The 56,022-nt window shown below is 64.2% G+C and carries 51 protein-coding genes and 1 pseudogene (2 of these 52 running past the window's edge); 30 read left to right on the plus strand and 22 right to left on the minus strand.

The genetic code is table 11. From position 1 onward, the window contains the following. From HZR81_RS02325 to pilG, 6 genes are all read right to left on the minus strand, one after another. Positions 1-4,474, minus strand: the 5' portion of a protein-coding gene (locus HZR81_RS02325; RefSeq protein ID WP_500127255.1) for an Hpt domain-containing protein. The gene continues 2,753 nt to the left of window position 1, outside the view; only the first 4,474 of its 7,227 coding nucleotides appear in the window; its start codon is at positions 4,472-4,474; its stop codon lies off the left edge, out of view. Positions 4,475-4,485: 11 nt separating this feature from the next. Then, a complete protein-coding gene (locus HZR81_RS02330; protein ID WP_200630331.1) occupies positions 4,486-5,352 on the minus strand; it encodes a CheR family methyltransferase in 867 nt (288 codons plus the stop codon). A 61-nt stretch (positions 5,353-5,413) separates the two neighbouring features. Next, entirely contained in the window at positions 5,414-7,462 is a 2,049-nt protein-coding gene (locus tag HZR81_RS02335) for a methyl-accepting chemotaxis protein (RefSeq protein WP_500127215.1), read from the minus strand. A 76-nt stretch (positions 7,463-7,538) separates the two neighbouring features. Next, entirely contained in the window at positions 7,539-8,075 is a 537-nt protein-coding gene (locus HZR81_RS02340; RefSeq protein ID WP_017245424.1) for a chemotaxis protein CheW, read from the minus strand. Positions 8,076-8,116: 41 nt separating this feature from the next. Next, on the minus strand, positions 8,117-8,482 hold the full coding sequence (pilH, locus tag HZR81_RS02345; RefSeq protein ID WP_003297216.1) for a twitching motility response regulator PilH: 366 nt from the start codon (positions 8,480-8,482) through the stop codon (positions 8,117-8,119). Between the two features lie 43 nt (positions 8,483-8,525). Next, positions 8,526-8,933, minus strand: a complete 408-nt coding sequence (gene pilG, locus HZR81_RS02350) for a twitching motility response regulator PilG (protein ID WP_003282729.1) — start codon at positions 8,931-8,933, stop codon at positions 8,526-8,528. A gap of 235 nt (positions 8,934-9,168) precedes the next feature. On the opposite strand from pilG, the gene gshB reads away from it, so the two are divergent. The 7 genes from gshB to HZR81_RS02385 all read left to right on the plus strand — a co-directional run bounded on the left by gshB (position 9,169) and on the right by HZR81_RS02385 (position 15,118). Beyond that, entirely contained in the window at positions 9,169-10,119 is a 951-nt protein-coding gene (gene gshB, locus HZR81_RS02355; protein WP_500127216.1) for a glutathione synthase, read from the plus strand. 87 nt (positions 10,120-10,206) lie between these two features. Continuing rightward, entirely contained in the window at positions 10,207-11,100 is an 894-nt protein-coding gene (locus HZR81_RS02360; protein WP_017245426.1) for an energy transducer TonB, read from the plus strand. Between the two features lie 144 nt (positions 11,101-11,244). Continuing rightward, on the plus strand, positions 11,245-11,814 hold the full coding sequence (locus tag HZR81_RS02365; protein ID WP_152481924.1) for a YqgE/AlgH family protein: 570 nt from the start codon (positions 11,245-11,247) through the stop codon (positions 11,812-11,814). Then, positions 11,811-12,239, plus strand: a complete 429-nt coding sequence (ruvX, locus tag HZR81_RS02370; protein ID WP_500127218.1) for a Holliday junction resolvase RuvX — start codon at positions 11,811-11,813, stop codon at positions 12,237-12,239. The genes HZR81_RS02365 and ruvX overlap by 4 nt, the downstream gene beginning before the upstream one ends. A gap of 21 nt (positions 12,240-12,260) precedes the next feature. Continuing rightward, positions 12,261-12,776 carry a bifunctional pyr operon transcriptional regulator/uracil phosphoribosyltransferase PyrR gene (gene pyrR / locus HZR81_RS02375; RefSeq protein WP_110778831.1) on the plus strand — a complete coding sequence of 172 codons (516 nt, stop codon included), beginning with the start codon at positions 12,261-12,263 and terminating at the stop codon, positions 12,774-12,776. A gap of 51 nt (positions 12,777-12,827) precedes the next feature. Beyond that, on the plus strand, positions 12,828-13,844 hold the full coding sequence (locus HZR81_RS02380) for an aspartate carbamoyltransferase catalytic subunit (RefSeq protein ID WP_017245430.1): 1,017 nt from the start codon (positions 12,828-12,830) through the stop codon (positions 13,842-13,844). Then, positions 13,844-15,118, plus strand: coding sequence for a dihydroorotase (locus tag HZR81_RS02385; protein WP_500127219.1), 1,275 nt, complete (start codon positions 13,844-13,846; stop codon positions 15,116-15,118). Before HZR81_RS02380 ends, HZR81_RS02385 begins: the two co-directional genes overlap by 1 nt. Positions 15,119-15,175: 57 nt before the next feature. Here HZR81_RS02385 and HZR81_RS02390 read toward each other — a convergent pair whose 3' ends face one another. Continuing rightward, the gene (locus HZR81_RS02390; protein ID WP_017245432.1) at positions 15,176-15,571 is read right to left on the minus strand and encodes an NINE protein; all 396 of its coding nucleotides are present in this window, start codon (positions 15,569-15,571) and stop codon (positions 15,176-15,178) included. Positions 15,572-15,704: 133 nt separating this feature from the next. Here HZR81_RS02390 and HZR81_RS02395 point away from each other — a divergent pair, with 133 nt between their 5' ends. After that, entirely contained in the window at positions 15,705-16,919 is a 1,215-nt protein-coding gene (locus tag HZR81_RS02395; protein ID WP_200597338.1) for a putative DNA modification/repair radical SAM protein, read from the plus strand. Continuing rightward, positions 16,919-17,743 carry a TIGR03915 family putative DNA repair protein gene (locus tag HZR81_RS02400; RefSeq protein ID WP_500127220.1) on the plus strand — a complete coding sequence of 275 codons (825 nt, stop codon included), beginning with the start codon at positions 16,919-16,921 and terminating at the stop codon, positions 17,741-17,743. The genes HZR81_RS02395 and HZR81_RS02400 overlap by 1 nt, the downstream gene beginning before the upstream one ends. A gap of 6 nt (positions 17,744-17,749) precedes the next feature. Here the strand turns inward: HZR81_RS02400 and HZR81_RS02405 are convergent, their stop codons facing one another. Continuing rightward, on the minus strand, positions 17,750-18,895 hold the full coding sequence (locus tag HZR81_RS02405; protein ID WP_026006585.1) for a PilT/PilU family type 4a pilus ATPase: 1,146 nt from the start codon (positions 18,893-18,895) through the stop codon (positions 17,750-17,752). A 60-nt stretch (positions 18,896-18,955) separates the two neighbouring features. Further along, complete coding sequence (gene pilT, locus HZR81_RS02410; RefSeq protein ID WP_017245436.1) at positions 18,956-19,990, minus strand: type IV pilus twitching motility protein PilT; 1,035 nt, start codon at positions 19,988-19,990, stop codon at positions 18,956-18,958. Positions 19,991-20,056: 66 nt separating this feature from the next. On the opposite strand from pilT, the gene HZR81_RS02415 reads away from it, so the two are divergent. From HZR81_RS02415 to HZR81_RS02460, 10 genes are all read left to right on the plus strand, one after another. Then, positions 20,057-20,746, plus strand: coding sequence for a YggS family pyridoxal phosphate-dependent enzyme (locus HZR81_RS02415; protein ID WP_500127221.1), 690 nt, complete (start codon positions 20,057-20,059; stop codon positions 20,744-20,746). A 10-nt stretch (positions 20,747-20,756) separates the two neighbouring features. Continuing rightward, positions 20,757-21,581, plus strand: a complete 825-nt coding sequence (gene proC, locus HZR81_RS02420; RefSeq protein ID WP_500127222.1) for a pyrroline-5-carboxylate reductase — start codon at positions 20,757-20,759, stop codon at positions 21,579-21,581. Positions 21,582-21,590: 9 nt separating this feature from the next. After that, entirely contained in the window at positions 21,591-22,181 is a 591-nt protein-coding gene (locus tag HZR81_RS02425; RefSeq protein ID WP_017245439.1) for a YggT family protein, read from the plus strand. 271 nt (positions 22,182-22,452) lie between these two features. Further along, a complete protein-coding gene (locus HZR81_RS02430; protein WP_133455380.1) occupies positions 22,453-24,420 on the plus strand; it encodes a dynamin family protein in 1,968 nt (655 codons plus the stop codon). 128 nt (positions 24,421-24,548) lie between these two features. Beyond that, a complete protein-coding gene (metX, locus tag HZR81_RS02435; protein ID WP_500127223.1) occupies positions 24,549-25,688 on the plus strand; it encodes a homoserine O-succinyltransferase MetX in 1,140 nt (379 codons plus the stop codon). A 9-nt stretch (positions 25,689-25,697) separates the two neighbouring features. Next, on the plus strand, positions 25,698-26,297 hold the full coding sequence (gene metW, locus HZR81_RS02440) for a methionine biosynthesis protein MetW (RefSeq protein WP_017245442.1): 600 nt from the start codon (positions 25,698-25,700) through the stop codon (positions 26,295-26,297). 25 nt (positions 26,298-26,322) lie between these two features. Next, positions 26,323-26,745, plus strand: a complete 423-nt coding sequence (locus HZR81_RS02445; RefSeq protein ID WP_102838907.1) for a DUF4426 domain-containing protein — start codon at positions 26,323-26,325, stop codon at positions 26,743-26,745. Next, positions 26,742-27,335 carry an RdgB/HAM1 family non-canonical purine NTP pyrophosphatase gene (gene rdgB, locus HZR81_RS02450; protein ID WP_500127224.1) on the plus strand — a complete coding sequence of 198 codons (594 nt, stop codon included), beginning with the start codon at positions 26,742-26,744 and terminating at the stop codon, positions 27,333-27,335. The genes HZR81_RS02445 and rdgB overlap by 4 nt, the downstream gene beginning before the upstream one ends. After that, the gene (gene hemW / locus HZR81_RS02455) at positions 27,332-28,510 is read left to right on the plus strand and encodes a radical SAM family heme chaperone HemW (protein ID WP_500127225.1); all 1,179 of its coding nucleotides are present in this window, start codon (positions 27,332-27,334) and stop codon (positions 28,508-28,510) included. The genes rdgB and hemW overlap by 4 nt, the downstream gene beginning before the upstream one ends. Positions 28,511-28,519: 9 nt before the next feature. Continuing rightward, the gene (locus HZR81_RS02460) at positions 28,520-28,843 is read left to right on the plus strand and encodes a DUF3392 domain-containing protein (protein WP_003303164.1); all 324 of its coding nucleotides are present in this window, start codon (positions 28,520-28,522) and stop codon (positions 28,841-28,843) included. 6 nt (positions 28,844-28,849) lie between these two features. Here the strand turns inward: HZR81_RS02460 and HZR81_RS02465 are convergent, their stop codons facing one another. Then, a complete protein-coding gene (locus HZR81_RS02465) occupies positions 28,850-29,212 on the minus strand; it encodes a DUF5064 family protein (protein ID WP_500127226.1) in 363 nt (120 codons plus the stop codon). A gap of 190 nt (positions 29,213-29,402) precedes the next feature. On the opposite strand from HZR81_RS02465, the pseudogene arcD reads away from it, so the two are divergent. The 4 genes and pseudogenes from arcD to arcC all read left to right on the plus strand — a co-directional run bounded on the left by arcD (position 29,403) and on the right by arcC (position 34,205). Then, a pseudogene (gene arcD, locus HZR81_RS02470) lies at positions 29,403-30,830 on the plus strand (arginine-ornithine antiporter). 88 nt (positions 30,831-30,918) lie between these two features. Beyond that, positions 30,919-32,175, plus strand: coding sequence for an arginine deiminase (arcA, locus tag HZR81_RS02475; RefSeq protein WP_500127227.1), 1,257 nt, complete (start codon positions 30,919-30,921; stop codon positions 32,173-32,175). A 49-nt stretch (positions 32,176-32,224) separates the two neighbouring features. Then, positions 32,225-33,235 carry an ornithine carbamoyltransferase gene (locus HZR81_RS02480; RefSeq protein WP_500127228.1) on the plus strand — a complete coding sequence of 337 codons (1,011 nt, stop codon included), beginning with the start codon at positions 32,225-32,227 and terminating at the stop codon, positions 33,233-33,235. A gap of 40 nt (positions 33,236-33,275) precedes the next feature. Continuing rightward, positions 33,276-34,205: a carbamate kinase gene (gene arcC, locus HZR81_RS02485; RefSeq protein ID WP_500127229.1), complete on the plus strand. Its 930-nt coding sequence runs from the start codon at positions 33,276-33,278 to the stop codon at positions 34,203-34,205. Between the two features lie 40 nt (positions 34,206-34,245). On the opposite strand, the gene HZR81_RS02490 is transcribed toward arcC, so the two are convergent. The 5 genes from HZR81_RS02490 to HZR81_RS02510 all read right to left on the minus strand — a co-directional run bounded on the left by HZR81_RS02490 (position 34,246) and on the right by HZR81_RS02510 (position 38,121). Continuing rightward, positions 34,246-35,583: a DUF1329 domain-containing protein gene (locus HZR81_RS02490; RefSeq protein ID WP_500127230.1), complete on the minus strand. Its 1,338-nt coding sequence runs from the start codon at positions 35,581-35,583 to the stop codon at positions 34,246-34,248. Positions 35,584-35,804: 221 nt separating this feature from the next. Beyond that, positions 35,805-36,521 (minus strand): tRNA (guanosine(46)-N7)-methyltransferase TrmB, encoded by a 717-nt coding sequence (gene trmB, locus HZR81_RS02495; RefSeq protein WP_102838915.1) that lies wholly within the window; start codon positions 36,519-36,521, stop codon positions 35,805-35,807. A 65-nt stretch (positions 36,522-36,586) separates the two neighbouring features. Next, entirely contained in the window at positions 36,587-37,381 is a 795-nt protein-coding gene (locus tag HZR81_RS02500; protein ID WP_500127231.1) for a thiazole synthase, read from the minus strand. A gap of 77 nt (positions 37,382-37,458) precedes the next feature. Continuing rightward, the gene (thiS, locus tag HZR81_RS02505) at positions 37,459-37,659 is read right to left on the minus strand and encodes a sulfur carrier protein ThiS (RefSeq protein WP_500127232.1); all 201 of its coding nucleotides are present in this window, start codon (positions 37,657-37,659) and stop codon (positions 37,459-37,461) included. An 87-nt stretch (positions 37,660-37,746) separates the two neighbouring features. Then, positions 37,747-38,121, minus strand: coding sequence for a DUF423 domain-containing protein (locus tag HZR81_RS02510; RefSeq protein WP_253749325.1), 375 nt, complete (start codon positions 38,119-38,121; stop codon positions 37,747-37,749). Positions 38,122-38,189: 68 nt separating this feature from the next. On the opposite strand from HZR81_RS02510, the gene mtgA reads away from it, so the two are divergent. From mtgA to HZR81_RS02525, 3 genes are all read left to right on the plus strand, one after another. Then, on the plus strand, positions 38,190-38,918 hold the full coding sequence (mtgA, locus tag HZR81_RS02515; RefSeq protein ID WP_500127233.1) for a monofunctional biosynthetic peptidoglycan transglycosylase: 729 nt from the start codon (positions 38,190-38,192) through the stop codon (positions 38,916-38,918). 124 nt (positions 38,919-39,042) lie between these two features. Next, entirely contained in the window at positions 39,043-40,971 is a 1,929-nt protein-coding gene (gene dibA, locus HZR81_RS02520; RefSeq protein ID WP_500127234.1) for a phosphodiesterase DibA, read from the plus strand. 187 nt (positions 40,972-41,158) lie between these two features. Then, positions 41,159-43,729: a hybrid sensor histidine kinase/response regulator gene (locus HZR81_RS02525; protein WP_500127256.1), complete on the plus strand. Its 2,571-nt coding sequence runs from the start codon at positions 41,159-41,161 to the stop codon at positions 43,727-43,729. An 80-nt stretch (positions 43,730-43,809) separates the two neighbouring features. On the opposite strand, the gene rpoH is transcribed toward HZR81_RS02525, so the two are convergent. From rpoH to ftsY, 4 genes are all read right to left on the minus strand, one after another. Next, positions 43,810-44,664, minus strand: a complete 855-nt coding sequence (rpoH, locus tag HZR81_RS02530) for an RNA polymerase sigma factor RpoH (protein ID WP_003297176.1) — start codon at positions 44,662-44,664, stop codon at positions 43,810-43,812. A 111-nt stretch (positions 44,665-44,775) separates the two neighbouring features. After that, positions 44,776-45,795 (minus strand): permease-like cell division protein FtsX, encoded by a 1,020-nt coding sequence (gene ftsX, locus HZR81_RS02535; RefSeq protein WP_500127236.1) that lies wholly within the window; start codon positions 45,793-45,795, stop codon positions 44,776-44,778. Further along, on the minus strand, positions 45,792-46,463 hold the full coding sequence (gene ftsE, locus HZR81_RS02540; RefSeq protein ID WP_003297174.1) for a cell division ATP-binding protein FtsE: 672 nt from the start codon (positions 46,461-46,463) through the stop codon (positions 45,792-45,794). The genes ftsX and ftsE overlap by 4 nt, the downstream gene beginning before the upstream one ends. Further along, positions 46,460-47,770, minus strand: a complete 1,311-nt coding sequence (ftsY, locus tag HZR81_RS02545; RefSeq protein ID WP_500127238.1) for a signal recognition particle-docking protein FtsY — start codon at positions 47,768-47,770, stop codon at positions 46,460-46,462. Before ftsY ends, ftsE begins: the two co-directional genes overlap by 4 nt. 228 nt (positions 47,771-47,998) lie before the next feature. On the opposite strand from ftsY, the gene HZR81_RS02550 reads away from it, so the two are divergent. Genes HZR81_RS02550 through rsmD form a run of 3 tightly spaced genes read left to right on the plus strand, consistent with a single transcriptional unit; the run spans position 47,999 to position 51,478 of the window. Beyond that, positions 47,999-49,351 (plus strand): M16 family metallopeptidase, encoded by a 1,353-nt coding sequence (locus HZR81_RS02550; protein WP_500127240.1) that lies wholly within the window; start codon positions 47,999-48,001, stop codon positions 49,349-49,351. Then, positions 49,344-50,876: a M16 family metallopeptidase gene (locus tag HZR81_RS02555; protein ID WP_500127242.1), complete on the plus strand. Its 1,533-nt coding sequence runs from the start codon at positions 49,344-49,346 to the stop codon at positions 50,874-50,876. The genes HZR81_RS02550 and HZR81_RS02555 overlap by 8 nt, the downstream gene beginning before the upstream one ends. Then, complete coding sequence (rsmD, locus tag HZR81_RS02560; RefSeq protein ID WP_045632982.1) at positions 50,876-51,478, plus strand: 16S rRNA (guanine(966)-N(2))-methyltransferase RsmD; 603 nt, start codon at positions 50,876-50,878, stop codon at positions 51,476-51,478. The genes HZR81_RS02555 and rsmD overlap by 1 nt, the downstream gene beginning before the upstream one ends. 11 nt (positions 51,479-51,489) lie before the next feature. On the opposite strand, the gene HZR81_RS02565 is transcribed toward rsmD, so the two are convergent. Beyond that, the gene (locus HZR81_RS02565) at positions 51,490-51,894 is read right to left on the minus strand and encodes a hypothetical protein (protein WP_013984344.1); all 405 of its coding nucleotides are present in this window, start codon (positions 51,892-51,894) and stop codon (positions 51,490-51,492) included. Positions 51,895-52,066: 172 nt separating this feature from the next. Here HZR81_RS02565 and HZR81_RS02570 point away from each other — a divergent pair, with 172 nt between their 5' ends. Beyond that, on the plus strand, positions 52,067-53,044 hold the full coding sequence (locus HZR81_RS02570; RefSeq protein WP_500127244.1) for a hydrolase: 978 nt from the start codon (positions 52,067-52,069) through the stop codon (positions 53,042-53,044). A 6-nt stretch (positions 53,045-53,050) separates the two neighbouring features. Here HZR81_RS02570 and HZR81_RS02575 read toward each other — a convergent pair whose 3' ends face one another. Further along, entirely contained in the window at positions 53,051-54,067 is a 1,017-nt protein-coding gene (locus tag HZR81_RS02575) for an HlyD family secretion protein (protein ID WP_013984346.1), read from the minus strand. Positions 54,068-54,076: 9 nt separating this feature from the next. After that, on the minus strand, positions 54,077-56,022 hold the 3' portion of the coding sequence (locus HZR81_RS02580) for a TolC family protein (RefSeq protein WP_454911461.1). The gene runs 139 nt beyond the window's last position; 1,946 of the gene's 2,085 nt are visible here — the last part of the coding sequence; its start codon lies off the right edge, out of view; it ends in the stop codon at positions 54,077-54,079.

A 56,022-nucleotide genomic window follows, 5' to 3' on the forward strand; every position in this document is an offset into this window, starting at 1 on the left:
GCAGGTCGAAGCCTTCCTCCAGGAAAATCTCGACCAGTTCCGGATCGCGCTCATTGACCGGCGTGCTTGCCTCGGTCGCCGCCGGGTCGATAGGGGCAGAGCGATCATCGGTTTCAGGCAGGTCCAGCTCGACCTCCTCGACGAACGCCAACGGATCCGGCATCGGTTCCGTGCTAGCTGCATCCTCATCGCTCTGCTCTACCGTAAGCTCATCGAGCTCCGGCAATGGCAGCTCCGCAGTATCGGAAAGCTCGCCCTGCTCCGGCAGGCCGGACAGCTCATCGGTTGTGCTCGGGCATGCGTCGGGGCCGCGATCGAGATCGCCATTGTCAGGCCGAGCCTCGGATGTCATTTCCTCGACGGGAAAGCTGCCTCCCTGGCGAAACCTCCGCATCGCATCGATCAGCGCCTCGGCACCGCTCATTGGCTGCTGGCGCTGCAGCTGCTCGAGCTGCAGCGCCAGATGGTCGTGACTGCGCTGGAGCAGCGCGGCCAGCTCGGCCGAATGGACGTAACGTCCATCGGATAGCCCTTCGTAAAGCGACTCGAGTTCGTGCGCCAGATCACCTATCGGGCGAATGGCCGCCATCCGGGCGCCACCCTTGAGGGTATGCAAATCGCGCAGCAGCGCCGACAGCGCCATCTGGTTGGACGGATCGGCAAGCCAGCGATCCAGCGCCTGCCCAGCGCTTTCCATCAGGTCCACAGCCTCGTCGAGGAAGATGTCCACCATCTCCGGATCGAAATCTTCCTGCACTTGTGGCTGCGTCAAATCATCTGCAGGCCAGGCTTCGGCTTCGGCTTCGGCTTCGGCTTCGGCTTCGGCTTCGGCTTCGGCTTCGGCTTCGGCTTCGGCTTCGGCTTCGGCTTCGGCTTCGGCTTCGGCTTCGGCTTCGGCTTCGGCTTCGGCTTCGGCTGGCGAGTCTGTCGGGGCCACCGCCTCTTCTGCATCATCTGTTTCAGCGTCCGGCAGCCGCACAATGGCCAGCGGATCGACGGCCTCAGCGAGCAGCGCCTCGAGTCGCGCCACCAGCTCGGACTGCTCCGTTACCTGCAAAGCAGCCGCGACCTGATCCATCATGCCGACCAGTGCCTCGTGGCCCTGCTCGACATCGTCGAAGAAGCGCTCACTTACCGCCAGCCGGCCTTCCTCGACAACGGCATACAGCCGTAGCAATACCTGGCAGAGCGCTTCCATCTGCGGCAACTCGGCCATCTTGGCGCCCTGACCCAACGTCGTCAGCTCTTCCAGCAGTGCCGTCAGCTCCTGTCGCTCGGCGGGGTGATTACGCCAACTGCGCAGCAAATCCTCGGCATCGAGCAGGATATCCATCCCCTCGGACAGGAACAGCGCAATCATGTTGGGATCACGCACTTCGCCTGCATCGTTCTGCTGACGGGCGCCGGCTTCGGCCAGACGCGCCTTGTGCAGCGCATGCACCTTTTCCAGGAACTCGGCCGCACCGTCGATAGGAGCAAGCGGCTGCTGGTCGAGATTGGCCAGGCCCTGGCGCAATAGCAGCTCGGCCTCGTGCAGCAGCTCAGCTTCTGCCAGATCCATGGGGATCAGGTTGGTCTTGAACTCCTTGACCATTTTTTCCAGTGGCATCGCGATTTCCGCAACAGGCAGGATGCCAGCCATATGAGCGCTGCCCTTGAGGGTATGCAACGCGCGCTGCAGGGCGTCGGTCACCGGCTGCGGAAGACGCTGTGCGCAATCGGCCAGAAAACTGACCAGCGTGGTCAGGTGCGACTCTGCTTCGTTACGAAATATCTCCAGCAGCTGCGGGTCCAGCGCATCTTCGTGCTGCGTCAGGGCAGCCTGCTGTGGCACCTCATCAGTCGAAGCCGCCTGCTCGTTCGACGGAAGCGACAGCGCGACGGGTTGGCCTTTGGCCAGCGCGTGCGCGGCGGCAGCCAGGCGGTCGACATCATCCCGCTGGCGCTGATTCTTGGCTGCGAACTCCTCAACCAGAGCCGGCATCAGGGCGACAACCTCGTTCACCACATGGCCAACCGAGTCGGAGACTTCGATGCTGCGATCCAGGACCCGATTGAGCAGGTTTTCCACGGACCAAGCGAGCTCACCGATAACCAGCGCCCGGACCATCCGACCACTGCCTTTCAGGGTATGGAATGCACGGCGAACTTCGGTCAGCGCATCCTTGTCCTGATTATCACCGAGCCAACGCGGCAGGTACTCGCCGATGGTCTCCAGGACTTCGGCGGCTTCCTCGATGAAGACCTCGAGCAGGTCTTCATCGACCGGCTCCTCATCGGCCGGCGGCGGCAGCAAGGTCGGGGGAACGTCCTGCGCAGGTGGGTTGATTGCCGCGACAGGCGCCGCCATGACCTGTTCGATGCTCAGCGGCGGCTCAACTTGGGCGCTCTCGACAGGCTCGGGCTCGGCATAATCGGGGAGCGCAACCTCAGGCAGATCGAGGTCGGCCATCTGCGCCTCGCTCCACTGCTGCAAAGCGGCTTCGTCGTCGACGGCATCAGGTACATCGTCGGAGATTGCCTCGCCGGCGTCTTCGGGCAGGCTGAAAACGATCTGCTCGTCGGCAAACGTGTCGCCGCCGAGCAAGTCGAAGTCTTCTGACAGGACCGAATCCTGACCAGATGACATCGACGGCTCAGCCTGCGACTCGTGACCAACGCCGTCGTCCAACATCGGCTCAAAGGCCTCGTCGAGCGACGAGGGCTCCTCCAATAGTACTTCGATCTCGTCGAGAGTCTCGTCAGGCGTGGCTTCGACCTGCGACAGAGCGGCCATCGGCTGCTGTGTGCGGCCCAGTGAATAACCGAGGTTCTGCAGGCTTTCCTCAGCGACGTCGAGGATCAGGTCTCCCTGAGTACCGCAATCCTCGGTCAGACGCTCCAGGTAGTATTCGACGCTGGTGATCGCGTCGGCCAAGGTGTCCAGACTCTGCCAATCAGGCACGGCCTGGCGCGCCAGCAGCTGATCCTGGATATAGCTGTTACAGGCCTGCAACAATGCCGCGGCACGCTCGAGCGGAATCATTGCCAGGCCGCCGCGGACCTGGGTCAGCAGCTCTGGCACCCGCGCCAGATGCTCATGGTTCCACTGCGAAGCAATGAATTCGATGATCGCGTCCTTCGCCTGCTCCAGGCCGTTGCGCGCTTCACGAATGACCAACTGATGAATCTGTGCCACATCGGTCGTGGGCAAATGGCTTTCTTCGCCACGCTCTTCGGCCGGTCCCCCGACCATGCCAGCCAGCGTCGCCTCGACGTACAACAGCGCGCCGGCAATATCCATCAGCACAGCGTCATCCGGCGCACGCAGCCCCTGGCCGATGGATTGGACCAAGGCGATCTGATCGAGGACGATCTTGCGCGGCTGTGCGAAACCGAGAACGGCCAGGGTATCGGCGATCTGCTTGAGCGGCACCTCGAGGCTGGCGAGATCGGCGATGACCTTGCGATCGCTGCGCACGAACAGGTCGAGGCTGTCCTTGACCCTTACCAACTCTTCGCAGAGGGCCGCGACCACCGAGCGCATTGCACCGCGGTCGGGACCGGCAAGCTGGGCCCGCTCCTGATCGACGACAGCGCTGTCAGGCAGCGCTTCATCCAGACGGTAATGCTGCTTGAGTGCCTGAATGCGAGGCGTCTGCCCCGGTGCCTTGGCAACGTAGAAAAGCAGGTTCTTGATCAGCTCGTCCGGAGCAGCCTGATTGAAACCATCGGCACCCTCCTCAACCAACCGCTTTAGCTGCTTGTCCACCTGGCGCAGCAAGGTGCGGACCGAGGTACCGTTGGTCACGCCGCCGCTGGCCAGCCCCTCGACCATCCCCGAAGCAATCTGCCACAGGGCAGCCAGCGGAGCGTTCTGGCACAAGGTTTCCAGACGGGCAAACACCCGAGCCATGTAACCGAGGTTGGTCGGCAGGTCCTGATTGCGAATGACGCCGACCAGAGCGACCTGCAGCATCTGCCGCAGTTTGCGTAGCAACGCTGGCAGCTCCTGGGTGCGCAAACGCTCCACCGACTCCTGCGAAAGCGCGGGCGTCCGGCCCGACAGATCTGGAGAAAACAGGCTGGTCTCCGACAGCAGTTTCTCGCCACGCGCGGCGCGAAGGTCGTTGAGCAGCGGCAGGACCACCATCGGCAGATCACGGCGCGCGCTCTGGATACGGTCCAGATAGGCCGGCAGCTGCAGGATGGCCTGCATCATGACCTCGAGCGCTTCACCCTGGTTGGCCACCCGCTCTTCCAGCAGGGCCCTTGCCAGCTGCTCCATTTCTTCCGCAAGCAGCGCCGCGCCGAAGAACTCGACCATCTGCAGAGTGCCATGGACCTGATGCACGTAGGTCAGGCAGAAGCGCATCCGAGTCGAGTCCTGCGGATTCTCGACGAACGCCTCCAGCGCCTGACGCGCCTGCTTAAGCGTTTCGGCAATCTCGCCTTTCACCCACTCCAGGGCGACATAATCGTGCCGATCACCCATAGCGACTCCGCTCATAAACTTTTCCGGGTAAAGGCCAGGACCTGATCGTTGGCAACCGGAACCAGATCCGGATGCTGCCAACCGACTATTTCCCCGACCCCAATCACCAGCAATCCCCCCGGCGCCAGGCACTCGGCCAAGCGATTGAGGATCTCTCTGCGGCGCCAGCGGCGGAAATAGATCAACAGGTTCTGACAGAAAATGACGTCCATGCCGGAAAGCGGCGAATTCGCCAGTTCCAGCACATTGAGCCGCGCAAAGCACACTCGCGCGGCCAGGGCAGGGATGACTTGAAAGCGATCGTCGACCGAAGGCTGGAAGTAGCGCTCGCGCAACGCTGGCGTCACCTGTTCCAGCCTGCGGGCGCCGTAGACTGCGGCACGGCACTTGGCTAGCGCATTCAGACTGATATCGGTTCCCGTTACACCGAAGCCATGTTCGGAGTCGCTGTCAGCCAGCAACTGATCCGCGATCATCGCCAGTGAATAGGTCTCCTCTCCGCTTGCGCAGCCGACGCTCCAAAGCGCCAGGGGGCGAGCGAGGGAGCCTTCATCCAGCCGGTGCCGCAGGTGACTCTCAAGCAGCGCGAACGAAGCCGGATGGCGGAAGAAGCGCGTCTCCTGCACTGTCAGGCGATCCATGAGGGTCGACCACTCAACTGCACCGCGAGGGCCGGAAGTGACCTGCCGGTAATAGCTGGCATAGTCGGCCGCCCCGACTTCACGCATACGTGCGCTCAGATTGGTCTGCAGGAAGCTGCGTCTGTGCTCGCTGACGACCATTCCGGAACGCTCCTCGAGGAGCGTCTGCCAGTCATGGAACTCCGCCGGCGACATATCGGCCAAGGGCTCCAGTGCCCAGTCAAACCTTGGCTGCATGCCCTGCCCCTCGCTCGTGATCCTCGGCGGCAGCCATCAGTTGACTGCCGCACTCGTCAAGTCAGGCCTGATCCGGCGTATCCGGCAGGGTGAAGCCCGAAACGGAATGGCGCATTTCGTTGGCCATCTTGGCCAGATTACCAATGCTCTTGGCCGTAGCGGTGGTACCCGACGAGGTCTGCGAGGTGATCTCCTGGATCACGTTCATGGTGTTGGAAATATGACCGGCAGACGAAGCCTGCTGACGAGCTGCGTTGGAGATGTTCTGGATAAGCGCAGCGAGGGTCTTGGATACCTTTTCGATCTCCTCCAGTGCCACCCCGGCATCCTGTGCCAGGCGCGCACCGCGGACCACCTCGGAAGTGGTCTGCTCCATCGAGATGACCGCTTCGTTGGTGTCGGTCTGAATGGTCTTGACCAGCGCTTCGATCTGCTTGGTTGCAGCGGAGGAACGTTCCGCCAGGCGTTGTACTTCGTCCGCAACCACCGCGAAGCCACGCCCCGCGTCGCCCGCCATGGAGGCCTGGATCGCCGCGTTGAGTGCAAGGATGTTGGTCTGGTCGGCAATGTCGTTGATCAGGCTTACGATGTCGCCGATCTCTTGGGAAGACTCACCGAGACGTTTGATCCGCTTGGACGTGTCCTGGATCTGCTCACGGATGTTGTCCATGCCGGTAATGGTGTTGTGTACGACCTCGTTGCCCTTGTTGGCGATGGCTACCGAGCGTTCTGCTACCGCGGACGATTCCGCAGCGTTTGCCGATACCTGGTCAATGGAAACGGCCATCTCGTTGATTGCCGCCGAGGCACCAGCAATCTCTTGTGCCTGGTGTTCGGACGCTTCGGCAAGATGCATTGCCGTCGCCTGGGTCTCCTGGGCTGCGCCCGATACCTGTACCGCGGTCTGGTTGATGGTTGCTACCAGATCGCGCAGCTGGTCGATGGAGTAGTTGATCGAGTCCGCGATCGCACCAGTGAAGTCTTCGGTTACGGTTGCGGCTACCGTCAAGTCACCGTCAGCAAGGTCACCGATCTCATCGAGCAGTCGCAGAATCGCCGCCTGGTTGCGCTCGTTCTTCTCGGCGGTTTCGCTCAAGCGGCGACGCGTTTCCTGAACCATTACCAAGCCGATCAGGATGATCGCTGCCAGTGCAAGCGCACCCAGTACGTAACCGATAATGGTGTTCAGATAACGTGCATCAGCACGGTTCTGCAAACCTTGGGAAAGGGCAGAGGTCTTGTCCAGCAGCGTCTGCGAAACCTCGAAGATGCTGTTTGCCGACTCGCGGACTTGGAACAGCTCTGGCGAGGTTTCCAGAATTTCGTCCACGGAACCCGATACGAACTGGAACAGCTCGGAGATCTCCGCAAGACGGTCCAGTGCCTCTTCGTCAGCCACCGCACTGATGCCCATGGCGACGTTGCCTTCGATCATCGCGTTCAGTACGCGACCGAACAGGCTGGCGTCCCGGCCGAACATATCAGCTGCCTGAACCGAGTCCTGATCACCGGAAAGTACCTTGTTCACCGAACCGAGAATACGTTCGGCCAGCAGCGATTGACGCTGGGCCACCGAGACCTGGGCAGCCGGCGCGCCGCTTTCAAGCAGAATATCGACGACCTCCTCGTACTCTACCTGCAGCTGCGGGATGGTTTCGGCGAGAGTGCTGGCCACCTGATGCAGAGACAGTACCGTCTGCTCGCTGGAAAGAATTGCGTCCGTGTCACGGCGCAGAGTGTTCCAGTCCTGCTCCACCGCATTGACCTCGGCACGCAGCGATTCGGGCACCGCAGGCAGCCCGATGTTTTCGTTACCTTGGGCGAGATACCCCCAACGTCGCTCGAACTCGTTACGGGCCTGCTTCAGGGACGCGAACGCCTCCTGGGTGCCGGTCGCCGCTTCCACGGCATCCTTGGCGATCTGCTGGGACAGTACGCGTAGCTCTCCCGCGTGAGCGATGTACTCGTTGTCATGATCGGCCTGCGTATTGACGTACGCGAAGTTCGCGAACAACAACACGATCGATACGATCAACACGACAAACAGGCCGGTGATCAGCGTATTGCTGCGCACCCCGCTCAACAAAGCACTAGCATTCATCTTGTTCATTATCCGGCCCCCGCCTGGGCCCCCGTGCGCTTCCATCCAAGAACCAAAAGGCCGACCTAGGTCGACCCACCTACAACTAATAAGCGACGTCTAGAAACGCCTGATGCGTAGCCAGTGCGTGCGGACTGAAGACCAGCCAGGGTTGCTCGCGCTGGAAGACACCGTGAATGAACGGTTGAATCGACGCCTCGATCGGTGGCAGCTCCTCCGAGAAGGCTTCTACCGGAAAATGCTGCATGCCGAACACTTCGTCGACGGTCAGTCCGGCGAATACTTCCTGATGGTCTACCACCAGCACCCTGCGCTGCTTGCGCAAGGCCGATAGCTCCAGCCCGAAATAGCCACACAGGTCCATCACCGGCAGCAGCCTGCCGCGAACGTTTGCCACACCCTTCACCCAGCTCTTGACGCCTGGCAACAAGGTATATCGCGGCTCGTGCAGGATCTCGCTGACCTCGCCCATCGGCGCGACGAACAAGCGTCCACCCATGCGGAAGCCGATCCCTCCCCAGGTCTGTACGGCTTCCTGCTGTGAAGGCAGACCTGCCGCATGAATGCGGCATTGTCTATCTAGCTCCAGCAGGTGCTGAAACGGCGTTGGCATGTCAGCCATGCTGGCCACGTCCCTTTGTCCGAGTGTTGGCTACCCCGGCGTCAGCCCGCCAGAACGGCATTCAGGGTTTTCAGCAATGTCGCCTCGTCCACTGGCTTGGTCAGGTAATCCTTGGCGCCCTGGCGCTTGCCCCAGACCTTATCGGTTTCCTGATCCTTGGTGGTAACGATGATCACCGGAATGTGACTGGTTTCCGAATCTTTGGTCAGCTGGCGCGTGGCCTGGAATCCGTTCAGCCCGGGCATGACGATATCCATCAGCACGGCATCCGGTTTTTCCTGGCGAGCCAGAGCAACACCATCAGCCCCGTTCTCGGCCTTGAGCACCACATGCCCGTGCTTCTCCAGCATGGCGGTGAGCTTGTACATTTCTGTCGGTGAATCATCAACAATCAGAACGCGAGCCATGATTTCTCCATAGGAAGGCTTCAGCGGCAAACAATGCCGAACTTCAGGATGCTTGTTCCACCGGCGCGAAATCAGGGACGTGCGCCTTGATTGCGCCTAGCAGCTCTTCTTTGCTGAACGGCTTGGTGAGGTATTGATCGGACCCGACGATACGCCCTTTCGCCTTGTCGAAGAGGCCATCTTTGGAAGACAGCATGATCACCGGCGTCGACTTGAAGGAACTGTTGTTCTTGATCAGTGCACAGGTCTGATAGCCGTCCAGCCTGGGCATCATAATATCGACGAAGATGATACGAGGATGAGTATCTGCAATCTTGGCGAGCGCATCGAAACCGTCAACAGCGGTGATGACATCGCAACCTACTTTCTTCAGCAGGGTTTCAGCGGTGCGACGAATCGTCTTCGAATCGTCGATCACCATGACCTTCAAGCCCTCGGAGTGCTGTTCCATTTCGCCCTACCATCGCCTCGGTGAGTCGTAGTTTATCGTTATGTCAGTGCGCTGGAGGCCCTGTCATCGATGGGCTGCACCCAATCGCCGGACCTTTTTAGCACACTCCTTCTGGCCATGCTATCAGCCGCAAAAGCATGCCAATTTTCCTTGACCGAGTGCACAACCGCGGCCAATCTGCAGCGACCAATCGAGCCACCAGCAGCGCGACGCTGCCCCATGCCGGAGAAACCTCATGACCGTTCGCGTCGGGATCATCATGGACCCTATCGCGCAGATCGCCTTCAAAAAGGACAGCTCGCTCGCCATGCTGCTTGCTGCCCAGGCGCGAGGCTGGACGCTGTTCTACATGGAACAACGAGACCTTTACCAGCTCGGAGACCAGGCGCGCGCGCGCATGTGTCCGCTCCGAGTGTTCAACGACCCACAGAAATGGTTCGAAACAGGCGATGAGTTCGACTCGGCGCTAGGCGAGCTCGACGTCATCCTCATGCGCAAGGACCCGCCGTTCAATAGCGAGTACGTCTACGCCACCTATCTGCTGGAGCTGGCAGAGAAAGCCGGAACGCTGGTGGTCAACCGCCCGCAGAGCCTGCGCGACTGCAACGAGAAGTTCTTCGCCACGCAGTTTCCACAGTGCACGCCACCGACCCTGGTCAGCCGGCGCGCCGACATTCTCCGCGAGTTCGCTCGGGAGCACCGTGACATCATTCTCAAACCCCTTGACGAGATGGGCGGCGCCTCGATCTTCCGCCATCGTGAAGGAGATCCGAACCTGTCGGTGATCCTCGAAGTGCTGACCGAGCATGGCGGCCGGCAGATCATGGCTCAGCGCTATATCCCCGCGATCAAAGACGGCGACAAGCGCATCCTGATGATCGACGGCGAGCCGGTGCCGTACTGCCTCGCTCGGATCCCGGCCGCCGGCGAGACCCGCGGCAATCTGGCCGCCGGCGGACGCGGCGTGGCGCAGCCGCTGTCGGATCGCGATCGCGAAATCGCAGCGATCGTCGGGCCACAGCTGCGCGAGCGCGGCCTGTTGTTTGTCGGCCTGGATGTCATCGGCGATTACCTCACCGAAATCAACATCACCAGCCCGACCTGTATCCGGGAAATCGACAGCGCCTTCGACACCCGCATCGGCGAGCGCCTGATGGATGCCATCGAGAGCAAGCTGCAAGCTTGAACCAGCTAACAGCTTTGAGCTTGGCGCTTGCGACTCCAAGCTCAAAGCCGGCAGACTGCGCGGCACTTCGAGCCGACCTGACCTGCGATGAACGCTGCTATTCGCCAACCTGCGCCTGAAACCACCCGTGTCCGTCCGGCGGACAGGCTCGGCTTCACGCTGTTTCTCGCTGCAGCCTTGCACCTGGCATTGATCCTCGGCCTTGGATTCACGCTGTCGGAGCCGAAGCAAATAAGCAAGACGCTCGAGATCACGCTGTCGACATTCAAGAGCGAAGAGAAGCCGAAGGATGCCGACTTCCTCGCCCAGGATAATCAGCTGGGCAGCGGCACGCTGGAGCACAAGGCTTCGCCGAAGACCACCGAACAGGCCCCTTTCCAGGACACCGAAGTGCGCAAGGTAACGCCGCCAGCGGCGCCACCGCAGAGCACTAGCCCGGCGCCGGCCAAGACCGTGGTAACCACTCGCAGTCGCCAGCCGGAAAAAGCCGAGGTCAAACAGCAAACCCAGCCACAACCCAAGGCCCAGCCGGCGCCGGCATTCGACAGCTCGCAACTGAGCGCCGAGATCGCCAGCCTCGAAGCAGAGCTGGCGCAGGATGTGGAGCGCTACGCCAAGAGACCCCGCGTCAGCCGGCAGAACAGCGCGGCCACCATGCGCGACATCAGCGCCTGGTACCGCGATGAATGGCGCAAGAAGGTCGAACGCATCGGCAATCTCAACTATCCGGACGAGGCGCGTCGCCAGCAGATATATGGCAGCCTGCGCATGCTGGTGACCATCAACCGGGACGGCACCGTTCAGGAATTGCGGGTGATCGAATCGTCCGGTCAACCGGTGCTCGACGACGCAGCACTGCGCATTGTTCGCTTGGCGGCACCCTTTGCGCCATTCACCGGCGAACTGGCGCAGAAGTTCGATCAGGTCGAGATCATCCGCACCTGGCGCTTCGAACGGGGCGACAGGCTTTCTAGCCGCTGAGCCGCCCGTCCCGCCGGAGGCCTCGTCAAGCACCGATGCGTCCCGTTCGGAGCTTGCCGCAGCCCTGCAACAGGGGCGAATCGCCACGCTTGGCAACCATCGAAGCTGTAGCCGGAATTCGGTGCAACGCTTAAGCTAACGCGCATGAAAAGCACCGCGCCCAGCTACCTCAAGCACCACTTCCTGATCGCCATGCCACAGATGGCCGATCCGAACTTCGCCCAGACGCTGATCTACCTGATCGAGCACGGCGCAGAAGGCGCCATGGGCCTGATCATCAACCGCCCAAGCGGACTGAGCCTGGCCGACGTACTAGAACAGCTACGCCCGGACGAGCCAATTCCCCCCCTGTGTGAAAACCTGCCGATCTTTTCTGGCGGCCCGGTACAGACCGATCGCGGCTTCGTCCTGCATTCGCCGGAGCAGCAGTTCCAGGCCACCCTTTCGCTCGGCCCGCTTGGCATGTCGACATCACAGGACGTGCTCTTCGCGATTGCCGACGGCCAGGGACCTCAGCGCCACTTCGTCGCCCTGGGTTATGCAGGGTGGGAGGCCGGTCAGCTGGAAGCGGAGCTGGCAGACAATACCTGGCTGAGCTGTGCCGCCGATCCGGAGATTCTGTTCGACCTGCCTTACGATCAGCGCCTGAACGCAGCCGCTGCGTCCCTTGGGGTCGATCTGCGCCTGCTCAGCACCCAGGTCGGCCACGCATGAGCGCCCCGCGACTGCTGCTCGGGTTCGACTACGGCACCAAGCAGATCGGCGTGGCCGTTGGCCAGGCCATCACCGGACAGGCGCGCGAGCTCTGCGTACTCAAGGCACAGAACGGTGTGCCAGACTGGCAGCAGATCGAAGCACTGCTACGCGAATGGCAGCCCGACGCACTGGTGGTCGGCCTGCCACTGAACATGGACGGCAGTCCCAGCGACATGAGTGCTCGGGCGGAGAAGTTCGCCCGACGCCTCAGCGGTCGCTGCAGCCTGCCGGTGCACACCCACGACGAACGCCTGACCACATTCGAAGCCAAGGGCGAGCGCCTGCGTCAGGGCCAGCACGGCGGCTATCGTGAACGCCCGGTCGACGCCCTGGCCGCCGCACTACTGCTGGAAGGCTGGCTGAACGATCACGCCGCCGTCTGAGCCGGCCCTGAAGGAGACCCCATGATCCTGCCCAACCCCGAACAGCTTCTACCCGAGATGGTCGCCGCATTGGCGCAGCATCTGAGCGAACGCAACATTCAGGAGCCGCGCTTCATCGGCATTCGTACCGGCGGCGTCTGGGTCGCCCAGGCGCTACTCGAAGCCCGCGGGCAGCACGAACCGCTCGGCATCCTCGACGTGTCCTTCTATCGCGACGACTTCACCCAGAAAGGCCTACACCCGCAGGTACAGCCCTCCGAGCTGCCGTTCGAGATCGAAGGCCAGCATCTGGTGGTGGTCGATGACGTACTGATGACCGGCCGCACCATCCGCGCCGCACTGAACGAGCTGTTCGACTACGGACGGCCGGCCAGCGTGACGCTCGTCTGCCTGCTCGACCTCAACGCCCGCGAACTGCCGATCCGCCCCGACGTGGTCGGTGCCACCCTGTCGCTGGCACCGGAACAGCGCATCAAGCTGCTCGGGCCAGCGCCGCTGGCACTGGAACCTCAGCTGCTGGAAGCCCACCCGTCCTGAGCGAGCCTGCCGAACCCATCGTCCATCACCCGCCGCCCACCGAGACCTGCGATGACGCCCACTGACGCCAAGCGCCCGCTACAGCTGAACGACCAAGGCCAGCTGCGCCACTTTCTCTCCCTCGACGGCCTGCCCCGCGAGCTGCTCACCGAGATCCTGGACACTGCCGACTCCTTCCTCGAGGTCGGCGCACGGGCGGTGAAAAAGGTCCCGCTGCTGCGCGGCAAGACCGTCTGCAACGTGTTCTTCGAGAATTCCACGCGTACCCGCACCACGTTCGAACTGGCGGCACAGCGACTCTCGGCGGACGTTATTACGCTCAACGTCTCCACCTCCTCGACCAGCAAGGGCGAGACCCTGACCGATACCCTGCGCAATCTCGAGGCCATGGCCGCGGACATGTTCGTGGTGCGCCATGCCGATTCCGGGGCCGCGCATTTCATCGCCGAACATGTCTGCCCCGAGGTGGCGGTGATCAATGGCGGCGATGGGCGCCATGCCCACCCGACCCAGGGCATGCTCGACATGCTCACCATTCGCCGACACAAGGGCGGTTTCGAGAACCTCTCGGTGGCCATCGTCGGCGACATCCTGCATTCGCGGGTGGCCCGCTCGAACATGCTGGCCCTGCGCACCTTGGGCTGCCCCGATATCCGCGTGATCGCGCCGAAAACCCTGCTGCCCGAGGGCATCGAGCAGTACGGCGTACGCGTATTCACCGATATGAACGAAGGGATGCGCGATGTCGACGTGGTGATCATGCTGCGCCTGCAGCGCGAGCGCATGCAGGGCGGCCTACTGCCCAGCGAAGGCGAGTTCTACAAACTCTACGGCCTGAACACTCAACGTCTTGAACTGGCCAAGCCGGATGCCATCGTCATGCACCCAGGGCCGATCAACCGCGGCGTGGAGATCGAGTCCGCGGTGGCCGACGGGGCGCAGTCGGTCATTCTCAATCAGGTTACCTACGGCATCGCCATCCGCATGGCCGTGCTGTCCATGGCGATGAGCGGCCAGACCGCGCAGCGTCAGATCGATTCCGAGTCCGTTTCCGAGGAGCAGCAGTGATGGTGGCAACAAGAATCCTCGGCGCGCGCGTTATCGACCCCAGCAGCGGGCGCGACGAAGTCGCCGATATCTTCCTGCAGGACGGCAGGATCACGGCCATCGGCCAGGCGCCAGCCGGCTTCGAGGCCCAGCGCAGCATCGATGCGCAGGGGCTGATTGCCGCCCCGGGACTGGTCGATCTGTCCGTGGCACTGCGTGAACCCGGCTACAGCCGCAAGGGCAGCATCGCCAGCGAGACCCTGGCCGCCGCAGCCGGCGGAACCACCAGCCTGTGTTGCCCGCCGCAGACACGCCCGATACTGGATACCGCGGCGGTGGCCGAACTGATCCTCGACCGCGCCCGCGAATCGGGGCACGCCAAGGTTTTTCCCATCGGCGCGCTGACCCGCGGCCTGGCCGGGGAACAGCTGTCCGAACTGGTCGCATTGCGTGAAGCCGGCTGCGTCGCCTTCGGCAACGGCCTCACCGAATTCGCCAGCAACCGCAACCTGCGCCGCGCCCTGGAGTACGCCGCCACCTTCGATCTGACGGTGATCCTCCATTCCCAGGACAGCGACCTCGCCGAAGGCGGCCTCGCTCATGAAGGCGCGGCCGCGAGTTTCCTCGGCCTCTCCGGCATTCCCGAGACCGCGGAAACCGTGGCGCTGGCGCGCAACCTGCTATTGGTGGAGCGTTCCGGTGTGCGCGCGCACTTCGCCCAGCTGACCAGCGCGCGTGGCGCGGAGATGATCGCCCAGGCCCAGGCCCGCGGGTTGCCGGTCACGGCCGACGTGGCAATGTATCAGCTGATACTCACCGACGAAGCGTTGCACGGCTTCTCCAGCCTGTACCACGTGCAGCCGCCGCTGCGCAGCGCGGCGGATCGCGATGGCCTGCGCGAGGCGGTCAGGGCGGGCGTGATCTCGGCGATTTCGAGCCACCATCAACCGCACGAAGCCGATGCCAAACTGGCACCGTTCGGCGAGACCGAAGCAGGCATCAGCAGCGCGGAGATACTCCTGCCGCTGGCGATGACACTGGTGGACGATGGCCTGCTCGACCTGCCGACCCTGCTGGCGCGCCTCAGCAGCGGCCCCGCCGCCGCGCTGCAGCTGTCAACCGGCACGCTGCAGGCCGGTCAGGCCGCCGACCTGGTGTTGTTCGATCCGCACCGCTCGACCCTGGTCGGCGAAAGCTGGTACTCGAAAGGCCGCAACTGCCCATTCATGGGCCACTGCCTGCCGGGCTCGGTGCGCTACACGCTCGTCGACGGCCACATCAGCTACCAGGCCTGAACGCCGGTGGCCGGGGCGGCGGCTCGCTCGCCCCGGCCCGTAGCTTCTCGGCCGGCGTCAGACCCGCGCGCGATTACGCTCCGATATCTGTGTGTTCAGCGTCCAGAAGTCATAGAGCACGCCGATGAAGAACAGCCCGCCGGTGAACAGGTAGAGGATGCCGGTGATCCACTTGCCTTGGTACATGCGGTGCACGCCGAAGACGCCCAGGAAGGTCAGCAGGATCCAGCCCACCGTGTAATCGATAGGCCCCGGCTGAAAGCGTAGATCCGCTTCACGATCCATCGACGGGATCAGGAACAGGTCGATGATCCAGCCGATGAAGAACAGCCCAAGGGTGAAGAACCAGATGGTGCCGGTGATCGGCTTGCCATAGTAAAAGCGATGGGAGCCGAGAAAGCCGAAGATCCATAGGAGATAGCCGATCAGCGTGCTGTGAGTGTTCTGCTGCATCCGAACCTCGATTTGCGATTGATGAGTGGTCTCCAGCTTATCCGATAAGCGCATCGAAGAGCCCCGCCAGATGGCTCTTGCCGGTTCGATTCGCCGTGATACTGTATATGCAAACAGTATCACGAGCCGGATCATGCAGCTGATCGACAAACTCAGCGTACTCGCCGACGCCGCCAAGTACGACGTGTCGTGCGCCAGCAGCGGCGCGCCGAAGCGCTCCTCCAAAGGTAAGCGCGGGCTTGGCGCCACCAACGGCATGGGCATCTGCCACAGCTTCACCCCGGACGGTCGGTGCGTGTCGCTGTTGAAGATTCTGTTGACCAACTTCTGCCTGTACGACTGCCAATATTGCGTCAATCGACGCTCCAGCGACGTGCCGCGCGCGCGCTTCACGCCGGAGGAGGTGGTCGAGCTGACGCTGGATTTCTACCGACGCAACTGCATCAGCGGCCTGTTCCTCAGCTCAGGCATCATCCGCTCGGCCGACTACACCATGGAGCAGCTGGTGCGCGTCGCCAGACTGCTGCGCGACGAGCACGAGTTTCGCGGCTACATTCACCTGAAGACGATTCCCGATGCCGACCCATTGCTGGTCGCAGAGGCCGGCCGCTACGCTGATCGGCTCAGCGTTAACATCGAACTGCCGACCGAGACCAGTCTGATCCGCCTGGCGCCGGAGAAGCAGGTGCTGACGATCAAGCAGGCCATGCACACCATTCACCAGGGCGAGGCCGAGGCGAGTACGGAGAAGCGCGCGCCGCGCTTCGCGCCTGCCGGGCAGAGCACGCAGATGATCGTCGGCGCCGATGACACCGACGACCGCACCATTCTGCATACCGCGCAGTCCCTCTATGGCGACTACCGCTTGCGGCGCGTCTATTACTCGGCGTTCAGCCCCATCCCGCACAGTCCGAAGACCGTACCGTTCGCCGCGCCGCCCCTGTTGCGCGAGCATCGGCTGTACCAGGCGGACTTTCTCATGCGCGGCTACGGCTTCTCGGCCGGCGAATTGCTCAGCGGGCCCGGCAACCTGGCCCTCGATGTGGACCCGAAGCTGGCCTGGGCGTTGGCTAACCGGGAACATTTCCCGATCGATCTCAACCGTGCCGAACCGACCATGATCGCCCGCGTTCCCGGCATCGGCGTGCTCAGTGCCAAGCGCCTGGTGGACCTGCGGCGACACAAGCGCATCCGTTTCGAGGACCTGACCCGCCTGCGCTGCTCGCTGGAGAAGGCCAAGCCGTTCATCGTCACCCAGGACTATCGACCCAGCCTCGCCGGGCAGGAATCGGCGGCATTGCGGCAGCACCTGCGCGATGGCACGCCGACGCAGATGGCGCTCTGGTGATGCGCACGGTGCACTTCGACGGCAGCTTCCAGGACTGGCGAGACGTGGCGCGGGCGCTGCTGCAGGAGCGGATCGCGCCGCATGAATTGAACTGGGCAAGCGGCGGTGACGCCGGCTTGTTCGATGAGCCAATGTCCGCGTCAGCGGCCACGGACGGGCCGCGCATTCGGGTCCCCCGCCAGCTGCTCGAAGAACTGGAGATGGCCGCCCGCTTTCGCACCGATCAGCGCTGGAGCCTGCTGTATCGCGTGCTCTGGCGGGTTGCCCAAGGTGACGCCAGCGCCAGAATGGCAGGCGATGCCGACGGCAGCGAGCTGCATAGCCGGATCAAGGCGGTTCGGCGGGAGGCGCACCATCTGCATGCCTTCCTGCGCTTCAGCCCGCTGGAGAGCGGCGATGGGCCGCGGCATGTGGCTTGGTTCGAGCCGGCGCACGACGTGCTGCCATGGGCGGCAGGGCATTTCGCCGAGCGCATGGGTGAGAACAGCTGGATGATCGCGACACCGGAAGAAGGTGTTTGCTGGGATGGCCAGGAGCTGTACTACACCCGACCCTGCCCACCACAGTGGCAGCAGCTGGCGCAGAACGCTGCCGATCCCGGAGGAGAACTCTGGAAAGCGTATTATGAAAGCACCTTCAACCCGGCCCGACTGAACCGCAGCGTGATGGAAAGCAACCTGCCGGTGCGGTTCTGGAAGAACCTCCCCGAAGGCATGCTGATCCCCGAGTTGATGAGCCGCGCACGCGCCGGTGCGCAGCGTGACGGCCAGGCCGAGCGCGTGGCTGGCCGGCATGGCAAGCGCATCGGCCGGCGACCGGGCTAAGGTCGATTAACGGAAGCGCCGACCCGGATCGTCGTCGCTGACCTCCAGACTCAACCCCTGCGAAACAGTGGTCAGGTGCTCACCGTCGGTTTCCGAACCCAGCTTGATCAACAGTCGCAGGTCGTTGGCCGAGTCGGCGTGCAACAGCGCATCTTCGTAGGTGATCTCGCCCTGCACATAGAGGTTGTACAGCGCCTGGTCGAAGGTCTGCATACCCAGCTCGGTGGAGCGCTTCATCAGCGACTTGAGTTCATGCACCTCGCCCTTGCGGATAAGGTCCGCGGCCAGCGGGGTGTTGATCAGCACCTCGATCACCGCACGACGACCCTTGCCGTCCGGGGTCGGCACCAGCTGCTGGGCGACGATGGCCTTGAGGTTGAGCGATAGATCCATCCAGACCTGGTTGTGCCGATCCGGTGGGAAGAAGTTGATGATGCGGTCCAGCGCCTGGTTGGCGTTGTTGGCGTGCAGCGTGGCCAGGCACAGGTGTCCGGTTTCGGCGAACGCTACGGCATAGTCCATTGTCTCGCGGGTACGAATCTCGCCGATGAGAATCACGTCCGGCGCCTGGCGCAGCGTGTTCTTCAGTGCCACCTCGAAAGAGCTGGTATCGATGCCGACTTCGCGCTGGGTAACGATGCAGTTCTGATGCTGGTGGATGAATTCGATCGGGTCTTCGATGGAGATGATGTGGCCGCTGGAGTTCTTGTTGCGGTAGCCGATCATCGAGGCCAGCGAGGTCGACTTGCCAGTGCCGGTGGCGCCGACGAACAGCACCAGACCACGCTTGGTCATCGACAGCTTCTTGAGAACGTCAGGCAGCTTCAGCTCTTCGATTGTCGGAATGTTGGTCTCAATGCGACGCAGCACCATGCCGGCCAGGTTGCGCTGATAGAACGCACTGACACGGAAGCGACCGATCCCACGGGCACTGATGGCGAAGTTGCATTCGTGATTTTCGGTGAACTCGCGACGCTGCTGCTCGTTCATCACGCCGTGCACGGTTTCCCGGGTCATCTCCGGTGACATGGCGGTCTTGCTCACCGGCATGATCTTGCCGTTGACCTTCATCGACGGCGGCACGCCCGCCGTGATGAACAGATCGGAGCCGCCCTTTTCCACCATCAGGCGCAGAAGTTTCTCGAATTCCATCGTCATACTCGCAATCGTGGCAAGCGCCGCACCGAGCGGCGTCCGGGGTTGTCAGGCGTTCTAGAAATTCTCTGGCTGCTTGGCCTTCTCGCGCGCGCTGTCGCGGCTGATCAGGCCCTTGGCCAGCAGCCCCTTGAGGCACATGTCCAGGGTCTGCATGCCCAGCGAACCGCCGGTCTGGATCGCCGAGTACATCTGCGCCACCTTGTCCTCGCGGATCAGGTTACGGATCGCCGGCGTACCGATCATGATCTCGTGGGCCGCCACGCGACCGCCGCCAACCTTCTTCAGCAGCGTCTGCGAGATCACAGCCTGCAGGGATTCGGAGAGCATCGAACGGACCATGGACTTCTCTTCGGCCGGGAACACGTCGACCACACGGTCGATGGTCTTGGCGGCCGAGGTGGTGTGCAGGGTGCCGAACACCAGGTGACCGGTTTCCGCGGCCGTCAGCGCCAGGCGGATGGTTTCCAGGTCCCGCATCTCGCCCACCAGGATGATGTCCGGGTCTTCACGCAGGGCCGAGCGTAGGGCTTCGGAGAAGCCGAGGGTATCGCGGTGTACCTCGCGCTGGTTGACCAGACATTTCTTCGATTCGTGAACGAATTCGATGGGGTCTTCGATGGTAAGGATATGGTGGTATTTGGTGTTGTTTAGATAGTCGAGCATCGCCGCCAGGGTAGTCGACTTACCCGAACCGGTCGGCCCGGTGACCAGCACCAACCCGCGCGGCACGTCGGTGATCTTGCGGAAGACCTCGCCCATGTTCAGGTCTTCCATGGTCAGCACCTTGGAAGGAATGGTCCGGAATACCGCGCCCGAGCCGCGGTTCTGATTGAACGCGTTGACGCGGAAACGCGCCACGCCCGGCACCTCGAACGAGAAGTCGGTTTCGAGGAATTCCTCGTAATCCTTGCGCTGCTTGTCGTTCATGATGTCGTAGATCAGCGCATGCACCTGCTTGTGGTCCATGGCCGGCAGGTTGATGCGCCGCACGTCGCCATCGACGCGGATCATCGGCGGCAGGCCGGCGGAAAGGTGCAAATCCGACGCACCCTGCTTGGCGCTGAAGGCCAGCAGTTCTGTGATATCCATGGGACTCCCCAATTACAAGCAAGCAGGTAGAATGCCGCGCAGACCCCAAGGCAGCGGGCGCAAGTAATGTCCACGATAGAGAAGAATATTGCAAAGGTCGCAGCGCGCATCCGTGAGGCGGCGCAAGCTGTGCATCGCGACGCTGCCACGGTCGGCCTGCTGGCCGTGAGCAAGACCCAGCCAGCCGCCGCCATTCGCGAGGCGTTCGCTGCCGGTCTGCGCGATTTCGGCGAGAACTATCTGCAGGAAGCGCTGGATAAACGGGTCGAACTGGACGACCTGCCATTGATCTGGCATTTCATCGGTCCCATCCAGTCGAACAAGACCAAAGCCATCGCCGAGCACTTCGACTGGGTGCATTCGGTGGACCGCTTGAAGATCGCCCAGCGCTTGTCCGACCAGCGCCCCGCCACGCTGCCGCCGCTGAACGTCTGCCTGCAGGTCAATGTCAGTGGCGAGGCCAGCAAATCGGGTTGTACTCCACAGGAGTTGGGGCCGCTGGCCGAGGCCGTCGCTGCGATGCCTCAGCTGCGTCTGCGCGGCCTGATGTGCATCCCGGCACCCACTGAGAACCCTGCCGAGCAGCGCGCTGCCTTCGCCCGCCTGCGGCTGTTGCGCGACGAGCTGGCACTGGACCTGGATACGCTGTCCATGGGCATGAGCCAGGATCTCGAAGCGGCCATTGCCGAAGGTGCGACCTGGGTTCGCATCGGCACCGCTCTCTTCGGCGCTCGTGACTACGGCCGCCCTCAATAAAGGAATTGCTATGACCACTCCCCGCATCGCCTTCATCGGCGCCGGCAACATGGCCGCCAGCCTGATCGGCGGCCTGCGCGCCCAGGGCTTCCCCGCCGACGCCATCCGCGCCAGCGACCCCGGTGCCGAACAGCGCGCGAAGACCAGCGCCGAACACGGTATCCAGACCTTCGCGCAGAATGCCGAAGCACTGGCTGGCGCCGATGTGGTGGTGCTGTCGGTCAAGCCGCAGGTCATGCAGGCCGTCTGCCGCGACCTGGTCGCCCACCTCGAACATGGGCCGCTGATCGTGTCCATCGCCGCCGGCATCAGCTGCGACAGCCTGCAGCGCTGGCTCGGCCCGCGACCGCAGGCGATCGTGCGCTGCATGCCCAACACCCCCGCGCTGCTGCGCCAGGGCGTCAGCGGGCTGTTCGCCAACGCCCAGGTCAGTGCCGAGCAGAAGCGGCAGGCCGAACAGCTGCTGTCGGCCGTCGGCATGGCGCTGTGGCTCGACGAGGAGCACCTGATCGATGCGGTGACCGCCGTTTCCGGCAGTGGTCCGGCCTATTTCTTCCTGCTGATCGAGGCGATGACGGCGGCCGGCCAGCAGCTCGGCCTGCCTCGCGAAACCGCCGCCCAGCTCACCCTGCAGACCGCGCTGGGCGCCGCGCGCATGGCCTGCGAGAGCGATGTCGATGCCGCCGAACTGCGGCGTCGCGTCACCTCGCCGAACGGAACCACCGAAGCGGCGATCAAAGCCTTCCAGGCGGGCGGCTTCGAACAGCTTGTGCAGCAGGCGTTGAACGCGGCCGCACAGCGCTCGGCCGAGCTGGCCGAACAACTGGGTCAATAAGGAGCATTCATGTCCCAACTCTCGCAAGCACTGATTCTCGTCATCCAGACCCTGGGCAGCCTCTATCTGCTGATCGTGCTGCTGCGCTTCATCCTTCAGCTGGTACGCGCCGACTTCTACAACCCGCTCAGCCAGTTCATCGTCAAGGCCACCCACCCTCTGCTGCGCCCGATGCGCCGAATCATTCCTAGCATGGGCTCGCTGGACCTGTCCTCGCTGGTCCTCGCGATCATCGTGCAAATGGTGCTGATGGCGCTGATCCTGCTGATCGCCTACGGCACCACCGGCAATCCGCTGCTGCTCCTGGTCTGGGCGCTGGTGGGCATCACCGGGCTGTTCCTCAACATCTTCTTCTGGGCGCTGATCATCAGCGTGATCCTCTCCTGGGTCGCACCGGGCAGCCACAACCCCGGCGCTCAGCTGGTCAGCCAGATCTGCGAACCGGTGCTGATGCCATTCCGCCGCCTGCTGCCGAACCTCGGCGGTCTGGATATTTCGCCGATCTTCGCCTTCCTAGCGATCAAGCTGCTGGACATGCTGGTGGTGAACAACCTGGCGACGATGACCCACATGCCGAACATCCTGCGCATGCTCATCTGAGACGCCGTTCAAGATTTGCTGTCAAAGCGGCAGCGGGGGCGGAAATGCGCCTCGGCTTGCCGCCTGGCTGCACGTAGACTCCATTCGCTCGGTTGTTTCCATCCTGCCTCGCCTGCTGAATGCGGGGATGTGAACGAGTACATCGACACGCCTTCGAGCCCTGCGATGACCGTTCGTGCGCCCTGCTCGCCCGTCCGGCGTAGCAGGCTCCGACTGAATTGACGTCATGCCGGCGGGCCCGATAATCGCCGGACATACGTCCAGGAGCTGGATGAGCATGGAACGACTCGATCGACAAGTGGATGCCTACGTCGCCTGGAAGCGCGACCTGATTCGCGAGATCACCCGCTACCGCAGCTGGCTGGCACACAACCGGCTCAACAGCGAAGCGGTCGATGCCCGCCTGGAACGCGCCTTGCGGGTCCTGCGTACCGACCACATCACACTGGCTTTCGTCGGCGAGTACTCGCGCGGCAAGACCGAGCTGATCAACAGCCTATTCTTTTCCAACTACGGCCAACGCATCCTGCCTTCGCGCGCCGGACGCACCACCATGTGCCCCACCGAGCTGTTCTTCGACCCACGTTCGGAGCGCTCCTATATCCGCCTCCTGCCCATCGAGTCGCGCCTGGAAGACACCAGCATCGCCCAACTCAAGCGGACCCCGCGATTGTGGCTGCACCTTCCCCTCGACCCGCAGGACCCGGACAACATGGCCGAAGCCTTTGCCCAGGTCGCACTGACCAAGGCCATGCCGGCTGAGCAGGCGATCCAGCTCGGCTTCGACCCCGCCACCCTGGAAAGCGCAGACGGCAGCGATCATGTACGGGTGCCGGCCTGGCGACATGCAATGGTCAACTTCGATCACCCGCTGCTGCGTCAGGGCCTGCGCATTCTCGATACCCCCGGACTCAATGCGCTGGGCAGCGAGCCGGAACTCACCCTGTCGATGCTGCCCAATGCCCAGGCGATCATATTCCTGCTGTCGGCTGACGCCGGTGTCACCGCCAGCGACATGCAGATCTGGCAGCAGCACATCCGTCAGCTCGACGAAGACACGCAGAACAGTCTTTTCGCCGTGCTGAACAAGATCGACGTGCTCTGGGACGACGTCGCCGGCGAAGACTTCGTGCAGAACGCCATCGAGCAGATCCGCCAGAGCACCGCGCAGCAGCTGGGCATCGACCCGGCTGACGTGATGCCGCTGTCGGCCAAGCAGGCGCTGATGGCCAAGATCCGCGGCGACCAGGCACTGCTCGAGCGCAGCCAGCTGGAGCAGCTGGAACGCCTGCTCAGCCAGCGAATCCTGACGCACAAGGAACAGCTGCTCGAGGAACAGGTCGTGCATCAGGTGCTGGCCTTGCTGCAGAACAGCCAGCACACGCTCCGCCTGCGCCTGGAAAAGGTCATCGAGCAGCGCGACCTGCTCGCCAGCCATCAGATGGGCAGCGGGCAGATGCTGCTCGAGCTCACCGCGCGCACCCGCCACGACCATAATCGTCACCACAAGCGCCTGCTCGATCTGAAGACCAACCAGCGCCTGCTGCAACGTCAGGGGGACCTGTTGCGTACGGCGATACGTGCCGAGCGCCTCGAAGAGCATCTGACCCGCCTGCGCCGCAGCCTGACCGGCAGCCTGACCACGCTGGGCATCAACCTGGCGATCCTGCACTTCTTCCGCTCCGTGGAGCAGGACCTGGGAATCCTCGAGCAGGAGGCCGAACGTGCCAACAAGATGGTCTCGGCCATCTATCGTCGGCACAACGAAGAAAATCCGTTGCACGGCATCGACCCGCCTCTGTTCCAGTTGCAGCCTTACCAGCGCGAGCTGCGTACCCTGCAAACCAAGGCCGATCAGTTCCGCCTGCAACTCAAGACCCTGCTCACCGAGCAGCGCACCCTGACCCGGCGCTTTTTCGCCACCCTGGTCCAGGAAGTCATCGGTCTGCACCAGCGTTTGCGCCAGGAGGCCGAACAGTGGGCTGGCGAGGCCCTGATGCCACTGCTGCAGTACTCGCTCGAACACAAGCAACAGCTGGAAACCCACATCCTGAAGCTCAAGTCGCTGGCCAGCGAAAGCCAGCAGAACAGCCAGCGCGGCCAGCTGCTGACGCGCTACAGCGGCGAACTGGAGCAACAACTGGCGCAGGCCACGGAAATGCTCCGTGCGTTGCGCCGACCGGCGCCGCTACGGCGGCAGGGCAAGGTCGTCAGCCTGACCAACGCGCAGATCAGCTAAAGCTCCCGCCATTTCGTCGCAGCCAGCGAGGAAATGGCGAGAGCCCCGCTCGCTGTTGCATTTCAGGATGAATTGCGCCGCGCTTACCTTTAGACTTTGCCGCCTTCCTCAAGCAAGAGCCAGGGTCGATGCCCACTGCAATTCCCGCCGATTCCGTTGGCCTGGTGAGTCCGCAGGTCGCGCATTTTGCCGAACCACTGACACTCGCCTGCGGCCGCACGCTGGCCGACTACCAGCTGATCTACGAAACCTACGGCGAACTGAACGCCGCCCGCAGCAATGCCGTGCTGATCTGCCATGCGCTGTCCGGCCACCACCATGCGGCCGGCTACCACAGCGTGGACGACCGCAAGCCTGGCTGGTGGGACTCGTGCATCGGTCCGGGCAAGGCCATCGATACCGAGCGCTTCTTCGTCGTCAGCCTGAACAATCTGGGCGGCTGCAACGGCTCCACCGGTCCCAGCAGCACCAATCCGGCCAGCGGCAAGCCCTACGGCGCCGACTTCCCGGTGGTCACGGTGGAGGACTGGGTGCACAGCCAGGCACTGCTTGCCGACCGTCTCGGCATCGCCCAGTGGGCCGCGGTGGTCGGCGGCAGCCTGGGCGGCATGCAGGCCCTGCAGTGGACCATCAGCTATCCCGAGCGGGTGCGTCACTGCCTGGCCATCGCCTCGGCGCCCAGGCTGTCTGCACAGAACATCGCCTTCAACGAGGTCGCGCGCCAGGCGATCCTCTCTGACCCCGAGTTCCACGGCGGGCACTTCCAGGAGATGGGCGTGATCCCCAAGCGCGGACTGATGCTGGCGCGCATGGTCGGGCACATCACCTACCTGTCCGATGACGCCATGGGCACCAAGTTCGGCCGCGGACTGAAGAGCGAGAAACTGAACTACGACTTCAACAGCGTGGAATTCCAGGTCGAAAGCTACCTGCGTTATCAGGGCGAGGAATTTTCCGGGCGTTTCGACGCCAACACCTACCTGCTGATGACCAAGGCGCTGGACTACTTCGACCCGGCCGCAGCCCATGATGACGATCTGGCCAAGACCTTCGAGGCCGCCCAGGCACGCTTCTGCGTGATGTCCTTCACCACCGACTGGCGCTTCTCGCCGGAACGCTCGCGGGAAATCGTCGACGCGCTGCTCGCCGCGCGCAAGGACGTCTGCTACCTGGAGATCGATGCGCCGCAGGGCCATGACGCCTTCCTGATCCCCAACCCCCGCTACCTGCAAGCCTTCCGCGGTTACATGAACCGCATAGCCGTATAAGGAACGAAGATGCGCGCCGATCTGGACATCATCCAAGAGTGGATTCCGGCCGGCAGCCGAGTTCTCGACCTCGGCTGCGGCAATGGCGAGCTGCTGGCCTGGCTGCGTGACCACAAGCAGGTCAGCGGCTACGGCCTGGAAATCGACCCGGACAACATCGCCGCCTGCATCGACAAGGGCGTCAACGTCATCGAGCAGAACCTCGACCTGGGCCTGGGCAACTTCGCCAGCGACAGCTTCGACATGGTGGTGATGACCCAGGCGCTGCAGGCCGTGCATTACCCCGACCAGCTGTTGAAGGAAATGCTGCGCGTCGGCCGCCAGTGCATCATCACCTTCCCCAACTTCGGCCATTGGCGTTGCCGCTGGTACCTTGCGAGCAAAGGCCGCATGCCGGTGTCGGAGTTCCTCCCCTACACTTGGTACAACACGCCGAACATTCACTTCTGCACGTTCGAGGATTTCGAGCGGCTGTGTCTGGAAAGCGGTGCCAGGGTACTCGAACGTCTGGCCGTCGACCGCGATCACAGGCATGGCTGGGCCAGTCGACTATGGCCGAATCTGCTGGGTGAAATCGGCATCTACCGCGTCACCGGGCCGTCCCGCTGAGCGGTTCAACGCTGGAGGTAAGCATATGAAACGCGTCCTGATCGGCCTGTTGGCCGCACTCCTCACATTGCCGGCGCTGGCCGAGCGCAAGCACAGCGTCGGCGAATACGACATCCACTACAGCGCCTTCAATTCGGGCTTCCTGCAGCCGGACATTGCCGCCGCCGCCGGACTCACGCGCAGCAAGACCCAGGGCGTGGTCAACGTCTCGGTGATCAAGGGCGGCAAGCCGGTCGCGGCGCAGGTCAGCGGTGTAGTGAAGAACCTGCTCGGACAGGATCGCGCGCTGGGCTTCAAGCAACTCAAGGAAGGCGACGAGGCGATCTATTACCTCGCGCAGTTCCCCTTCGACTCGCAGGAAACCCTGCGTTTTGCCCTCACCGTACAGCCGACCGGCGCCGAGCCGTTCAGCTTCGAGTTCACCCAGGAATTCTTCCCCGACCGATGATGCCTTTTTCCGAACTGGTGCTGGCCAGCCACAATGCCGGCAAACTCAAGGAACTCCAGGCCATGCTCGGCGACACCGTGCGCGTACGCTCGGTGGCCGAGTTCAGCAGTGTGGAGCCGGAAGAGACCGGCCTGTCGTTCATTGAGAACGCCATTCTCAAGGCGCGCAATGCGGCACGGATCTCCGGCCTGCCGGCGCTGGCCGATGACTCAGGCCTGGCGGTCGACGCCCTGGGCGGCGCACCGGGCATCTACTCGGCGCGCTATGCCGATGGCCAGGGCGACGCAGCCAACAATGCCAAGCTGCTGCAGGTGCTGCGCGACGTGCCGGATGCCGAGCGCGGCGCGCAGTTCGTCTGCGCCCTGGCGCTGGTGCGGCATGCCGACGATCCGCTGCCGATCATCTGCGAAGGCCTCTGGCACGGCCGCATCCTGCATGCGCCGCGTGGCGAGCACGGCTTCGGCTACGACCCACTGTTCTGGGTGCCGGAGTGCAACTGCTCCAGCGCCGAGTTACCCGCCGCGCAGAAGAACCAGCTCAGCCACCGCGCACGCGCCATGGCCCTGCTCAAGCAGCGGCTGGGGATATGATCGCCGCAAGCCCCGCGCCGGCAACCGGCCAGGGCCGCTTCGAACTGCCGCCCCTGGCGGCGTACGTCCATATCCCCTGGTGCGTGCGCAAGTGCCCGTACTGTGACTTCAACTCCCACGCAGCCGGCCCTGAGCTGCCAGAAGAGGCCTATGTGGCCGCGCTGCTGGCCGATCTTCGCGCGGATCTCGAGCACGTCCAGGGACGCCGGCTAAGTTCGATCTTCTTCGGCGGCGGTACGCCAAGCCTGTTTTCCGCCAAGGCACTGGCGGAGATCGTCGACGGGCTGGAGCGGCTGGTCGGCTTTGCCGAGGACATCGAGATCACCCTGGAGGCCAACCCGGGGACGTTCGAGCAGGCCAAATTCCGCGACTACCGCCAGCTCGGCATCAACCGGCTGTCCATCGGCGTGCAGAGTTTCCAGGCCGACAAGCTCAAGGCGCTGGGGCGCATCCACGATGGCGACGAAGCGATTCGCGCCGCCGACATGGCCCGCGCCGCAGGCTTCGAAAACTTCAACCTGGACCTCATGCACGGTCTGCCGGACCAGAGCCTGGAAGATGCGTTGAGCGACCTGCGCATCGCCATCGCCCAGCAACCGACGCACCTGTCCTGGTACCAGCTGACGCTGGAGCCGAACACGGTGTTCTGGAGCCAGCCACCGCAGCTGCCCGAAGACGACATCCTCTGGGACATCCAGGAAGCCGGCCAGGCACTGCTCGGCGAGCACGGCTATCGCCAATACGAGACCTCGGCCTACGCCCAGCCCGGGGGACAGGCGCGGCACAACCTGAACTACTGGACCTTCGGCGACTTCCTCGGCATCGGTGCCGGCGCCCATGCCAAGCTCAGCCATGCCGACGGCCGCATCCTGCGCAGCTGGAAGACCCGCCTGCCGAAGGACTACCTCGATCCGGCCAAGGCCTTCCGCGCAGGCGAAAAACAGCTGACAGCGGACGAGCTGCCCTTCGAATTCCTGATGAATGTGCTGCGCCTCACCGACGGCGTACCGGCCATGCTGTTCACTCAGCGCACCGGACTGGCGCTGGATGTGCTTGCCAAGCCACGGCGCGATGCCGAAGCACGCGGCCTGCTCTCGGCTGACCCGGCGCGCCTGGTGGCAACACCGAAGGGCCAGCTGTTTCTCAACGACCTGCTACAGAGCTTCCTGCCTTAAGGACCCTGGATGGATTTGCTACTCGACCTGATCGTCACGCTGTCGCGCTGGAGCCGCAGCCACCTGTCCGATATTTCCCTGGCACTGATGGCGACCCTCTTCGTGCTGTTCGGGCCGGCAATCAATACCTGGGTAAAGGGCGCGGTCAGCAGCCTGAATTTCTTTTTCCGCACGCTGATCTTCGTGCTCGTCTGCGCGGTCGGCTACGGCCTGGCCATCGTCTTTCTCACGCCGTGGATGACCCAGGGCCTGGCGCACCTGAACAACTACAGCCTGGCGCCGGTGCTGCTGCTGATCTTCTTCCTCATCGGCGTGATCGCCGACCGCAACTGACGCCACTCAGCCTTCGCGCAGGAAGCGGTCGAGATCGACCGCCTCGCCGGGCTGCAGATGCAGCTGCTCGCGCAGATCCGCATACAGCGGGTCATACAGGCCATGAAAGCCGAACAGGATATCCTGCCTGACCTGTACGCCATGCGCGCGCAGGCACTGCCTTACCCGTTGCAGGAAGTTGCAGGCGACATCCCGGTGCATCCGGAAGCGCTCGTCAATATGCATCTGGCCGGCTTCGACGCAGAGATGAAAGCAGGCCCACTCCGGTCTCGGCTCAGCGCCTTCGACGTGATAGTCAAGAGTCAGGCGATAGCCGGGCCGCACATCGGTCAGCAGCCGGCTGATTTCCACATGTCCGGGTCTGAACACCGTTTCCCCCTCGTCGCGCCTGAGCGCTCCATAACTGACACCGAGGCTGGCCGCATTCGTCGCAGCGCAACCGGCCCAGAGCATCCTTGCACCGCTACATCCATACTTTCTTGACGCCTGTCATCATCGCATCGCACGGGCAGGCATTCAATGGTCCCGCTACGCACGGTCTTCGCAGGAGACAGGGGTTATGGCCACGACCTCGAAGCAACTGAAGCTCAGCGCACTGGTGGCGCTGGTAATGGGTTCGATGATTGGCTGCGGAATCTTCTCCCTGCCGCAGAACATGGCGGCCAGTGCCAGCGCCGGCGCCATCCTGATCGGCTGGGCGATCACCGCGGTGGGCATGCTGACCCTGGCGTTCGTCTTCCAGAGCCTGGCCAACCGCAAGCCGGAACTCGACGCCGGCGTGTACGCCTATGCCAAGGCCGGTTTCGGCGACTACATGGGCTTCTCGTCCGCCTGGGGCTATTGGATCAGCGCCTGGATCGGCAACGTCAGCTACTTCGTACTGCTGTTCAGCACGCTGGGCTACTTCGTTCCGATGTTCGGCGAGGGCAATACCCTGCCGGCGGTGATCGGCGCCTCGCTGGTGCTCTGGGGCGTGCATTTCCTCGTCCTGCGCGGTATCCGCGAGGCGGCATTCGTCAACCTGGTCACCACCATCGCCAAGATCGTGCCGTTGATCCTGTTCATCGTGATCACCGCGGTGGCCTTCCGCCTGGACGTGTTCACCGCTGACTTCTGAAGCCGTGGCAACCCGGAGCTGGGCAGCGTGATGCAGCAGGTGCGCAACATGATGCTGGTGACGGTGTGGGTGTTCATCGGTATCGAGGGCGCCAACGTGTTCTCGGCGCGCGCCGAGCGCCGTAGCGACGTCGGGCGCGCCACGGTCATCGGCTTCTATAGCGTGCTCGCGCTGCTGGTGCTGGTGAACATCCTGTCGATGGGCATCATGAGCCAGGCCGAGCTGGCGGGCCTGAAGAACCCTTCCATGGCGGGCGTGCTGGAGCAGGTGGTCGGTCGCTGGGGCGCGGTGCTGATCAGCGTCGGCCTGGTGGTTTCGCTGGCCGGTGCCCTGTTGTCCTGGACCCTTCTGTGTGCCGAGATTCTCTTCGCCGCCGCCCGTGACCACACCATGCCGAGCTTCCTGCGCCAGGAAAATGCCCGCCACGTTCCGGTCAATGCGCTGTGGCTGTCCAACGGGCTGATCCAGCTGTTCCTGATCATCACCCTGTTCAACGCCTCCACCTATCTCAGCCTGCTCTACCTCGCCACCTCGATGATCCTGGTGCCGTACTTCTGGTCGGCGGCCTATGCATTGCTGCTCGGGGTTCGCGGCGAGGGATACGCGAACGCCGCGGGTGAACGGCGCAAGGACACGCTGATCGCCGCTGTCGCTACGCTGTATGCCGTGTGGCTGGTCTATGCCGGTGGCATCCAGTACCTGCTGTTGTCGGCGCTGCTCTACGCGCCGGGGGCACTGTTCTTCGCCAAGGCCAAGCGCGAACTGGGGCAGCCGGTATTCAGCGGCATCGAGAAGCTGATCTTCGCCGCCGTGCTCATCGGGGCGGCGATCGCGGCCTACGGCCTCTACGACGGTTTCCTGTCCCTCTGACCGGCGCCCCGGCGCCCTCTCGCCAAGGCCACAAGCGGCGGCGAGCCACTCTGCACCCACAGGTGCAACGATTGACGGAGGCAATGCCATGACTCAGCAACCGGCGAAACTGGGTGTTCACTCCGAAGCGGGCAAGCTGCGCAAGGTGATGGTCTGCGCGCCCGGGCTGGCCCACCAGCGCCTGACGCCGAGCAACTGCGACGAGCTGCTGTTCGACGACGTGCTCTGGGTCAACCAGGCCAAGCGCGACCATTTCGATTTCGTCACCAAGATGCGCGAGCGCGGCGTCGAGGTGCTGGAAATGCACAACCTGCTGACCGAGACGGTGAGCAATCCAGAGGCCTTGAAGTGGATTCTCGACCGCAAGATCACCGCCAACCAGGTCGGCATCGGCCTGCAGGACGAGGTGCGCAGCTGGCTCGAAGAACAGCAACCCCGGCAGCTTGCCGAGTACCTGATCGGCGGTGTGTCGGGCAGTGACATCCCCGGCACCCAGAGCGGCGAGATCGTCAGCCTGTTCCGCGACTACCTGGGCCACTCGAGCTTCATCCTGCCGCCGCTGCCCAACACCCTGTTCACCCGCGATACCAGCTGCTGGATCTATGGCGGTGTATCGCTCAACCCGATGCACTGGACCGCGCGCCGCCAGGAAACCCTGCTCACCGCCGCGATCTACCGCTTCCATCCGCAGTTCACCAGCCAGGACTTCAACGTCTGGTATGGCGATCCCGAGCTCGACCACGGTCTGGCCACGCTCGAAGGTGGCGACGTCATGCCGATCGGCAAAGGCGTGGTGCTGGTCGGCATGGGCGAACGCAGCTCACGGCAGGCCATTGGCCAGCTGGCGCTGTCGCTGTTCCGCCACGGTGCGGCCGAGCGGGTGATCGTCGCCGGCCTGCCACGTGCGCGCTCGGCGATGCACCTGGATACGGTATTCAGCTTCTGCGATCGCGATCTGGTGACCGTTTTCCCGGAAGTGGTGCAAAGCATCGTCGCCTTCAGTCTGCGCCCTGACGAGAGCAAGCCCGGCGGCATTGATCTGCGCCGGGAAAAGGCCAGCTTCCTCCAGGTGGTGGCCGAAGCTCTCGGCCTGCCGGCTCTGCGTGTGGTGGAAACCGGTGGCGACAGCTACGAGGTGGAACGCGAGCAGTGGGACGATGGTAACAACGTCGTCGCCCTAGAGCCCGGCGTGGTCATCGGCTACGACCGCAACACCTTCACCAACACGCTGCTACGCAAGGCCGGCGTCGAAGTCATCACCATCAGCTCCAGCGAACTGGGCCGTGGCCGCGGCGGCGGTCACTGCATGACCTGCCCGATCGTGCGCGACGCGCTCGACTACTGATCATCGCGCCGGGGTTTGCCCGGCAACCCCATATTGCGGAGGACGCGCCATGGCCTTCAACATCCACAACCGCAGCCTGCTCAGCCTGATGCACCACAGCGAGCGCGAGCTGCAGTATCTGCTCGACCTCTCTCGCGACCTCAAGCGCGCCAAGTACAGCGGCACCGAACGCCAGCATCTCAAGGGCAAGAACATCGCACTGATCTTCGAGAAGACCTCCACGCGAACCCGCTGCGCCTTCGAGGTGGCCGCCTACGATCAGGGCGCCAACGTCACCTACATCGACCCCAACTCTTCGCAGATCGGCCACAAGGAAAGCATGAAGGACACCGCTCGGGTGCTCGGGCGGCTGTACGACGCCATCGAGTACCGCGGGTTCAGGCAGGAGATCGTCGAGGAGCTGGCGCATTACGCCGGCGTGCCGGTCTACAACGGCCTGACCGACGAGTACCACCCGACGCAGATGATCGCTGACGTCATGACCATGCGCGAGCACAGCGACAAGGCACTGCACCAGATCAGCTACGCCTACGTGGGCGATGCGCGCAACAACATGGGCAACTCGCTGCTGCTGATCGGCGCCAAGCTGGGCATGGATGTACGCATCGCCGCACCGCGTGCGCTCTGGCCCAGCGAGCAACACGTCAAGGCCTGCGAGGAATTCGCCGCGCACAGCGGTGCGCGCCTGCTGCTCACCGAGGATGCGCAGGCGGCGGTGCAAGGCGTCGACTTCATCCACACCGACGTCTGGGTCTCGATGGGCGAGCCGATGGACGCCTGGGTCGAGCGCATCCAGCAGCTGCTGCCTTACCAGGTGAACGCGGCGCTGATGCAGGCGAGCAACAATCCGCGGGTGAAGTTCATGCACTGCCTGCCGGCGTTCCACAACAGCGAAACCAAGGTCGGCAGGGAGATCGCCACGCGCTATCCGCACCTGGCCAACGGTATCGAGGTCACCGAGGAGGTGTTCGAATCCCCGGCCTGCATTGCCTTCGAGCAGGCGGAGAACCGCATGCACACCATCAAGGCGATCCTGGTCTCCACCCTCGCCGACATCTGACGTGACCGGCGCCCGTGACGGGCGCCCTGGAGGAACCGACATGCGCATCGTCATCGCGCTGGGCGGCAATGCCCTGCTTCGCCGAGGGGAGCCGCTGAGCGCCGAGAATCAGCGAGAGAACATCCGCCGCGCCTGCGCACAGATCGCGCGGATCGCACCGGGCAACGAACTGGTGGTGGCGCACGGCAACGGCCCGCAGGTCGGGCTACTGGCCCTGCAGGGGGCCGCCTACAAGGAGGTACCCAGCTATCCGCTGGACGTCTTGGGGGCCGAAACCGAGGGCATGATCGGCTACATCATCGAGCAGGAGCTGGGCAACCTGCTGCCGTTCGAGGTTCCCTTCGCGACGCTGCTGACCCAGGTCGAGGTGGACCCCGAGGACCCGGCATTCAAGGCACCCAGCAAACCGATCGGCCCGGTCTACGGCCGCGAAGAGGCACAGCGTCTGGCCGAGCAAAGGGGCTGGAGCATCGCGCCGGACGGCGACCATTTCCGCCGCGTGGTGCCCAGCCCGCGGCCGAAGCGGATCTTCGAGATCAGGCCGATCAGCTGGCTGCTGGAGAAGGGCAGCGTGGTGATCTGTGCCGGCGGCGGTGGCATTCCGACCGTCTACGACCAGCACGGACGGCTACAAGGGGTCGAGGCGGTGATCGACAAGGACCTGTGTTCGGCGCTGCTGGCCGAGCAGCTCGGCGCCGATCTGCTGGTGATCGCGACCGATGTAGACGGCGCCTACCTGGATTGGGGCACCGCGCAGCAGCGGCGGATCGTCGAAGCCCATCCCGAGCAACTGGAACGCCTTGGCTTCGCCGCGGGGTCCATGGGCCCAAAGGTCGAGGCAGCCTGTCAGTTCGCCCGTCATACCGGCAAGGTCGCGGTGATCGGCTCGCTCGAACAGATCGAGGCCATCGTCCGCGGCGAAGCCGGCACACACGTCAGCCTGGCGGCAACTGGCCTGCACCACGCATAAAAAAGGGCGCCAGCGGCGCCCTTCGTTTAGCAGGTGAACCTCAATTGCCGCGACGCAGCGCCTGCGGCGAGAAGTCACGCGGGCCGAGTTTCACGTCGAAGTCGTACATCGGCTCGTTGTTATCCAGGCCATCGACGAAGTAGTTGCCGTCCTTGAGGTGGTAGAGCGTCTCCAGCGTGCTGTTGAACATCGGCACCTCGTAGTAGCTGATCGGATGGCTTTCCTGCAGGCCGATCAGCTGCCCGTTCTCGTCATACAGATCGACGGCCAGAATCGCCCAGCTGTCCTCGTCGATGTAGAAGCGACGCTTGTCGTAGAGATGGCTGAAGCCCTTGCGCAGCGTGGCGTCGACCACCCACACGCGGTGCAGCTCGTAGCGCAGCAGGTCGGGATTGAGCGTGCGCGGCTGGACGATGGTGTCGTAGGCAATGCCCTTCTGATGCAGGGCGTAGCTGTTGTAGGGCACCAGCATTTCGCGCTTGCCGAGCAGCTCCCACTCGTAGCGATCCGGTGCGCCATTGAACGAATCGACCACATCAGCCGTGGCCAGGCCGCTGGTGTCCGGTTGCAACGAATTGTAGGCCAGCGAGGGCAGACGACGCACACGGCGGTCGTCCGCACTGTAGCGCCAGGCCTTGCGGGTGGTGAGCACCTGATCAATCGGGTCCTGCACCACCAGCGCCGTGCCGGAAAGCTTGGCCGGCGCGGTGACGCGGTACTTGTAGTACAGCACGGTATTGTCCAGATCCGCGTAGGTCATGCCTTCGCGGTTATAGACGTAGTACACGTGGCGATCGCGCTTGATGTAGTTGGCCCGGCCGCCGATCACCACTGCCTGGTTGTTGATCATGTGGCTCTGGTCACCCTTGTAATGCAAGATGTGGTTCCAGATGACCTCGATACCGCTTTGCGGAATCGGGAAGGGAATCCCGGCCGCCGCGCCCTGGATGCCGTTGCCGTTGGCGATCAGTTCGGCGCTGACGGCGTTGAAGCGAGTGGCGTCGTAGATGCGCTGCGGTACCGCCGCGCTGCGGCGGGTCGGGAACACGCGCAGGTAATAGTCAGGATTGCGCTCGAGCAACGCCTTCATGCCCGCGGATAGCTGTTCGCTGTGCTCGGCCAGGTTAGTGCCATCGACCCGATAGAGCATCGCGTCGGCGGCAAAGGGATCCGGGTGGTGCATGCCACGTTCGTAGCCGGCTGGCGGCGCGACGCCTCCAGTCCAGGCGGGAATGGTGCCGGCCGCATTCGCCGACCGTTCGGCACCCAGCGGCGTCAAGTCCTGCCCGAGCCGGGCGGCCTGCGTACTGTCGACCTTGGCCTGTACTGGCAGTGCGGCACAGGTGGCCAGCATCAAGGCTCCAATCTTCGCGTACATCGTCTACTCCCCCAATTGCGCACGATGTCAGGGCGCTGCCAGGCATGCCCTATCATCGGCGTTGCATTGTTATCGGTGTGTGCAGGCATGCCTTCCTGGCCGGCATTCGTCCCTGGCCGCTGTTGCGGCTCTTCGATTGGATGCGGCCAGCGTGGCTGGCCTGGCACCGCCCGCGGGCGGTACGGCGGCCGCAGCACAGGCTGCCGTTATTACGCTGTCACTCAGTCGACGCGCTGGAACTTCAAGTCCCAGACGCCATGCCCGAGCCGCTCACCGCGGCGTTCGAACTTGGTCACCGGCCGCTCAGCGGGTCGCGGCACATAGCGGCCATCCTCGGCCAGATTGCGGTAGCCCGGGGCGACGCTCATAACCTCGAGCATGTGTTCGGCATAGGGCTCCCAGTCGGTGGCCATGTGCAGCACGCCGCCGATCTTCAGCTTGCTGCGTACCAGCTCGGCGAAGGCCGGCTGAACGATGCGACGCTTGTGATGACGGCTCTTGTGCCAGGGGTCTGGAAAGAACAGCAGCACGCGGTCGAGGCTGGCGTCGGGTACGCAATCGCGCAGCACCTCCAGAGCGTCGCAACTGTAGACCCGGACGTTGCTCAATTTCTGTGACACAAGTCCGCTCAGCAACGCGCCGACGCCCGGTTTATGCACTTCGACGCCGATGAAGTCCTGCTCCGGCGCCGCAGCAGCCATCTCCAGGGTCGAATGCCCCATGCCGAAGCCGATCTCGAAGGTGCGCGGCGCACTGCGGCCAAAGACGGCGTCGAAGTCGCGCAGACCATCCGCCAGCTCAAGACCGAACAGTGGCCAGCCCTGCTCCAGGCCGCGCTGCTGACCTTCGGTCATGCGCCCGGCGCGCATGACGAAACTCTTGATGGTGCGGCGAGGCGCGCTCTGTTGCTCTTCGGCCGCGGGGTTCTGCTCAGTCATGGTCTACCTGCAAGACATAAAAAAAGGCCGGCCCCGACCACGGTCGAGGCCGGCCACGAATCGTTTCAGCGAATCAGCCCATCCAGCGGCGACGAGGCGCTGGCGTAGAGCTTCTTCGGCATGCGCCCGGCGAGATAGGCAAGGCGGCCGGCCTCGATGGCGTACTTCATGGCTTCGGCCATCAGCACCGGATTCTGCGCATGGGCGATGGCGCTGTTCATCAGCACCGCTTCGCAGCCCAACTCCATGGCGATGGTGGCATCCGAAGCGGTGCCGACACCGGCGTCGACCAGCACGGGCACGGTCGCTTCCTCGAGGATGATGCGCAGGTTGTACGGGTTGCAGATGCCCAGGCCGGTGCCGATCAGGCCGGCCAGCGGCATCACCGCGATGCAGCCCATCTCGGCCAGCTGGCGCGCGATAATCGGGTCGTCGCTGGTGTAGACCATCACGTCGAAGCCGTCCCTGACCAGCACTTCGGCGGCCTTGAGGGTCTCGATCACGTTGGGGAACAGGGTCTTCTGATCGGCCAGTACTTCCAGCTTGACCAGCTTGTGGCCATCGAGCAGTTCACGTGCCAGGCGGCAGGTACGTACCGCGTCCTCGGCGGTAAAGCAACCGGCGGTGTTCGGCAGGATGGTGTAGCGCTCGGGGCTGATCACGTCGAGCAGGTTCGGCTCGCCCGGATTCTGGCCGATGTTGGTGCGGCGCACCGCGACGGTGACGATCTCGGCACCCGAGGCCTCGATGGCCGCGCGCGTTTCCTCGAGATCCTTGTACTTGCCGGTGCCGACCAGCAGGCGCGATTGATAGGTGCGACCGGCCAGGGTGAAAGGCTTGTCGTTCGGAACTGGGGGCATGGGAAATCCTCGTTCGGACGTGTTGCTGCGGGCTGTGGGCGCCGCAGAGGCGGCGTCATTCGGATGAGCGGGTGCGGTTAACCGCCGCCGATGGCGTGCACCACTTCGACCTGGTCACCTTCGCTGAGCGCGGTGCTGGCATGCGCGCTGCGCGGCACGATATCGCGGTTGAGCTCGACGGCCAGACGGCGGCCGGTCAGTTCCAGACGCGCCAGCATGTCAGCCACCGTCTCGCCGGCTGGCAGCTCGTAGGGTTCGCCGTTCAACTGAATCTGCATGCTGTTCGCCGCATTACGCAAAGGGGACGGCATTCTAGCCCGAACCACCCGGTGCACCAAGGCGAAGGCCGCGGCCGTTCGTCCCGCTCAGCCGTGCAGGCGCCAACCAGCCAGTCCCAGGCACAACCAGCCGGCCAGGAATGACACTCCCCCAATCGGCGTGATCATGCCGAGCCTGCCGACGCCGCTCAGAGTGAGCAGGTAGAGGCTGCCGGAGAACAGCAGGATACCGACGACGAACAAGGCGCCTGCCACAGTCAGCAGGCGGCCGGGCCGATGCAGTGAAAGCAGCGCGACGCCCAGCAGCGCCAGTGCATGGAGCATCTGGTACTGCACGCCGGTCTGAAACACCGCGAGATAGGCAGCGCTCAACTGGCTTTTGAGGGCATGGGAAGCGAAGGCACCCAGCGCAACGCCGGTAAAGCCGAACAACGCGGCAAGGACGATATAAGCACGAATCATTGCCATTTCCGGTCGATAGCCTTAGCGGCCGCTATAATGCCCGCTCTCTTCGCCCACGACCAAGTGCCATGTTGCGGAACCTCCTGCTGCGCCTGTCCAAACTGCTGCTCTGGCTGATCGGCCTCTCGGTGCTGCTGGTGCTGCTGTTTCGCTGGGTGCCACCGCCGTTCACCGCTTTGATGATCGAGCGCAAGATCGAGTCCTGGCACACAGGCGAAGCTATCGACCTGACCCGCAAGTGGCGGCCCTGGAAAGAGCTGCCAGACGACCTGAAGATGGCAGTGATCGCCGCCGAGGACCAGAAGTTCGCTGACCACTGGGGCTTCGACATCGCTGCAATTCGCGCCGCCCTCAGCCACAATGAACGCGGTGGTTCACTGCGCGGTGCCAGCACATTGAGTCAGCAGGTAGCGAAGAACCTTTTCCTCTGGTCCGGCCGCAGCTGGCCGCGCAAGGGACTGGAGGCCTGGTTCACTGCGCTGATCGAGCTGCTGTGGCCCAAGCAGCGCATTCTCGAGGTGTACCTCAACAGCGTGGAATGGGCCGACGGAATCTTCGGTGCCGAGGCGGCCGCGCGTCATCACTTCGGCATTGGCGCGCCCTATCTGTCGAGCCGTCAGGCCAGCCTGCTGGCCGCCGTGTTGCCGAACCCGCGACAATGGAGCGCTGGCAAACCCAGCGGCCATGTGAACAATCGCGCGGCCTGGATTCGACAGCAGATGCGCCAGCTCGGTGGCAGCCATTACTTGCAGCGAATCAAACCGAACCACCCGGAATGGTGGCCGAGCTGGCTGTGAGCCGGCATGCAGCACGACCGGCGCAGCAGGACGCAGCACTACCGGTGCCTGATGACCTAGCGCCCGCTCGCCATGGTGCGATGGGGTTTGACTGTGCAGTATTCGATCGGACCCAAGAGCAACGATGAACACCTCTCTCGTCCGGCTGAGCCTGGGCTACTTCTGCCTGGCGATGCTGTGGATCCTTCTCGGCGACACCCTGCTCGGCCAACTGGTGAGCGGCGACGACCAGGCCTGGCACATGGGCAAGGGCGCGCTGTTCGTGACACTCACCAGCGGACTGATCTTTCTGCTTGGTCGACAGCACTTCCGTCGCTTCGATGAGCAGCAGCGCGCCCAGCATCTGCAGAAGACCAGTCTGAAGCAGGCCGCTGCGGTCTTCGACAGCACCCAGGAAGGCGTGCTGGTCACCGATCCGCATCAGCACATCGTGCACGTCAACCCGGCATTCAGCCGCATCACCGGCTACAGCACGGAGGAAGTGCTCGGCCAGACGCCGAAACTGTTCGCCTCCGGCAAGCACGATGCAGCCTTCTATCAGGAGATGTGGCATGCACTGCGCGAGCACGGGTCCTGGAGCGGCGAGATCTGGAATCGGCGCAAGAACGGCGACGTCTATCCACAGTGGCAGAATCTGCGCTGCATCTACGACGATCAGGGCCAGCTCAGCCATTATGTCGCGGTATTTTCCGATCTCTCGGCGCTGAAGCGTTCACGCGAAGAACTCGACCAGCTCGCTCACTATGACCCGCTGGTCAATCTGCCGAATCGCCTGCTGTTCACCGAGCGTGCCAAGCAGGACCTCGAGCGCGCCCGGGCGAACAAACGCAGCGGCGCGTTGCTGCTGATCGACCTGGACCACTTCAAGGACATCAACGAGAGCCTCGGGCACAGCCTGGGTGACGCCCTGCTCCAGGCCGTCAGCGCCCGACTGAGCGAACAACTGGAGAACGGCATGACCCTCGGCCGGCTGGGTGGCGATGAGTTTGCCCTGCTCTGCGAGGACCACGGCGCGGAAAAGGCGACCGCTCTGGCGTTGCGCCTGCTGGATCGGCTGAACGAGCCTTATCAACTGGGCGACCGCGAGCTGTTCAGCAGTGCCAGCATTGGCATCGTGCTCTACCCGTACCCCACCGACGTACAGAACGTCGAGCAACTGATGCGCAATGCCGACTCGGCGCTGTTCAAGGCCAAGAGCAGCGGCCGCTCCACCTACGCCTTCTATTCCCAGGAATTGACCAGCCAGGCCCGCCAGCGCGTCGAACTGGTCACCGCGCTGCGCCAGGCGCTGGAACAGGGCCAGCTGCGTCTGCATTACCAACCGATCTACGATCTGCGCCACGGCACCATCACCGGCTTCGAGGCGCTGGTACGCTGGCTGCATCCGGAGAAAGGGCTGATCGCACCGGGCATTTTCATTCCCATCGCCGAAGAAACCGGCTTGATCAGCGCCATCGACCGCTGGGTACTGGAGCAGGCTTGCCACCAGGCGCAGGAGTGGCTGGCCCAGAATCGGCCGCTCGGCTTCATCGCCGTGAATATTTCCAGCAGGCTGTTCGGTAACGGCGAACTCGATCTGCAGGTCGCCACGATCCTCGCCAGATCCGGACTCGACGCGCGCCATCTCGAACTGGAGATCACCGAAAGCGCAGTGATGCAGGACCCGGATGCCGCCGTCCAGCTACTGCAGCGCCTGCGCGCACTCGGGGTGCAGCTGGCGATCGATGATTTCGGTACCGGCTACTCGTCATTGCAGCGGCTCAAGCGGATGAACGTACACAAGCTCAAGATTGATCAAGGGTTCGTTCGCGGGCTGCCGAACGACCATGACGACGCCGCCATTACCCGCTCCGTCATCGGCCTGGCGCACAACCTCGGCCTGAAAGTGGTGGCCGAGGGCATCGAAACCACCGAACAGGCAGCCTTCCTGCTCGAACAAAATTGCGATTACGGGCAAGGCTACGGCTTCGCCCGACCACTACCGCCCGACGCGATCGAGTGGAGTCCGACGGCACTCGACTACGGGCAGTGCTGCCACTCGTCGCGCGCCTGAGCGGATGCATATATCAAAAGGCCACTACGGAAGGTAAGCTGGCCGAGTTCCCCGAGTCGCCGATCCATTCCAGTTTCCGCCGCAGCACTTGCGGCATACTGAACCGACCGGCTACCGGCGGGCTGACGCAACTTCTGGCCCGCGGGGCATCCAAATCGATTCAGGCATGCGCACCGCAGCGAAGATGATGAGCGACCCAGCCCAACCCGCCAGCCAGTTCCAGGCCCTGCGACAGTTGTTCACCCGGCAGAACGGTATCGCCTGGGCGATGCTGTTGTTCACCCTGCTGGTGCAGCTGGCGGCCTGGCAGAACCTGCGCGCCAACGAGGACCGGGCGGCCGAACAGCAGTTCCAGCTACTCAGCGAGAAAGTCACCGAAGCCATCCGCAAGCGGCTACGCGACCACGAGCAGATTCTCCTCGGGGGCGCCGGCCTGTTCGACGCGGTCGACCACGTCAGCCGTGCGCAATGGCGCCTGTACGTTCAGCGCCTGCTGCTGCCAGACCGCTATCCGGGCATCCAGGGCGTAGGCTTCAGCCAGGCCATCGCGCCGGACGAGCGGGACGCGCATATCGCACGGATTCGAGCCGAAGGCTTCCCGGAGTACGACATCCATCCGCCTGGTGAGCGCGACCTCTATACGTCGATCGTTTTTCTCGAGCCCTTCGTCGGGCGCAACCTGGCCGCTTTCGGCTTCGACATGTACTCCGAGCCGACCCGCCGGCGGGCCATGCTGCGGGCTGCGCGCCTGGGCGAGACCAGCATCACGGCGAAGGTGACGCTGATGCAGGAGACCCACGGCAAGGTCCAGGCCGGCGTACTGCTTTACGTGCCGGTATACCGGCAAGGCGAGCCGACCGACACACCCGCGCAGCGCATGCGGGCGCTCATCGGCTTCGTCTACAGCCCCTATCGCCTCGATGATCTGATGCAGGGCATCCTGCGCGCCGCCGACCTGCCGCTGGCGCTGCATATCTACGCCAGCGACGACGAAGACCCAGAGCAACTGCTCTATGCCTCGCCCGATGCGCCACAGCCCGGCGACGCTCGCTACAGCCGATTGCAGCAACTGCACCTGTACGGCCAGACCTGGACCCTGCGCATGGACAGCCGGCCGGAGTTCGACGGGCGCTTCCATGGCAACGAAACCCTGATGCTCGTCCTGGGCCTCGGCCTGAGCCTGCTGGTGTTCTTCCTCACCTCCTCGCTTGCCCTGCGCCATAGCCGCATCCAGGCCTTGGCGGAAGAGATGACCCAGCGCATCCGCCAAAGCAAGAATGACCTGAAGGTGAGCGAGGAGCGGCTCTCGCTGGCGCTCAAGGGCAGCAACGATGGCCTCTGGGATCTCGATCTGGAAGCAGGCAGCATGTATGCCTCGCCACGCGCCTGGGAAATGCTCGGCTACCGCCCGGACGAGTTGTCTTGCGACCTCAAGCTATGGGAACGCCTGACCGTACCCGAGGATCTGGCGCAGCAGAAAGCCAAGCTGGCGCAAACCATGCTGTCCAATCTCGATCACTTTACGAGCGAACTGCGCCTGCAACACAAGCACGGCCATGTCGTACCCGTTCTGCTGCGTGGCTATATCCAGCGCGACCCGCAAGGAATGGCCCAGCGCATCAGCGGTACCCTGATGGACCTGACCGAGCGCAAGCGCATCGAGCAGATGAAGAATGACTTCGTCTCGACCGTGAGCCATGAACTGCGCACGCCCTTGACCTCCATCAGCGGTGCGCTCGGCCTGATCGTCGGCGGCGCGCTCGGTGCGGCGCCGCCAGCCATGCAGCAGATGCTAGAGATCGCCTACCGCAACAGCCTGCGCCTGGGTCATCTGATCAACGACCTGCTGGACATGGAGAAGATCGCTGCCGGCAAGATGGCCTTTGAACTGCGCGAGCATTCACTTGGCAAGCTGCTGGAGGAATCGCTCTCAAGCAATCAGCCGCTGTGCGGCCAGCATGGCGTGCGCTGCACGCTGCACCATCCACAGGACGTCCTGGTTTGGGTCGACAGCCTGCGCCTGCAACAGGTGCTCGGCAATTTTCTTTCCAATGCCGTGAAGTTCACTCCCGAAGGCGGAGAGATCCGCCTGCACACCAGCCTTCGCGGCGCGCGGGTACGCATCAGCGTGACCGATCAGGGGCCGGGCATACCGGACGCCTTCCGCTCACGGGTATTCGAGAAGTTCGCCCAAGCCGATGCCTCTGACAGCCGGCAGAAGTCGGGCACCGGCCTGGGCCTGGCGATCACCAAGGAGCTCATCGAGCGCATGGGCGGCACAGTCGGCTTCGATTGCCAGCCCGGCGCTGGCACCACCTTCTGGTGCGAGCTACCGATCCAGACGCCGACAAGCGAGGCAGACAACCGGGAAGGCCTGCCGCGGATACTGGTCGTCGAAGACGAGCCGGATACCGGGCGCCTGCTGCACATGATGCTGCGCGAGGGAGGATACGCAGTGGATCGCGTGCAGAGCCTGCACCAGGCACGGGAGAAACTTGCCACCGGGCGCTACGAGGCCATGACGCTGGACCTGCACCTACCCGATGGCAGCGGGGCACAGTTGATTGACGAACTGCGCGCACGCCCGGCCATACACGAATTGCCGATCGTCGTGATCTCCGCAGCACACCAGTTCGACGAGGCGAAATTCCCTGACCGGATCGTCTGGCTGCACAAGCCGATCACCAATGCGCAGCTGTTGGCCGCGATAGACCAGGCGCGACGAAACACACTTCATCAGGGCGACGAACAGCGATAACTAACGCCTGCGAGCCGGACGTTGGCAAAAAAAATCGCGGGAGCCATCGGCATCCCGCGATTCATTTCTGCTGAAGGGCGTCAGGCCTGGATCGAGCCCTTCAGCTTGTTCATCGCATTCTTTTCCAGCTGACGAATCCGCTCGGCCGACACGTTGTACTTGGCCGCCAGGTCATGCAGGGTCGCCTTGTCCTCGTTCAGCCAGCGCTGCTGGAGAATGTCCCGACTGCGCTCGTCGAGTCCCTCGAGCGCGGCGTGCAGGCTGGAGGTGGAGCTATCACTCCAGTCGGCATCTTCCAGCTGACGCGCCGGATCGTAGCGATGGTCTTCCAGGTAATGAGCCGGCGACTGGTAGGCGCTATCGTCGTCGGCATCGGCGGCCGGGTCGAACGCCATGTCATGACCGGTCAGGCGGCTTTCCATCTCGCGCACTTCATGCGGCTCGACGCCCAGGCTGTCGGCCACGGCGGTGACTTCATCGTTGTTCAGCCAGGCCAGACGTTTCTTCTGGCTGCGCAGGTTGAAGAACAGCTTGCGCTGCGCCTTGGTGGTAGCGACCTTGACGATGCGCCAGTTGCGCAGGATGAACTCGTGGATTTCGGCGCGAATCCAGTGCACGGCGAAGGACACCAACCGCACACCCATTTCCGGATTGAAACGCTTGACTGCCTTCATCAGGCCGACATTGCCTTCCTGGATCAGGTCGGCCTGGGCCAGCCCGTAGCCGGAATAGCTGCGGGCGATGTGAACGACGAAACGCAGGTGCGCCAGCACCATCTGCCGAGCCGCTTCGAGATCCTGATGATAGAAGAGGCGCCCGGCCAGCTCGCGCTCCTGCTCGACGGTGAGCAGCGGGAGGCTGTTCACGGTCTGCACGTAGGCCTCGAGATTCGCTCCCGGGACTAGCGCTTGAACAGGTTGCAGAGTAGTTGTCATGCAGTACCTCCAATGACGAAGCTGCAGCAGTTTAGCATTGCCGCATGAGACTGCAAGCCTGTGGAAAAGTTCCCTGACACAACCATCAAGTCATTGTTTTTAAACGAAATTTTAACGCGGAGCGAGTTCGCTCAGATGCCTTGCGACAGCCAGCCAGGCACCGATGTAGCCGAGCAGCACCGCACCGATCACCAGCGATAACGCATCGCCGGCCGGAACGCCCCCCAGGCCGAAATCGCTGCCGTAGAGGCCCGCCAGGTTGACCACGGCTTCATTTAGCCAGCCCAGACCGTAGACCAGCAGCAGCCAGGCGATCAGGCCGGCACCCAGGCCATAGATGGCACCCATGTAGAGGAACGGACGGCGGACGTAACCATCGGTGCCGCCCACCAGCTTGACCACCTCGATCTCGGTGCGGCGGTTCTCGATGTGCAGGCGAATAGTGTTGCCAATCACCAGCAGCAACGTCGCCACCAGCAGCAATGTCAGGCCAAAGACGAAACGGTCTCCGAGCTTGAGGATGGCGGTCAGCCGCTCGACCCAGAGCAGATCCAGCTGCGCCAGCTGCACGCCCGGCAACTCGGCCAGCTGCTGGCGCAGCGCTTCGAGCTTGTCCTTGTCCACCTCTTCGGGTGTCACGATGATCACGCCGGGCAACGGATTCTCCGGCAATTCCTTGAGCGCCTCGCCAAGCCCGGAGAGCTGCTGGAACTCGTCCAGCGCCTGCTCGCGACTGACCCAGTCCGCCGCTGCCACATCGGGCATGGCCGCAACCTCGTCACGCAGGCGCTCGCCAGCGTCGCCATCCACCTCAAGCTGCATGAACAGCGAGATCTGCGCGGCACGCTGCCACGAGCAACCGAGCCGTTCGACGTTGTCCAGCAGCAGCGCCAGGCCCATGGGCAGGCTCAACGCCACGGCCATCACCAGGCAGGTGAAGAAGCTGCCGATCGGCTGCTTGATCAGGCGCCCGACGCTGTCGACCAAACTGGCGCGATGACTTTCCAGCCAGGCGTGGAACAGCGTCTTGAAGTCCGGCTCGTCGCCGCGTGGCTGCTCCGGCTTCTTCGCCGAACCGCCGACGCGCTCGGCCGTGCTCGGGTTGGTCTTGGGATCGCGTTCGCTGCTCATCGGCTGGCCTCCCCGTCGCCGATCAGGCGACCACGTTGCAGGGTCAGCATGCGATGACGCATCCGCGCGATCAGCGCCAGATCGTGGCTGGCGATCAGCACGGTGGTACCCAGGCGATTGATGTCTTCGAACACGCCCATGATCTCCGCAGCGAGTCGCGGGTCGAGGTTGCCGGTCGGTTCATCGGCGAGCAGCAGGGCCGGCCGGTGCACCACGGCGCGGGCGATGCCGACACGCTGCTGCTGACCGGTGGACAGGTCCGCCGGATACTGCAGCGCCTTGTCCTTGAGGCTGACGCGCTCCAGCGCGGTCATCACCCGCTGGCCAATCTCGCGCTTGTTGAGCCCGAGAATCTGCAACGGCAGGGCGACGTTGTCGAACACCGTGCGATCGAACAGCAACTGGTGATTCTGGAACACCACGCCGATCTGCCGACGCAGGAAAGGAATCTGCGCATTGGTGATGCGCGACAGGTCCTGCCCGGCCAGCAGCAGCTTGCCGCTGGTGGGACGCTCCATTGCCAGCAACAGGCGCAGCAGCGTGCTCTTGCCGGCGCCGGAATGGCCGGTGACGAAGAGGAATTCGCCACGGCGCACCTGGAAGGAAAGCTCATGCAACCCGATGTGGCCGTTGGGGTAGCGTTTGCCGACCTGTTCGAAACGAATCATGCGCCGTCCCGCTGGGCGAAAAGCGCCTTGACGAAGGCATCGGCCTCGAAGGTGCGCAGGTCGTCGATCCCTTCGCCGACGCCGATGTAGCGAATCGGCGTGCCGAACTGCTTGGCCAAGGCGAAGATCACACCGCCCTTGGCGGTACCGTCGAGCTTGGTCAGCACCAGGCCGGTCAGCTCGACCGCCTGGTTGAATTGCTTAGTCTGGTTGATGGCGTTCTGGCCGGTGCCGGCGTCGAGCACGAGCAGGACCTCGTGGGGAGCCGACTCGTCGAGCTTGCCCATCACCCGGCGGACCTTCTTCAGCTCCTCCATCAGGTTGTCCTTGGTGTGCAGCCGGCCAGCGGTGTCGGCGATCAGCACATCGATGCCCCGCGCCTTGGCCGCCTGCACCGCATCGAAGATCACCGAGGCGGAGTCGGCACCGGTGTGCTGTGCGATCACCGGAATGCTGTTGCGCTCGCCCCACACCTGCAATTGCTCCACCGCCGCGGCGCGGAAGGTGTCGCCAGCGGCGAGCATGACCTTCTTGCCTTCGAGCTGCAGCTTCTTGGCCAGCTTGCCGATGGTGGTGGTCTTGCCGACGCCGTTCACGCCGACCACCAGGATCACATACGGGCGCTTGCCAGCATCGATCGCCAGCGGCTGCTCGACCGGCTTGAGCAGGCCAACGAGTTCTTCCTGCAGCGCGGTGTAGAGCGCGCCGCTGTCGGCCAGCTCCTTGCGCGAGACGCGCCGGGTGAGATTCTGCATGATCGCGGTGGTCGCCTCGACGCCGACGTCGGCGGTCAGCAGGCGGGTTTCCAGTTCGTCGAGCAGATCGTCGTCGATGGCCTTCTTGCCGAGGAACAGGCTGGCCATGCCTTCGCCAATGCTGGCGCTGGTTTTCGACAGCCCCTGGCGCAGGCGAGCGAAGAAGCCGAGCTTGGTTGGGGCCTCCGGCGCGGTCGCCACGACCGGGGCAGGTACCGGCTCCGGCTCCGGCTCCGGCTCCGGCTCCGGCTCCGGATCGGGTTCGGGTTCGGGTTCGGGTTCGGGTTCGGGTTCAGGGTGCAGCAGCACCGGCTCTATCTCCTCAGCCGGCTGCATATCGGCCTCGACCACGCGCGCCGGCTGCTCTTCCTGAGGTGTCGCGACAGGCGATTCGACAGGCGCCCCGGTCTGCTCGACCGATTCGCTGTCCGGCTGTTCGGCGGCGGGCTGCTCTGCCGGCGCGGGCTGCGGCTTCTTGCGCAGCCAGCCGAACAGGCCTTTCTTTTCACCGGGCTCGGCCGGCGTCTTCTTGTCGTCATTGGAACCAAACATGGAGAAGGTATTCTCAAGGATGCGAAACGCCGGCAGCCTGGCTTCCGGCCTGAAAATGGGCCCTATCCTAGCACCTCGCCAGGCAGGTGCGCTAAGCGCGGGCACTGCGGCCGAGCAGACTGTGCGGATACCCCGGCTTTGCCTGACCCGCGCGGGCCATTACCATGGCTGCCGTGTCGCCGTCCTGCCATCTGCCGTGGCGGGCACCAACCTGGACGAGTCCCGACTATGCCTCTGATGTTACGCCGCGCCGCTGCCCTGCTGCTCGGAGCCTTCTATCTGCCCCTGCTGGCAGCAGCAGACAGCCAGCCCACCCACGAGTTCTTCCTCGACAACGGCCTGAAGGTGATCGTGCGCGAGGATCATCGTGCGCCGGTGGTGGTTTCCCAGCTCTGGTACAAGGTTGGCTCCAGCTACGAGACAGCCGGCCAGACCGGCCTCTCCCACGCGCTCGAACACATGATGTTCAAGGGCAGCCGCAAGCTCGATGCCGGCGAAGCCTCGCGCATCCTGCGTGAGCTGGGCGCCGAGGAAAATGCCTTCACCAGCGACGACTACACGGCCTATTACCAGGTTCTGGCACGCGACCGCCTGGCCGTTGCGTTCGAACTCGAAGCCGACCGCCTGGCCAGCCTCAGGCTGCCGCCCGAGGAGTTCGTCCGCGAGATCGAAGTGATCAAGGAAGAACGCCGCCTGCGCACCGACGACAAGCCCAGCTCGCTGGCCTACGAGCGCTTCAAGACCATCACCTATCCCGCCAGCGGCTACCGCAACCCGACCATTGGCTGGATGGCCGATCTCAACCGCATGCAGGCCGACGAGCTGCGCGCCTGGTACCAGCAGTGGTATGCACCGAACAACGCCACCCTGGTGGTGGTCGGCGACGTGACCGTCGACGAGGTCCGCGGGCTGGCCGAACGCTTCTTCGGCGGCATCGAGAAACGCGAGGTGCCGGCGGCCAAGCGGCCGCTTGAGCTGGACGAACCGGGCGAGCGCCGCCTCCAGCTGCACGTGAAGACCCAGCTGCCGACGCTGCTCATGGCCTTCAATGCACCGAGCCTCGCGACCGAGGATAACGCTCGCCAGGTGCATGCCCTGCGGTTGATCTCCGCCCTGCTCGACGGCGGCTACAGCGCGCGCCTGCCGGAACGGCTGGAGCGCGGAGAGGAACTGGTGACCAGCGCTTCGGCCTGGCACGACGCCTATGCCCGTGGCGACAGCCTGTTCGTCTTGAGCGCCGCGCCGAACTTACAGAAGGGCCGCACCCTGGAAGAAGTCGAAGCCGGTCTCTGGCGGCAGCTGGACGCGCTCAAGGAGACGCCACCCTCGGCGGACGAACTCGAGCGCGTGCGTGCCCAGGTCATCGCCGGCCTGGTCTACGAGCGCGACTCCATCACCCAGCAGGCCACCACCATCGGCAAGCTGGAAACCGTCGGGCTGTCCTGGCGCCTGATGGACGAGGAGCTGAGCGCGCTGGAAGCGGTCACGCCCGAGGACATCCAGCAGGCCGCCCGCACCTACTTCACCCGCTCCCGCCTGAGCGTCGCCCATGTTCTGCCCGAGGAAGCCCGTGATGAGTGATTGCAAAGCCCTGCGCAACGGTCTGCTTGGCCTGCTGCTGGCGGCCAGCTTCGGCCTGGCGGGCTGCGACGAAGGCTCCACCGCCCTGCCACAGCCCGGCCAGCCGGCAGAGCAGGATGTCGCCCGCGAGGCGAGCCAGCCTGCCGTGCCGACCGCGACGCCGGAAAAGCCGCGCCTGGAATCGCTCAGCGAGCTGAGCGACCAGCCGCTGGCCCGTCGCAAGCTGGACATCCAGAGCTGGCAGACCAGCGAAGGCGCCAAGGTGCTTTTCGTCGAGGCCCGCGAGCTACCGATGTTCGACCTGCGCCTGACTTTTTCCGCCGGCAGTAGCCAGGACGGCGACGTGCCCGGCCTGGCCCTGCTGACCAATGCCATGCTCAACGAGGGCGTCGAAGGCAAGGACGTCAGCGCCATCGCCCGCGGCTTCGAAGGCCTCGGTGCGAACTTCGGCAACGGTTCCTACCGCGACATGGCGGTGGTCAGCCTTCGCAGCCTCAGTGCACCGGACAAGCGCGAGCCGGCGCTGGCGCTGTTCAACCAGGTCATCGGCCAGCCGACCTTCCCCGAGGACTCGCTGCAACGGATCAAGAACCAGCTGCTGGCCGGCTTCGAATTCCAGAAGCAGAACCCCGGCAAGCTGGCCAGCCTCGAGCTGTTCGAGCAACTCTATGGCGATCACCCCTACGCCCATCCCAGCGAAGGCACGCCCGAGTCGATTCCGCCGATCAGCGTCGCGCAGCTGCGCGACTTCCACGCCCGCGCCTATGCGGCAGGCAATGCGGTGATCGCACTGGTCGGCGACCTTTCCCGCGAGGAAGCCGAAGCGCTCGCCGCCGAGGTCTCCGCCGCGCTGCCGGAAGGCCCGGCGCTGCCAACGACGCCGTCGCCCCAACCGCCCGCAGCCGGCAAGCACCACATTGACTTTCCCTCCAACCAGAGCCATCTGATGCTGGCCCAACTCGGCATCCCTCGCGGCCATCCGGACTATGCGGCGCTGTATCTGGGCAACCAGATCCTCGGCGGCGGCGGCTTCGGCACGCGACTGATGGAAGAGGTGCGCGAAAAGCGCGGCCTGACCTACGGCATCTACTCCGGCTTCAGCCCGATGCGCGCCGAAGGGCCGTTCATGATCAGCATGCAGACCCGCGCCGAACTCACCGATGGCGCGCTGGAGCTGGTGCAGCAGCTGGTCCGCGACTACCTCGCCGAAGGGCCGACCGAGGCCGAGCTGGAGCGCAGCAAGCGCGAGATCGCCGGCAGCTTCCCGCTGTCTACCGCAAGCAATGCCGACATCGTCGGTCAGCTCGGCAGCATCGGCTTCTACGACCTGCCGCTGACCTACCTGGAGGATTTCATGGGAGAGGTGCAGGCGCTGACGGTCGAACAGGTCAAAGCCGCGATGAACAAGCATCTGCAGGCCGATGCCTTCGTCATCGTCACCGCCGGCCCCAACGTCGAGCAGCAGCCGCTGCCGCCGCCCACCGATAAACCAGCCGAACAGCCCAGCGGCGTTCCGGAGCACTGATGGCCAATCCACCCATTCGCCCCAACGCCCACGGCGGCCAGGGCCAGCTGCGCATCATCGGCGGCGAGTGGCGCTCGCGCCGCTTCAGCTTCCCCGATGCCGAAGGCCTGCGCCCTACGCCGGACCGGGTGCGCGAAACCCTGTTCAACTGGCTGGCACCCTACCTGTCTGGCGCACGGGTGCTCGATCCGTTCACCGGCAGCGGCGCGATCTATCTGGAAGCGCTGTCGCGCGGCGCCAGCATGGCCCTGGCGCTGGACGTGAACGCCAATGCCATCGCCAGCCTGCGCAAGCACCTGGACACGCTCAACTGCGGCCACGGCCAACTGCTGCAGAGCGATGCCCTGCGCTATCTGGAAACTCAGACGCCGACCGCCTTCGACCTGGTATTCCTCGACCCGCCGTTCAACAAGAATCTGTTGCAACCGGCCTGCGAGCTGCTGGAGAACAAGGGTTGGCTGGCCGAACACGCCTGGGTCTACACCGAAAGCGAGGCGCTGCCGTCCAGCCTCGGCCTGCCGGGGAACTGGCGACTGCATCGGGAGAAGCAGGCCGGCAAGGTGCACTACGCACTCTGGGAGCGCCACGCACCCACCGCTTGAAGTCGGCGACGTCAGTAGAAGTCGACGGTCTGACCGTTGCGATCGAAGGCCAGGAAGCGGCCGACGTTGCCGGTCTCGATGGCGCTGACCATCATCTTCAGTGGCTGCTCGGCCTCGTCTGCGTTCGGCGTGATGCCGGCCTGGCCGGGCAGCGCCGCGGCGAACAGCAGGTCCCAGGCCACGCCGGTGCGCTCGGATTCTTCACGCAGCGCGGCGAAGTCGCTCAGTTCCTCGGGTAGCTTGTCGACGCAGAGCACCGGTTTCAGCGAACCGCCGGCGTTTTCCTCGAAACGCTGGCGCTCGGCCTCGGTGGCGTCCTCGGGCAGTTCAGCGCTGACAAAGACGAACAGCAGGCGCTGGGGCTCGCGCTCCTGGCGTGCGGCGCCGAGCAGTTGGTCGAAGGGGGTAGGCGTCATGGGCAGGGTTCCGGATAAGACTATCGCGTCACTCTCCACCCCTTGGGCGGCGCTGACCATATCCCCAAAGGCGTAATTCGCCGGGCGGCAGGCATCATTCAATGCCTGCATCATGCTTTTCTTCGAGCCGCCAACGCTCTAACGTCGGAGCAAACGAGGAACCCGAGCGACCGTGTCCGAAACCTTCCAACCCGCCTGGTGGCTTCCCGGGCCGCACTTGCAGACCTTGTGGAACCCCTTCTTTCGCAAGGCGCCGCGTCTCGAACGCCGGCGTGAGCGACTGTGGCTGGCCGATGGCGATTTCATCGACCTGGACTGGCACGGCCCGCATGAGGCTACGGCGCCGCTGGTGCTGGTGCTGCATGGGCTGACCGGCTCGTCGAATTCGCTTTACGTGCTCGGCCTGCAGCAACAACTGGCCGCACAGAGCTGGGCCAGCGTAGCGATCAACTGGCGCGGCTGCTCGGGCGAACCGAATCTACTGCCGCGCGCCTATCATTCCGGCGCCAGCGACGATCTCGCCGAAGTGATTGGGCACCTGCAGGCCAGCCGACCCATGGCGCCGCTGCATGCGGTGGGCTACTCGCTGGGCGGCAACGTGCTGCTCAAGTACCTCGGCGAAACGGGTGCCAGTAGCCCGCTGCGCAAGGCGGTGGCGGTGTCGGTGCCGTTTCGCCTGGACCAATGCGCCGATCGCATCGGCCTGGGCTTCTCCCGCGTCTACCAGGCGCATTTCATGAAGGCGATGGTGGCCTACGTGAGGGACAAACAGCAGCGCTTCCAGCGCGAGGGGCTGCTGAACCACCTCGGTGCCTTGCAGAGCCTCGGCCCGCTGCACGGCATGCGCACCTTCTGGGATTTCGACGGTCGCTTCACCGCACCGCTGCACGGCTACAGCGACGCCCAGGACTACTACCACCGTGCCTCCAGCCGCTACTACCTGCCAGAGATCACGACACCAACCCTGCTGATCCAGGCCGCGGACGACCCCTTCGTGTTTCGCCACAGCGTGCCGGAACCAACCGAACTGTCGGCGACCACAACCCTGGAGCTGCACCGCCGCGGCGGCCACGTCGGCTTTGTCGAAGGCACACCGCGCCGCCCGCGTTACTACCTGGATCGGCGCATTCCGCAGTGGCTGGCGGGCTGAGACGTTTCAGCCGCCAAATGGCAACCATCGGTGCGGGAAGCGCGCCTTGAGACCGAGCCGGTCAATACGCCACTCAGGCGGCAGACCATCGTGCACCCGCGCAATCACGCGCAGCCTGCGTGTCGGCGCACTGAACGGTGGGCGCAGTTCGACCGGCACCGGCGCGGCATCGTCCACCGCCTGAATCACTACCGCCTGGCGTTGACTATGGTCGGGAAAGATCAGCGTCAGCAGCTTTCCGGGTGTGGCCTCGGCAGCGTGGCGCGGATCGAGATAAACCCAGACCTGCGCCTCGCCGTCGCCCTCGACGCGCAACAGGGGCGTGCCCGGCCCGACGTTCTCGCCAGGCGCGACGAGGATTTCGCCGACGCGACCATCGTTCTCGGCATGCATTTCCAACCCCTGCAACCGGCTGTCCAGCCAGGCAAGCTCCAGGTCGCGCTGGCGCTGCTCGGGTCCGATCTCCGGCTGGCGCCGCTGCTCCAGCTGATACAGGTCGCGGAGCCGCGCGTCACGCTGGTCGGTGGCCGCCAACAGTTCGCCACGGGTAGCCGCGCCCGCTTCGAACAGGCGCTGGACCTGCTGCACGCGCGCCTCGGCACGGGCGAGCAAGCCCTGCAACAGTGCACGCTCCGCGGCCAGAGTCTCTGCGCCGGGACTATTCGACGGCACGCTCGCCGCCTGCAGCAGGAAGCGCCGCGCACGCCACTCCGGATTATCCAGACGAACCAGCACGTCGCCCGCCGTCACCCGTTGCCCCGGCTGCACCAGCACCTGCTGGACCTGCGCTCCGTCGCGCGCGCGCAACTCGCTGCCCGGCAGGTGCAGCTGCGCAGGCGCCTCGATCAGCCAGAGCGTAAGCATCCAGCGGCCGACCAGCCACAACAGCGGGCTGAGCACCGCCAACAGGATGAGGTACCAGCGCAGCCGGAAGGCCAGGCGCTTGCCCGGCGCGTAGAGCACCTGCAGGCCCTGCTCCTGGGTCGGTTGCTGCTCCTTGGCGCTGGAGAATTTGATCTTCATGCGATGTGCTCAATGGGGATAGTGAGACCAGTCCTGCCAGTCGATGCCGGTGATGGCCTGCGTCTGCAGACGCTGACGCCAGCGTTCGGTCTGTGCCTGCAATTGCGCGCGGGATGCGCCACTCCAGCTCTCATCCGGCGCCAGCTGCGGCTCCACGCTCTGTGCCAGCCGGAACGACAAGCCCGGCCAGCGCCGCCCGATCTCCGTCGCCAGCCCCCCGCTGCGTTCAGGGTTGCGGGTATAAATCATCAGGCTGACCCGATGCACGCCACGCTGCTGCAACCGACAGGGCACGCAGTATTCGCCGGCGCGCGGTGCGGCGAACCAGCGGTGATGGCTGGACAGCTCAAGCGGCCAGGGACTGACGCTCGCGGCCGCCGTCAGCGTATCCATCCAGTCGCGCAGCCGCGCCTCGGGGACCGGCCAGCCGAGCTGCTCGACTTCCAGATCCAGATGCAGACCGGCGAACGGCAGCGTCGTCAGCTCACCGAGCAGATCGAGCAACCCCTGACGCCCCTCGGGTTGTAGCCAGTGCGGATCGCCGAGCAGCAGCAGCACCTCGAATCCCTGTTCGCGCGCGGCACTGAGCAACACGCGCAACTGGCCGCGCAAGCGCTCCGGCTCAGCCACTTGGGCAGCGTCGAGGCCGAGGTAGAGACGCTGCATGCCGGCCGCTCGCAGTTGCGCCAGCACCTCGGCGCGCTGGCGCTCGTCGAACAGTGCGCGGCTGTTCCAGACATACACACCCTGGCGCCAGCTTGCTGAGTCAGTCGCCACGCGCTTATCCCGGTCCGGCTGCAGCGCCTGCCAGTCGTTCTCCGCTGGCCCCAGCAACGACGAACGTCCTCCGTCCTCATCAATGAACAAGCGCAACGCTGCTTCCCGCAGCCACAACCCGTGCCAGGCGGCAATCAGGCGCAAACCGGCGTAGCCATGCTCCAGCTCGGCGGCCAGGCTGCCGAGGTAGGCTTGCTCGACATCGCCGTCGCGGCGCAGGCGCTGCTCGCGCACAGCTAACGCCGCCACTTCCAGTTGCTCGCGCGCCTGCAGCAGTTCATCCGCGGCCAGGCGCTGGGCACGCAGCGCCTGCCCGAGTCCCTGTAGCAACTGTTCACGCTCGGCTTCGAGCTGCGCCAGTGCCACCTGATGACGCGCTTCACCCTCGTTGCCCCGCGCCTGACCGTAGGACAGCGGATCGAACGGAGCCGACAGGCTGATGCTCGCCACTAGGCCATTGCCTGGCTTGCTGCCACCGTTACGGTCTTCGTAGCTCTGCGCCACGCTGAAATTCGAGTCGACCCCGGCATACCAAGGGCTTTGCCGATTCCGCTCCGCCTGACTCACCTGGCCGCGCCGCTCCTGCAGACGTGGATGCACCTCGAGCTGCTGCAACCAGGCGCTCAGAGGCTGCGCGCTTGCCGCCAGTGCTTCGGTCTGGGCCTGGCTTTGCGGCTCGATGGGCTGCCCACTGAGTGACTGCAGGCTGTAGCGAGTTTCTTCCAGCACCGGCTCAACCGCCGCACAACGACGCTGCAACGCCTGCCAGCGGCCATCCTGCAGGCGCGCCTCGGAAGCCAGCAGCCAGCCCTCGCGCAGACGCACCGCCAGCTGCTCGCGCGCGCGTCGCGCAGGCTCGGCGATCCCGTCGCACCAGCGCAGCTCCTCCTGCGCTCGCCACCAGTCGGCATAGGCGCTGCGCAGCGCCAGCCGTTGCTCGACACGGGCCAGCTGCAGACGGGCCTGCTGTTGCTGACGCTGGTCTTCCACGCTGCGTACCGCATCCAGCTGGCGTTTCAGGCTGCCCAGCAGCGGATGGCGCAAACCAAGCGCCAGATCGCGACCGTAGTAGTCGTCGCGCACCTCTTCGGTCACCAGCTCCCGATAGCGCCCCGTCCCTGCCGAAGCGAACCACTGCCAACCGGCCTCGGCTTCGCGCTGCCGCTGCAGCGCCTCGA

It is taken from the genome of Pseudomonas sp. LM13, assembly GCF_041381355.1.
Taxonomy (GTDB): Bacteria; Pseudomonadota; Gammaproteobacteria; order Pseudomonadales; family Pseudomonadaceae; genus Stutzerimonas; species Stutzerimonas frequens.

What these genes read in the sequence shown, in the direction of transcription:
- HZR81_RS02445 (WP_102838907.1), top strand. Translation starts at nt 26,323, where the DNA reads ATGAAACGCGTCCTGATCGGCCTGTTGGCCGCACTCCTCACATTGCCG.
- HZR81_RS02550 (WP_500127240.1), top strand. Translation starts at nt 47,999, where the DNA reads ATGCCTCTGATGTTACGCCGCGCCGCTGCCCTGCTGCTCGGAGCCTTC.
- HZR81_RS02480 (WP_500127228.1), top strand. Translation starts at nt 32,225, where the DNA reads ATGGCCTTCAACATCCACAACCGCAGCCTGCTCAGCCTGATGCACCAC.
- pilH (WP_003297216.1), bottom strand. Translation starts at nt 8,482, where the DNA reads ATGGCTCGCGTTCTGATTGTTGATGATTCACCGACAGAAATGTACAAG.
- rdgB (WP_500127224.1), top strand. Translation starts at nt 26,742, where the DNA reads ATGATGCCTTTTTCCGAACTGGTGCTGGCCAGCCACAATGCCGGCAAA.
- HZR81_RS02330 (WP_200630331.1), bottom strand. Translation starts at nt 5,352, where the DNA reads ATGCAGCCAAGGTTTGACTGGGCACTGGAGCCCTTGGCCGATATGTCG.
- HZR81_RS02555 (WP_500127242.1), top strand. Translation starts at nt 49,344, where the DNA reads ATGAGTGATTGCAAAGCCCTGCGCAACGGTCTGCTTGGCCTGCTGCTG.
- thiS (WP_500127232.1), bottom strand. Translation starts at nt 37,659, where the DNA reads ATGCAGATTCAGTTGAACGGCGAACCCTACGAGCTGCCAGCCGGCGAG.
- ftsY (WP_500127238.1), bottom strand. Translation starts at nt 47,770, where the DNA reads ATGTTTGGTTCCAATGACGACAAGAAGACGCCGGCCGAGCCCGGTGAA.
- HZR81_RS02405 (WP_026006585.1), bottom strand. Translation starts at nt 18,895, where the DNA reads ATGGAATTCGAGAAACTTCTGCGCCTGATGGTGGAAAAGGGCGGCTCC.
- HZR81_RS02500 (WP_500127231.1), bottom strand. Translation starts at nt 37,381, where the DNA reads ATGCCCCCAGTTCCGAACGACAAGCCTTTCACCCTGGCCGGTCGCACC.
- hemW (WP_500127225.1), top strand. Translation starts at nt 27,332, where the DNA reads ATGATCGCCGCAAGCCCCGCGCCGGCAACCGGCCAGGGCCGCTTCGAA.
- HZR81_RS02340 (WP_017245424.1), bottom strand. Translation starts at nt 8,075, where the DNA reads ATGGCTGACATGCCAACGCCGTTTCAGCACCTGCTGGAGCTAGATAGA.
- HZR81_RS02360 (WP_017245426.1), top strand. Translation starts at nt 10,207, where the DNA reads ATGAACGCTGCTATTCGCCAACCTGCGCCTGAAACCACCCGTGTCCGT.
- metX (WP_500127223.1), top strand. Translation starts at nt 24,549, where the DNA reads ATGCCCACTGCAATTCCCGCCGATTCCGTTGGCCTGGTGAGTCCGCAG.
- arcC (WP_500127229.1), top strand. Translation starts at nt 33,276, where the DNA reads ATGCGCATCGTCATCGCGCTGGGCGGCAATGCCCTGCTTCGCCGAGGG.
- HZR81_RS02510 (WP_253749325.1), bottom strand. Translation starts at nt 38,121, where the DNA reads ATGATTCGTGCTTATATCGTCCTTGCCGCGTTGTTCGGCTTTACCGGC.
- proC (WP_500127222.1), top strand. Translation starts at nt 20,757, where the DNA reads ATGACCACTCCCCGCATCGCCTTCATCGGCGCCGGCAACATGGCCGCC.
- pilG (WP_003282729.1), bottom strand. Translation starts at nt 8,933, where the DNA reads ATGGAACAGCACTCCGAGGGCTTGAAGGTCATGGTGATCGACGATTCG.
- HZR81_RS02415 (WP_500127221.1), top strand. Translation starts at nt 20,057, where the DNA reads ATGTCCACGATAGAGAAGAATATTGCAAAGGTCGCAGCGCGCATCCGT.
- dibA (WP_500127234.1), top strand. Translation starts at nt 39,043, where the DNA reads ATGAACACCTCTCTCGTCCGGCTGAGCCTGGGCTACTTCTGCCTGGCG.
- HZR81_RS02395 (WP_200597338.1), top strand. Translation starts at nt 15,705, where the DNA reads ATGCAGCTGATCGACAAACTCAGCGTACTCGCCGACGCCGCCAAGTAC.
- rpoH (WP_003297176.1), bottom strand. Translation starts at nt 44,664, where the DNA reads ATGACAACTACTCTGCAACCTGTTCAAGCGCTAGTCCCGGGAGCGAAT.
- mtgA (WP_500127233.1), top strand. Translation starts at nt 38,190, where the DNA reads ATGTTGCGGAACCTCCTGCTGCGCCTGTCCAAACTGCTGCTCTGGCTG.
- HZR81_RS02380 (WP_017245430.1), top strand. Translation starts at nt 12,828, where the DNA reads ATGACGCCCACTGACGCCAAGCGCCCGCTACAGCTGAACGACCAAGGC.
- ftsX (WP_500127236.1), bottom strand. Translation starts at nt 45,795, where the DNA reads ATGAGCAGCGAACGCGATCCCAAGACCAACCCGAGCACGGCCGAGCGC.
- HZR81_RS02390 (WP_017245432.1), bottom strand. Translation starts at nt 15,571, where the DNA reads ATGCAGCAGAACACTCACAGCACGCTGATCGGCTATCTCCTATGGATC.
- trmB (WP_102838915.1), bottom strand. Translation starts at nt 36,521, where the DNA reads ATGACTGAGCAGAACCCCGCGGCCGAAGAGCAACAGAGCGCGCCTCGC.
- HZR81_RS02575 (WP_013984346.1), bottom strand. Translation starts at nt 54,067, where the DNA reads ATGAAGATCAAATTCTCCAGCGCCAAGGAGCAGCAACCGACCCAGGAG.
- HZR81_RS02430 (WP_133455380.1), top strand. Translation starts at nt 22,453, where the DNA reads ATGAGCATGGAACGACTCGATCGACAAGTGGATGCCTACGTCGCCTGG.
- arcA (WP_500127227.1), top strand. Translation starts at nt 30,919, where the DNA reads ATGACTCAGCAACCGGCGAAACTGGGTGTTCACTCCGAAGCGGGCAAG.
- gshB (WP_500127216.1), top strand. Translation starts at nt 9,169, where the DNA reads ATGACCGTTCGCGTCGGGATCATCATGGACCCTATCGCGCAGATCGCC.
- HZR81_RS02460 (WP_003303164.1), top strand. Translation starts at nt 28,520, where the DNA reads ATGGATTTGCTACTCGACCTGATCGTCACGCTGTCGCGCTGGAGCCGC.
- HZR81_RS02400 (WP_500127220.1), top strand. Translation starts at nt 16,919, where the DNA reads ATGCGCACGGTGCACTTCGACGGCAGCTTCCAGGACTGGCGAGACGTG.
- ruvX (WP_500127218.1), top strand. Translation starts at nt 11,811, where the DNA reads ATGAGCGCCCCGCGACTGCTGCTCGGGTTCGACTACGGCACCAAGCAG.
- pilT (WP_017245436.1), bottom strand. Translation starts at nt 19,990, where the DNA reads ATGGATATCACAGAACTGCTGGCCTTCAGCGCCAAGCAGGGTGCGTCG.
- HZR81_RS02565 (WP_013984344.1), bottom strand. Translation starts at nt 51,894, where the DNA reads ATGACGCCTACCCCCTTCGACCAACTGCTCGGCGCCGCACGCCAGGAG.
- HZR81_RS02365 (WP_152481924.1), top strand. Translation starts at nt 11,245, where the DNA reads ATGAAAAGCACCGCGCCCAGCTACCTCAAGCACCACTTCCTGATCGCC.
- HZR81_RS02425 (WP_017245439.1), top strand. Translation starts at nt 21,591, where the DNA reads ATGTCCCAACTCTCGCAAGCACTGATTCTCGTCATCCAGACCCTGGGC.
- pyrR (WP_110778831.1), top strand. Translation starts at nt 12,261, where the DNA reads ATGATCCTGCCCAACCCCGAACAGCTTCTACCCGAGATGGTCGCCGCA.
- metW (WP_017245442.1), top strand. Translation starts at nt 25,698, where the DNA reads ATGCGCGCCGATCTGGACATCATCCAAGAGTGGATTCCGGCCGGCAGC.
- rsmD (WP_045632982.1), top strand. Translation starts at nt 50,876, where the DNA reads ATGGCCAATCCACCCATTCGCCCCAACGCCCACGGCGGCCAGGGCCAG.
- HZR81_RS02385 (WP_500127219.1), top strand. Translation starts at nt 13,844, where the DNA reads ATGGTGGCAACAAGAATCCTCGGCGCGCGCGTTATCGACCCCAGCAGC.
- HZR81_RS02335 (WP_500127215.1), bottom strand. Translation starts at nt 7,462, where the DNA reads ATGAACAAGATGAATGCTAGTGCTTTGTTGAGCGGGGTGCGCAGCAAT.
- HZR81_RS02525 (WP_500127256.1), top strand. Translation starts at nt 41,159, where the DNA reads ATGAGCGACCCAGCCCAACCCGCCAGCCAGTTCCAGGCCCTGCGACAG.
- ftsE (WP_003297174.1), bottom strand. Translation starts at nt 46,463, where the DNA reads ATGATTCGTTTCGAACAGGTCGGCAAACGCTACCCCAACGGCCACATC.
- HZR81_RS02490 (WP_500127230.1), bottom strand. Translation starts at nt 35,583, where the DNA reads ATGTACGCGAAGATTGGAGCCTTGATGCTGGCCACCTGTGCCGCACTG.